The 44324-nt window shown below is 67.5% G+C and carries 39 protein-coding genes and 4 tRNA genes; 27 read left to right on the top strand and 16 right to left on the bottom strand.

What is annotated here, in order from left to right; all coding sequences use genetic code 11:
• Positions 1–106: 106 nt before the first annotated feature.
• Complete coding sequence (locus VBO01S_RS15480) at positions 107–802, bottom strand: TetR/AcrR family transcriptional regulator (protein ID WP_062475899.1); 696 nt, start codon at positions 800–802, stop codon at positions 107–109.
• Between the two features lie 161 nt (positions 803–963).
• Between VBO01S_RS15480 and VBO01S_RS15475 the strand changes: the two genes are divergently transcribed.
• The 10 genes from VBO01S_RS15475 to VBO01S_RS15430 all read left to right on the top strand — a co-directional run bounded on the left by VBO01S_RS15475 (position 964) and on the right by VBO01S_RS15430 (position 10893).
• Positions 964–2505, top strand: a complete 1542-nt coding sequence (locus VBO01S_RS15475) for a sigma-54 interaction domain-containing protein (RefSeq protein WP_062475896.1) — start codon at positions 964–966, stop codon at positions 2503–2505.
• Positions 2502–2768 (top strand): hypothetical protein, encoded by a 267-nt coding sequence (locus VBO01S_RS15470; RefSeq protein ID WP_062475894.1) that lies wholly within the window; start codon positions 2502–2504, stop codon positions 2766–2768. The genes VBO01S_RS15475 and VBO01S_RS15470 overlap by 4 nt, the downstream gene beginning before the upstream one ends.
• Positions 2769–2924: 156 nt before the next feature.
• On the top strand, positions 2925–4112 hold the full coding sequence (locus VBO01S_RS15465; protein ID WP_062475891.1) for a substrate-binding domain-containing protein: 1188 nt from the start codon (positions 2925–2927) through the stop codon (positions 4110–4112).
• Positions 4113–4368: 256 nt separating this feature from the next.
• Positions 4369–5823: an extracellular catalytic domain type 2 short-chain-length polyhydroxyalkanoate depolymerase gene (locus VBO01S_RS15460; protein WP_082818156.1), complete on the top strand. Its 1455-nt coding sequence runs from the start codon at positions 4369–4371 to the stop codon at positions 5821–5823.
• A 49-nt stretch (positions 5824–5872) separates the two neighbouring features.
• Positions 5873–6637: an ABC transporter ATP-binding protein gene (locus tag VBO01S_RS15455; protein WP_062475886.1), complete on the top strand. Its 765-nt coding sequence runs from the start codon at positions 5873–5875 to the stop codon at positions 6635–6637.
• On the top strand, positions 6634–7362 hold the full coding sequence (locus VBO01S_RS15450; RefSeq protein WP_062475883.1) for an ABC transporter ATP-binding protein: 729 nt from the start codon (positions 6634–6636) through the stop codon (positions 7360–7362). The genes VBO01S_RS15455 and VBO01S_RS15450 overlap by 4 nt, the downstream gene beginning before the upstream one ends.
• A complete protein-coding gene (locus VBO01S_RS15445; protein ID WP_062475880.1) occupies positions 7359–8339 on the top strand; it encodes a branched-chain amino acid ABC transporter permease in 981 nt (326 codons plus the stop codon). The genes VBO01S_RS15450 and VBO01S_RS15445 overlap by 4 nt, the downstream gene beginning before the upstream one ends.
• Before the next feature lie 13 nt (positions 8340–8352).
• The gene (locus tag VBO01S_RS15440) at positions 8353–9420 is read left to right on the top strand and encodes a branched-chain amino acid ABC transporter permease (protein ID WP_062475876.1); all 1068 of its coding nucleotides are present in this window, start codon (positions 8353–8355) and stop codon (positions 9418–9420) included.
• On the top strand, positions 9417–10334 hold the full coding sequence (locus VBO01S_RS15435; protein WP_370681114.1) for an alpha/beta fold hydrolase: 918 nt from the start codon (positions 9417–9419) through the stop codon (positions 10332–10334). The genes VBO01S_RS15440 and VBO01S_RS15435 overlap by 4 nt, the downstream gene beginning before the upstream one ends.
• Positions 10335–10386: 52 nt before the next feature.
• Positions 10387–10893, top strand: coding sequence for a DUF1993 domain-containing protein (locus VBO01S_RS15430; RefSeq protein ID WP_062475874.1), 507 nt, complete (start codon positions 10387–10389; stop codon positions 10891–10893).
• A 6-nt stretch (positions 10894–10899) separates the two neighbouring features.
• Here VBO01S_RS15430 and VBO01S_RS15425 read toward each other — a convergent pair whose 3' ends face one another.
• Together VBO01S_RS15425 and hemH are read right to left on the bottom strand one after the other, a co-directional pair.
• Positions 10900–11751 carry a class I SAM-dependent methyltransferase gene (locus VBO01S_RS15425; RefSeq protein WP_062475871.1) on the bottom strand — a complete coding sequence of 284 codons (852 nt, stop codon included), beginning with the start codon at positions 11749–11751 and terminating at the stop codon, positions 10900–10902.
• Complete coding sequence (gene hemH, locus VBO01S_RS15420) at positions 11748–12788, bottom strand: ferrochelatase (RefSeq protein WP_062475868.1); 1041 nt, start codon at positions 12786–12788, stop codon at positions 11748–11750. Before hemH ends, VBO01S_RS15425 begins: the two co-directional genes overlap by 4 nt.
• A 15-nt stretch (positions 12789–12803) precedes the next feature.
• On the opposite strand from hemH, the gene VBO01S_RS15415 reads away from it, so the two are divergent.
• Positions 12804–13535 carry an HAD family hydrolase gene (locus VBO01S_RS15415; protein ID WP_062475865.1) on the top strand — a complete coding sequence of 244 codons (732 nt, stop codon included), beginning with the start codon at positions 12804–12806 and terminating at the stop codon, positions 13533–13535.
• Positions 13536–13545: 10 nt separating this feature from the next.
• On the opposite strand, the gene VBO01S_RS15410 is transcribed toward VBO01S_RS15415, so the two are convergent.
• Entirely contained in the window at positions 13546–13851 is a 306-nt protein-coding gene (locus VBO01S_RS15410) for an NIPSNAP family protein (protein ID WP_062475864.1), read from the bottom strand.
• Positions 13852–13959: 108 nt separating this feature from the next.
• On the opposite strand from VBO01S_RS15410, the gene VBO01S_RS15405 reads away from it, so the two are divergent.
• Positions 13960–14601, top strand: a complete 642-nt coding sequence (locus tag VBO01S_RS15405) for a LysE family translocator (RefSeq protein ID WP_062475861.1) — start codon at positions 13960–13962, stop codon at positions 14599–14601.
• 18 nt (positions 14602–14619) lie between these two features.
• Here VBO01S_RS15405 and VBO01S_RS15400 read toward each other — a convergent pair whose 3' ends face one another.
• The 4 genes from VBO01S_RS15400 to hpnC are packed head-to-tail and all read right to left on the bottom strand — an operon-like array spanning position 14620 to position 18020.
• The gene (locus VBO01S_RS15400) at positions 14620–14928 is read right to left on the bottom strand and encodes a hypothetical protein (protein ID WP_062475859.1); all 309 of its coding nucleotides are present in this window, start codon (positions 14926–14928) and stop codon (positions 14620–14622) included.
• Positions 14925–16190 carry a hydroxysqualene dehydroxylase HpnE gene (hpnE, locus tag VBO01S_RS15395; RefSeq protein WP_062475856.1) on the bottom strand — a complete coding sequence of 422 codons (1266 nt, stop codon included), beginning with the start codon at positions 16188–16190 and terminating at the stop codon, positions 14925–14927. The genes VBO01S_RS15400 and hpnE overlap by 4 nt, the downstream gene beginning before the upstream one ends.
• Positions 16191–16209: 19 nt before the next feature.
• Entirely contained in the window at positions 16210–17049 is an 840-nt protein-coding gene (gene hpnD, locus VBO01S_RS15390) for a presqualene diphosphate synthase HpnD (protein ID WP_062475853.1), read from the bottom strand.
• The gene (gene hpnC / locus VBO01S_RS15385; protein ID WP_169805057.1) at positions 17046–18020 is read right to left on the bottom strand and encodes a squalene synthase HpnC; all 975 of its coding nucleotides are present in this window, start codon (positions 18018–18020) and stop codon (positions 17046–17048) included. Before hpnC ends, hpnD begins: the two co-directional genes overlap by 4 nt.
• 19 nt (positions 18021–18039) lie before the next feature.
• On the opposite strand from hpnC, the gene VBO01S_RS15380 reads away from it, so the two are divergent.
• The 13 genes from VBO01S_RS15380 to VBO01S_RS15320 all read left to right on the top strand — a co-directional run bounded on the left by VBO01S_RS15380 (position 18040) and on the right by VBO01S_RS15320 (position 33136).
• Positions 18040–19962, top strand: a complete 1923-nt coding sequence (locus VBO01S_RS15380; RefSeq protein ID WP_442267804.1) for a potassium transporter Kup — start codon at positions 18040–18042, stop codon at positions 19960–19962.
• A gap of 121 nt (positions 19963–20083) precedes the next feature.
• On the top strand, positions 20084–21286 hold the full coding sequence (locus tag VBO01S_RS15375; protein WP_062475847.1) for an efflux RND transporter periplasmic adaptor subunit: 1203 nt from the start codon (positions 20084–20086) through the stop codon (positions 21284–21286).
• Positions 21283–24462 (top strand): efflux RND transporter permease subunit, encoded by a 3180-nt coding sequence (locus tag VBO01S_RS15370; protein WP_174543667.1) that lies wholly within the window; start codon positions 21283–21285, stop codon positions 24460–24462. The genes VBO01S_RS15375 and VBO01S_RS15370 overlap by 4 nt, the downstream gene beginning before the upstream one ends.
• Positions 24463–24667: 205 nt before the next feature.
• Positions 24668–24754 (top strand) — tRNA-Leu (locus VBO01S_RS15365).
• A gap of 26 nt (positions 24755–24780) precedes the next feature.
• Positions 24781–26094 carry a trigger factor gene (gene tig / locus VBO01S_RS15360; protein ID WP_062475844.1) on the top strand — a complete coding sequence of 438 codons (1314 nt, stop codon included), beginning with the start codon at positions 24781–24783 and terminating at the stop codon, positions 26092–26094.
• A gap of 123 nt (positions 26095–26217) precedes the next feature.
• Complete coding sequence (gene clpP, locus VBO01S_RS15355) at positions 26218–26826, top strand: ATP-dependent Clp endopeptidase proteolytic subunit ClpP (RefSeq protein WP_062475843.1); 609 nt, start codon at positions 26218–26220, stop codon at positions 26824–26826.
• Between the two features lie 110 nt (positions 26827–26936).
• Complete coding sequence (gene clpX, locus VBO01S_RS15350) at positions 26937–28205, top strand: ATP-dependent Clp protease ATP-binding subunit ClpX (protein ID WP_062475840.1); 1269 nt, start codon at positions 26937–26939, stop codon at positions 28203–28205.
• A 15-nt stretch (positions 28206–28220) separates the two neighbouring features.
• The gene (gene lon, locus VBO01S_RS15345) at positions 28221–30662 is read left to right on the top strand and encodes an endopeptidase La (protein ID WP_062475837.1); all 2442 of its coding nucleotides are present in this window, start codon (positions 28221–28223) and stop codon (positions 30660–30662) included.
• 61 nt (positions 30663–30723) lie between these two features.
• Positions 30724–30799: transfer RNA gene (locus VBO01S_RS15340), tRNA-Gly, on the top strand.
• 63 nt (positions 30800–30862) lie between these two features.
• Positions 30863–30936: transfer RNA gene (locus tag VBO01S_RS15335), tRNA-Cys, on the top strand.
• Positions 30937–31034: 98 nt separating this feature from the next.
• Positions 31035–31126, top strand: a tRNA-Leu gene (locus tag VBO01S_RS15330).
• 23 nt (positions 31127–31149) lie between these two features.
• Positions 31150–31788, top strand: coding sequence for a DUF6806 family protein (locus tag VBO01S_RS15325; protein ID WP_062475834.1), 639 nt, complete (start codon positions 31150–31152; stop codon positions 31786–31788).
• Positions 31789–31819: 31 nt separating this feature from the next.
• The gene (locus VBO01S_RS15320) at positions 31820–33136 is read left to right on the top strand and encodes an MFS transporter (protein WP_062475832.1); all 1317 of its coding nucleotides are present in this window, start codon (positions 31820–31822) and stop codon (positions 33134–33136) included.
• 15 nt (positions 33137–33151) lie between these two features.
• Here VBO01S_RS15320 and VBO01S_RS15315 read toward each other — a convergent pair whose 3' ends face one another.
• The 6 genes from VBO01S_RS15315 to proV form a co-directional block, all read right to left on the bottom strand.
• Positions 33152–33940: a PA3715 family protein gene (locus tag VBO01S_RS15315; protein ID WP_062475829.1), complete on the bottom strand. Its 789-nt coding sequence runs from the start codon at positions 33938–33940 to the stop codon at positions 33152–33154.
• A gap of 16 nt (positions 33941–33956) precedes the next feature.
• Positions 33957–34769, bottom strand: coding sequence for a glutamate racemase (gene murI / locus VBO01S_RS15310; RefSeq protein ID WP_062475827.1), 813 nt, complete (start codon positions 34767–34769; stop codon positions 33957–33959).
• Positions 34766–36319 carry a fumarate hydratase gene (locus VBO01S_RS15305; RefSeq protein WP_062475824.1) on the bottom strand — a complete coding sequence of 518 codons (1554 nt, stop codon included), beginning with the start codon at positions 36317–36319 and terminating at the stop codon, positions 34766–34768. Before VBO01S_RS15305 ends, murI begins: the two co-directional genes overlap by 4 nt.
• Positions 36320–36422: 103 nt before the next feature.
• On the bottom strand, positions 36423–37433 hold the full coding sequence (gene proX / locus VBO01S_RS15300) for a glycine betaine/L-proline ABC transporter substrate-binding protein ProX (protein WP_062475821.1): 1011 nt from the start codon (positions 37431–37433) through the stop codon (positions 36423–36425).
• Positions 37434–37455: 22 nt separating this feature from the next.
• The gene (gene proW, locus VBO01S_RS15295; protein ID WP_062475818.1) at positions 37456–38637 is read right to left on the bottom strand and encodes a glycine betaine/L-proline ABC transporter permease ProW; all 1182 of its coding nucleotides are present in this window, start codon (positions 38635–38637) and stop codon (positions 37456–37458) included.
• A 21-nt stretch (positions 38638–38658) separates the two neighbouring features.
• Positions 38659–39912 (bottom strand): glycine betaine/L-proline ABC transporter ATP-binding protein ProV, encoded by a 1254-nt coding sequence (gene proV / locus VBO01S_RS15290; protein WP_062475815.1) that lies wholly within the window; start codon positions 39910–39912, stop codon positions 38659–38661.
• A 558-nt stretch (positions 39913–40470) separates the two neighbouring features.
• On the opposite strand from proV, the gene fumC reads away from it, so the two are divergent.
• Positions 40471–41868 carry a class II fumarate hydratase gene (gene fumC / locus VBO01S_RS15285; RefSeq protein ID WP_062475812.1) on the top strand — a complete coding sequence of 466 codons (1398 nt, stop codon included), beginning with the start codon at positions 40471–40473 and terminating at the stop codon, positions 41866–41868.
• Positions 41869–41932: 64 nt separating this feature from the next.
• On the opposite strand, the gene VBO01S_RS15280 is transcribed toward fumC, so the two are convergent.
• Positions 41933–42550 (bottom strand): NAD(P)-dependent oxidoreductase, encoded by a 618-nt coding sequence (locus VBO01S_RS15280; RefSeq protein WP_062475809.1) that lies wholly within the window; start codon positions 42548–42550, stop codon positions 41933–41935.
• Positions 42551–42657: 107 nt separating this feature from the next.
• Between VBO01S_RS15280 and VBO01S_RS15275 the strand changes: the two genes are divergently transcribed.
• Positions 42658–43569, top strand: coding sequence for a LysR family transcriptional regulator (locus VBO01S_RS15275; protein WP_062475806.1), 912 nt, complete (start codon positions 42658–42660; stop codon positions 43567–43569).
• On the opposite strand, the gene VBO01S_RS15270 is transcribed toward VBO01S_RS15275, so the two are convergent.
• Positions 43566–44201, bottom strand: a complete 636-nt coding sequence (locus tag VBO01S_RS15270; protein ID WP_062475803.1) for a YqhA family protein — start codon at positions 44199–44201, stop codon at positions 43566–43568. The genes VBO01S_RS15275 and VBO01S_RS15270 overlap by 4 nt on opposite strands.
• Positions 44202–44324 lie beyond the last annotated feature (123 nt).

The following is a 44324-nucleotide window of genomic DNA, read 5'->3' as shown; positions in this document are numbered from 1 at the left end:
GCGGGGAAGGGCGCCTGCACCGCGGCGGGCGGGCGCGTCAGGCCGCAGCCGGCAAGGCCGAGGCCCAGCGGCAGGCTCAGAACAAGGGCAATCCGTCGGAGTCGTCTCATGGCTTCTTTCTCTGCTCGGCGGCCACCTGGCGGCGGCGTGCGGTTTCGGCCTGGACCAGCGCCATCGCGTAGCCCGTGAGCCGGTCGGCCCAGGTGTCGATGGCGCGCGGCGTGCGCAGCAGCGACGGGCGCAGGGCCTCGATGAAATCCTGGCTCACGTACAGCTGCATCGACAGTCCCGTGATCGCGAAGGTCAGGCGGTGGATGTCGTCGTCGGCGCGCTCCACCTGCAGGTGGCGGCACAGCAGCTCGACGATGGCGCGGTGCGGGCCCTTGATGTCGCGTTCCAGTTCCTTGGCCCACTGGCTGGTGGGCTCCAGCATCTCGCGCATGTGCAGCTGGATGCACTGGCGCACGATCTCGCCCTGCTTGAGCGGATCGATCATGGCCGCCATGCAGATGCGCAGCGTGTCCTCGAGCGACTGGCCGGGCACGTTGCAGGCGGCCACCAGGTCGTTCGAATCGCTGCCCATCGGCTCGTTGAAAGTGGCGGAGTACAGCCCCTCCTTGTCGCCGAAGTAGTAGCTGATGGCCGAGACGTTCACGCCGGCCTCGCGCGCGATCTCGCGGATCGAGGTCTTGGCGAAACCGTTCTGGGCGAACAGCCGCAGCGCGGTGTGCAGCAGGCGGTGGCGCGCCTCGGCGCCGTCGCTGCGGGGGGCGCGGCGCGGCGAGGGCACGGGCGTTGGCATTGGCGTTGGGGTGAGGGGGTCCCTGGCGTTCATCGGCGCGATTAGAGCATGATTGAAATCAAACGATTGATTTACTTAAGGCTTGCTGAAGGCTTTTGTTTTTGGTTGCATGTGGGCCTGCGCGCGGCAGGGGCGGGGGCCGCACACAGTACGATCCGCGCATGTCCGTCGCTCCCTCTGCCGCCGCACCGCCGCCCGCCTTGCCCCTGGACGCCGAAGGCATCCTCGCGCTCGCCGCGCGCTCGATGTTTCATCTGTTTTCGAGCATCAGCCAGGGCATGTTCCTGGTCGACCGCAGCGGGCGCATCGTCTGGGTGAACGAGGGCTACCGGCGCTTCCTGCCGGCGCTGGGCTTTTCGTCCATCGACGAGTTCATGGGCCACATGGTCGAGGACGTGATTCCCAACACCATGATGCGCCGCGTGCTCGAAACCGGCGAGCCGATCCTCATCGACCTGCTGACCAACAAGGCCGGCACCTTCGTCGTGAGCCGCATCCCGTTGCGCGAGGAGCGCGAAGACGGGGAGGGCCTGGGCAAGGTCATCGGCGCCATCGGCATCGTGCTGTTCGACCAGCCCGAGACCACGCTGCAGCCGCTCATCAGCAAGTTCGCGCTGCTGCAGCGCGACCTCGACGACGCCCGCCGCGAGCTGGCCAGCCAGCGCAACAACCCGCTGTACCAGCACGCGCCCGACGGCCAGCGCCGTTCCAAGTACACCTTCGCGAGCTTCATCGGCAGCAGTCCGGCGGCCGTGGAGGTGAAGCGCCACGCGCGCCGCGCCGCGCAGTCCACCAGCCCGGTGCTGCTGCTGGGCGAGACCGGCACCGGCAAGGAGCTGCTGGCACATGCGATCCATGCGTCGTCCACGCGCGCCAAGGGGCAGTTCGTCAGCGTCAACATCGCGGCCGTGCCCGACACGCTGCTCGAGGCCGAGTTCTTCGGCTTCGCCCCCGGCGCCTTCACTGGCGCCGACAAGCGCGGGCGCGAAGGCAAGTTCAAGCTGGCCGATGGCGGCAGCCTGTTCCTCGACGAGATCGGCGACATGCCGCTGGGCCTGCAGGCCAAGCTGCTGCGCGCGCTGCAGGAAGGCGAGATCGAGCCGCTGGGCTCCAACAAGCTGATTCCCTTCGACGCCCGCGTGATCGCCGCCACTTCGCGCGACCTGCCCGAGCTGGTGCGCCGCGGCCTGTTCCGCGAAGACCTGTATTACCGACTCAACGTGCTGCCGCTGCGCGTGCCACCGTTGCGCGAGCGGCGCAGCGACATCCCGGCGCTGGTCGAGGCGCTGGGCGAAGACATGGCGCTGCGCAGCGGCGAGGCCCCGCCCGAGCTCACGCCCGACGCGCTCGCGCTCCTGGCCGGCCAGCACTGGCGCGGCAACATCCGCGAGCTGCGCAACGTGCTGGAGCAGGTGACGATGCGCAGCGACTCGCAGCGCATCGACGCGGCGCAGCTCGAACGCATCCTGCGCGAAGCGGGGCTGGAGCAGATCGAGGCGCCCGACACCTCGCACAGCCTGCGCGATGTGGACCAGGAAGCCGCGTTGCTGCGCCCGCTGTCGCAGCAGGTGGCCGAGCTGGAACGCAAGGCGATCGCCGCCGCGCTCGAAAGCACCGGCGGCAACAAGCTCGCGACCTCGCGGCTGCTGGGCATCTCGCGCGCCACGCTGTACGAGCGCATGACGGGGATGGGTCTCTCATGAGCGTGAAGGCACTGCGCTCCACCTTCGGCCCGAACTGCCACTGGTGCGGGCTGCCGATGGACTTCGACGAGCCGCACGGACGCCCCGAGTCGGCCACCATCGAACACCTGCTCGACGCCACGATGGGCGGCGTGCGCCAGCAGAAGCACCGGCGCCTCGCACATGCGGTGTGCAACCACACGCGCAACGAGCTGCGGATGCGGGCCGAGCGCGAGTTCGAAAACTGGCTCGCGGCACGCCGCGACTCTGCTGGGAAACCCTGACTGATCAGCAGACAGTTGTCTGAAAAAAAGACAACGCGAATGCACTGAAATCAGGCGAAACCGGTTGCGCCCGAATGAGGAAGCCTTTGTTATCAATGGCTTAGGCGGGTGGCACGAACTGTGCAATATTCAGTCACCTTTATCAGGAGACAAGACATGCACCGTCGCCACCTCATCGCCCTGGCCGCCCTGGGCGCCACCGTTGCCACCATGCCCGCCTGGGCCCAATCGAACGAGATCCGCATCGCCCACGTCTACAGCAAGACCGGCGCGCTGGAGGCCTACGGCAAGCAGACGCAGACCGGCCTGATGATGGGCCTGAACTACGCCACCGGCGGCACGATGATGGTCAACGGCAAGAAGCTCGTGGTCATCGAGAAGGACGACCAGGGCAAGCCCGACCTGGGCAAGTCGCTGCTGGCCGCCGCGTACTCCGACGACAAGGCCGCGCTCGCGGTCGGCCCGACCGCTTCGGGCGTGGCGCTGGCCATGCTGCCGGTGGCCGAGGAGTACAAGAAGATCCTGATCGTCGAGCCCGCCGTGGCCGACTCGATCACCGGCGACAAGTGGAACAAGTACATCTTCCGCACCGGCCGCAACTCGAGCCAGGACGCCATCTCCAACGCCGTGGCCATCGACAAGGCCGGCGTCACCGTTGCCACGCTGGCGCAGGACAACGCCTTCGGCCGCGACGGCGTGAAGGCCTTCGGCGCCGCGCTGAAGAAAGCCAAGCTCGCCCACGAGGAATACCTGCCGCCCGCCACCACCGACTTCACGGCCGGTGCGCAGCGCCTGATCGACAAGCTCAAGGACCAGCCGGGCCGCAAGATCATCTGGATCGTCTGGGCCGGCGCGGGCAACCCGTTCAAGATCGTCGACCTCGACCTGAAGCGCTACGGCATCGAGATCGCCACCGGCGGCAACATCCTGCCGGCCATGGCGGCCTACAAGTCGCTGCCGGGCATGGAAGGCGCGGCCTACTACTACTTCGGCATCCCGAAGAACCCGGTGAACGAGGCGCTGGTCGCGGCCCACTACAAGGAATTCAAGACGCCGCCGGACTTCTTCACGGCCGGTGGTTTCTCGGCCGCAATGGCGGTGGTGACGGCGCTGAAGAAGACCAACGGCGACCCCAACACCAACAAGCTCATCAGCACCATGGAAGGCATGAGCTTCGACACGCCCAAGGGCAAGATGACCTTCCGCAAGGAAGACCATCAGGCGATGCAGTCGATGTACCACTTCAAGATCAAGGCCGACCCCGCCTTCGCGTGGGGCGTGCCGGAGCTGGTGCACGAGATCAAGCCGGAAGAGATGGACATCCCCATCAAGAACAAGAGGTAAGAGCTCGCCCCCAGGCTGCGCGCACTTCGTGTCGCTACGCCAACCCCCTACCGGGGGCAACACCAGCGGCCCGGCAAAGCCGGTTCCGCGGTGTTCACTTGAACATGCGGCGACTCAGAAATCGCTGCTTCCCTTTTCGCCCCGGATGGCCGCCGGGCGAAGCGCCAGCCTGCGTCCGCGCCAGCTGTCGTGTGCCACGGTCAATTCGTCAGTCTGCAAGCAAGCGTTCGATCAAACACAACAGAAGGAGACAGCGATGCCAGCGATGCGATGGAACAACTGGAAGGGGTTTGCCGCAGCAGCGGTGATCACGGCGGCGGCGCAGGCCGCGACGGCGGCCGTGCCGCTGCCGGCACTGGGCGCCAACCCGGCGGAGGTGAGCGTGTCCGGCCTGTCGGCCGGCGGCATCATGGCGGTGCAGCTGCACGTGGCCTACTCGGCCACCTTCAAGCGCGGCGCGGGCGTGGTTGCCGGCGGTCCGTATTACTGCGCCGAAGGCTCGGTGCTCAACGCCACCGGGCGCTGCATGACGCACAGCACCAGCATCCCGGTCTCCACGCTCGTGAGCACCACCAACAGCTGGGCCGCCAGCGGTGCGATCGACCCGGTGTCGAACCTCAGCAACTCCAAGGTCTACCTGTTCTCGGGCACGTCCGACAACACCGTCAAGCAGCCGGTGATGGACGACCTGAAGACGTACTACCAGAGCTTCGTGCCGGCCGCCAACACGGTCTACAAGAACAACCTCGGCGCCGGCCACGCGATGGTCACCGACGACTACGGCGGCGCCTGCAGCACCACGGCCGCGCCGTACATCAACAACTGCGGCTTCGACCTCGCGGGCGAGATCCTCACGCAGCTGTACGGTCCGCTGAACCCGCGCAACAACGGCGCGCTGGGCGGCACCTTCACCGAGTTCAACCAGTCGGAGTTCGTCTCCGGCCACGGCGTGGCCGCCACCGGCTGGCTCTACGTGCCGCAGGCCTGCACCACCACCTCGTGCCGCGTGCACCTGGTGCTGCACGGCTGCAAGCAGAACTACACGGACGTGAGCGACCAGTACGTCAAGAAGACGGGCTACAACCGCTGGGCCGACACCAACAACATCATCCTGATCTACCCGCAGACCAGCACCGCGGCCACCAACAGCTGCTGGGACTGGTGGGGCTACGACAGCGCCAACTACGCCAAGAAGTCGGGCCCGCAGATGACCGCCATGAAGGCCATGATCGACCGCGTCACCGGTTCGGCCGGCGGCGGCGGGCTGCCGGCGCCCACCGGCGTGGGCACCTCGGGCGCGACCAGCAGCAGCATGGTGATCGGCTGGGCCGGCGTCTCGGGCGCCAGCGGCTACAACGTGTACCGCGGCGGCAGCAAGGTCAACACCTCGCCGGTGACGGGCACCAGCTACACCGACACCGGCCTGGCCGCGTCGACCACCTACAGCTGGACCGTGGCCGCGCTGAACGCGAGCAACGTCGAAGGCGCGATGTCGGCGGCCGCCACGGGCGCGACCACGGCGGGCCCGGGCGGCGGCGGAACCTGCTACACCGCGAGCAACTACACCCACACCATCGCCGGGCGCGCCTATGCGCTGTGGGGTCTGACCTATGCCAACGGCTCGGGCCAGTCGATGGGCCTGTGGAACATCTACGCCATGACCACGCTGAAGCAGACGGGTACCAACTACTACGTGATCGGCACCTGTTGAGGCCGTTCACCCTGCACTGTTTTTTTCGATTCGCAAGGACCTTTCCACAATGCTTGAGACCCGGGATCTGACCATCCGCTTCGGAGGGCACGTGGCCGTCAACAGCGTGAGCTGCGCATTCGCGCCAGGCACGCTGACGGCCATCGTCGGCCCCAACGGCGCGGGCAAGACCACTTACTTCAACCTGATCTCCGGGCAGCTCAAGGCCACGGCCGGCACGGTGTCGCTCGACGGGCAACCGTTGTCGCACCTGTCGCCGTCGGCGCGCACGCACGCCGGGCTGGGGCGCGCGTTCCAGCTCACCAACCTGTTCCCGAACCTCACGGTGCTGGAGAACGTGCGGCTCGCGGTGCAGGCCACGCGCGCCGGCGCCCACCGCCACGGGCTCAACCTGTGGAGCATCTGGAGCGACCACAAGGCGCTGACCGAACGCGCCGAGCAGATCCTGGCCGACGTGGCGCTCGAGCCGCGCGCGCACGCCACGGTGGCCAGCCTGCCGCACGGCGACCAGCGCAAGCTCGAGGTGGCGCTGCTGATGGCGCTCGAACCCAAGGTCTTCATGTTCGACGAGCCCACGGCCGGCATGCATGCGGCCGAGGCGCCCGTCATCCTCGACCTGATCCGCAAGCTCAAGCAGGACAAGACCAAGACCATCCTGCTGGTCGAACACAAGATGGACGTGGTGCGCGAACTCGCGGACCGCATCATCGTGTTGCACAACGGCACGCTAGTGGCAGACGGCGAACCGGCCGAGGTGATCGCCTCACCGGTGGTGCAGGAGGCCTACCTGGGCATCGCGAAGGAGGCCGCATGAGCACCGACAACTTGCTGACCCTGGAAGGCGTGCAGACGCACATCGGGGCCTACCACATCCTGCACGGCGTCGACCTGGCCGTGCCCAAGGGCCAGCTCACCATGCTGCTGGGCCGCAACGGCGCGGGCAAGACCACCACGCTGCGCACCATCATGGGCCTGTGGCATGCGTCGCAGGGCAGGGTGCAGTTCGCCGGCAAGGACATCACGGCCCTGCACACGCCGCAGATCGCCGAACTCGGCGTGGCCTACGTGCCCGAGAACATGGGCATCTTCTCCGACCTCACGGTGAAGGAGAACATGGTGCTGGCCGCGCGCGGCGCCAAGAACGCCGACGCCATCGACGACACGCGCCTGAAGTGGATCTTCAAGCTCTTCCCTGCGGTCGAAAAATTCTGGAACCACCCGGCCGGCAAGCTGTCGGGCGGACAGAAGCAGATGCTGGCCGTGTCGCGCGCCATCGTCGAGCCGCGCCAGCTGCTCATCATCGACGAGCCCAGCAAGGGCCTGGCGCCCGTGATGATCAACAACATGATCGAGGCCTTCGGCGAGCTCAAACGCAGCGGCGTGACGATCCTGCTGGTCGAACAGAACATCCACTTCGCCCAGCGCCTGGGCGACACCGTCGCGGTGATGGACAACGGCCGCGTGGTGCACAGCGGCTCGATGGCCGCGTTCTCCGCCGATGCGCAACTGCAGCAATCGCTGCTCGGACTCGCCCTATGAAACTCGACTTCGACTGGAAGCCTCTGCTTCTTGCCCCCATCCTCGCGCTCGTCGCGCTGCCGCTCACGGGCTCGGTCTCGACCTGGCTCACGCTCACGGTGGCGGGGCTGGCGATGGGCATGATCATCTTCATCATCGCCTCGGGCCTCACGCTCGTGTTCGGCCTGATGGACGTGCTGAACTTCGGCCACGGCGTGTTCATTGCGCTGGGCGCCTTCGTGGCCAGCAGCGTGCTCGGCCTCATGGGCGACTGGACCGGCTCGGGCGAGCTGTGGCGCAACCTCGTGGCCGTGTTCCCGGCCATGCTGGCCGCGATGGCGGTGGCCGGTGCCATCGGCCTGGCCTTCGAGCGCTTCATCGTGCGGCCGGTGTACGGCCAGCACCTGAAGCAGATCCTCATCACGATGGGCGGCATGATCATCGGCGAGGAGCTCATCAAGGTGATCTGGGGCCCGGCGCAGATTCCGCTGCCGCTGCCCGAGGCGCTGCGCGGCTCGCTGCTGATCGGCGACGCCGCCATCAGCAAGTACCGCCTGCTGGCGGTGGCCGTGGGCGTGGTGGTGTTCGGCGTGCTGGCCTGGACGCTGGGCCGCACCAAGATCGGCCTCTTGATCCGCGCCGGCGTGCAGGACCGCGAGATGGTCGAGTCGCTGGGCTACCGCATCGGGCGCCTGTTCGTCGGCGTGTTCGTGGTGGGCAGCGCGCTGGCCGGCCTGGGCGGCGTGATGTGGGGGCTGTTCCAGCAGAACCTGGTGCCGCAGATGGGCGCGCAGGTCAACGTGCTGATCTTCATCGTGATCATCATCGGCGGGCTGGGCTCGACCGGCGGGGCGCTGCTCGGCGCGCTGCTGGTGGGGCTCATGACCAACTACATCGGCTTCCTGCTGCCCACGCTCACGCAGTTCGCGAGCATCTTCCTCATGGTGGCCGTGCTGCTGTGGCGCCCGCAGGGCGTGTACCCCGTGGCGAACCGTTGAGGAGAAAGCCGTCATGTTCCTGAAACGACTTCTCTCCAACGACATGCCGCGCAGCCGCCTGCTGGCGCTGCTGCTGCTGGCCCTGTTCCTGGCGCTGGCCTTCGCGCCGTTCTTGTTCCCGGGCGTGAAGGCGCTCAGCGTCGCGGCCAAGATCCTGGTGTTCGTGGTGCTGGTCGCGAGCTTTGACCTGCTCTTGGGCTACACCGGCATCGTGAGCTTCGCGCACACGATGTTCTTCGGCATCGGCGCCTACGGCATCGCCATCTCGGCCTCGCGGCTGGGGCCCAACTGGGGCGCGGTGCTGGTGGGGCTGGGCGCGTCGCTCGCGATCTCGCTGGTGCTCTCGCTGGCCATCGGCTTGTTCTCGCTGCGGGTGCGCGCGATCTTCTTCGCGATGATCACGCTGGCCGTGGCCTCGGCGTTCCAGACGCTGGCCTCGCAGCTGTCGGACTTCACCGGCGGCGAAGACGGCCTGACTTTCAAGCTGCCCGAGCTGATCTCGCCGAGCTTCGAGTTCGCCGAAGAGCCGTTCCTCGGCGTCTCGCTCGACGGGCGTCTGCTGTGCTACTACCTGCTGTTCGTGGCGGCGGTGGTGCTGGTGCTGGCGATGCTGCGCATCGTGAACTCGCCCTTCGGCCGCGTGCTGCAGGCCATCCGCGAGAACGAGTTCCGTGCCGAGGCCATCGGCTACCGCGTGGTGGTGTACCGCACCACGGCGGCCGTGCTGTCGGCGCTGTTCGCCACGCTGGCCGGCGCGATGCTCGCCATCTGGCTGCGCTACAACGGGCCGGACACCTCGCTGAGCTTCGAGATCATGATCGACGTGCTGCTCATCGTGGTGATCGGCGGCATGGGCACGATCTACGGCGCGGCCATCGGTGCTGTGCTGTTCGTGGTGGCGCAGAGCTACCTGCAGGACCTGCTGCGCCTGGGCAACGAGGCCGCCAGTGGCCTGCCGTGGCTCGCGGCGCTGCTGTCGCCCGACCGCTGGCTGCTGTGGCTGGGCGTGCTGTTCGTGCTGTCGGTGTATTACTTCCCCACGGGCATCGTGGGCAAGCTGCGGGCGAGGGCGGCGAAATGAGCGACGGCAAGAACAACAGCACCATGACGCCGTCATCGCACATCTCGCCGACATCGCACTACGCGCAACTCGCAGGCCGTGAAATCCACTGGCTCGACTGGGGCCCCGCCAACGCCCCCGTCGTCATCGCCTGGCACGGCCTGGCGCGCACCAGCCGCGACATGGACGAACTGGCGCAGCACTTCGCGGCGCGCGGCTTCCGCGTGATCTGCCCCGACACGTTGGGGCGCGGCCTGAGCCAGTGGAGCCCGTCGCCCGACGACGAATACACGCTCGCGTTCTACGCGCGCCTGGCCAATGCGCTGTGCGACGAGCTGCGGCTGGGCCGCGTGCACTGGGTGGGCACCTCGATGGGTGGCGCGATCGGCACGGTCTGCGCGTCGGGCCTGTTCGAGCCGCGCATGAAAGCGCGCATCGCCAGCCTCACGCTCAACGACAACGCGCCGCAGCTCGCGCAGGCCGCCATCGAGCGCATCCGCGCCTATGCCGGCGACCCGCCGGCCTTCGACACCGTGGCCGAACTCGAGGCCTTTTTCCGCACCGTCTACAAGCCCTACGGCTGGCTCAGCGACGCGCAGTGGCGCCGGCTGACCGAAAGCTCCACGCGTCGGCTGGCTGACGGCCGCGTCACGCCGCACTACGACCCGGCCATGGTCAGGCAGTTCAGCGCGCACGACAACGACTACCTGATCTGGCCGCACTACGACGTGATCGAGGCGCCGGTGCTGTGCCTGCGCGGCGCCGAGTCCGACCTGGTGCTGCCCGAGGTGCTCGACGAGATGCACCGGCGCGGGCCGGGCGCGGCCGGGCGCCTGCAGGTGATCGAGGTGCCGGGCTGCGGCCATGCGCCCGCGCTCAACGTGCCGGAACAACTGGACCCGATCGAGGGGTTTATCCGCGCGGCCGGTCGTTGAAGGCAGGGCGCGATCACAATCGCGCCGACTTCAACTCCAAGATCACCTCGCCATGGCCCTCTCGATGTACGACCTGTCCGTGCCGGTTTTCACCCGCGGACTCGGCCAGCTGACCCACCTGCTCGACAAGGGCCTCGCGCATGCGAAGGCCCAGGGCATTGATCCGGCGACGCTGGTCGACGCGCGCCTCGCGCCCGACATGCTCACGCTGGCCGGCCAGATCCAGCGCGCGAGTGACGCCTCCAAATTGGGCACGGCGCGCATCGCGGGCATTACGGCCCCGAGCTTTCCCGACGAAGAGAAGACCTGGGACGACCTGCTGGCGCGCATCGTGAAGACGCAGGATTTCCTGGCCGGCGTGGACCGCACGCTCATCGACGGCCACGAAGAACGCCCCGTGACCATCAAGGCGCGCGAAGGCGAAGCGCACTTCACCGCGCAGCGCTACCTGCTGCAGTTCGCGCTGCCGAATTTCTTCTTCCACGTGACCACCGCCTACGACGTGCTGCGCCACAAGGGCGTGCCCATCGGCAAGCTGGATTACCTCGGCCGCTTCTGAGTTTGTTCAGGCGCGGCGTGCCGCCAGCGCGTACATGAGCGGAATGCGCGGCATGCCTTCGGGCGGGGCCATGCGCCGCCCGCCGAGTTCGCGCATGCCCTCGAAGGGCTTCCAGCCGTTGGTGTACGGGTACTCCTCGAAGCGCTCGATGGCCAGGCCCGCCTGTGCGAGCGCGGTCGTCACCTGGCCCACGCCCCAGGTGAACTCGAAGCTCGGGTGCGGGTTGCGAAAGCCTTGTACGCCGGGCATCGGCCGGTCGTCGGCCACGAGGCCGTCGCCCGACTCGGCCACGTAGTCGCCCACGCCTTCCTCGGGCACGGGCGCGTCGTTGAAGTAGTCGTAGTGGAACCTCCACTGCGGGTCGAACACCAGCGCGAACGGGTGGAACTCGACGATCACGAAGCGACCGCCGGGTTTGAGCAGCTGTGCCACGCCGCGCGCCCAGGCGCCGATGTCGGACAGCCAGCACAGCGTGCCGTACGAGCAGAACACGAGGTCGTGGCGCTCGCCGCGCGCGGCGGCAGCCTCGAAGTAGTCGTAGACGTCCGAGCGCTCGAAGCGCGCCGCAATGCCCGACTCGGCCGAGAGCCGGGTGGCGAAGTCGATGGCCTCGTCGGAGATGTCGACGCCGGTCACGCGGGCGCCGCGGCGCGCGATGCTCAGGCTGTCCTGGCCCGCGTTGCACTGCAGGTGCAGCACCGAGAGGCCGTTCAAGTCACCGAGCAGGGCGCTTTCCTCGGGGAAGAGCGTGGAGCCGCCCGCGCGGAAGAAGGCGGCCTGGTCGCCCTTGTGGCTGTTGTGCGCGACCGTGGCGGCGTTCCACGATTGGCGGTTGGCTTCGTGCAGGTCTTTCTTCATGGCGTGGTCGTGTCGGGTCGGGTGGGCCAGCCCGCCAGGTGACGTTCGGCGATGCCCGTGAGCGCGGTGATCCACGCCGGGCTGTCGTTGAGGCAGGGGATGTAGCCGAAGCGCTCGCCGCCCGCGTGCAGGAAGGCTTCGCGGCCTTCCATCGCAATCTCTTCGAGCGTTTCGAGGCAGTCGGCCGGAAAGCCCGGGCACACCACGTCGACGTGCTTCACGCCGCTGGCGCCGAGTTCGCGCAGGGTGGGCTCGGTGTAGGGCTCGAGCCACTTGGCGCGGCCGAAGCGCGACTGGAAGGTCGTGCGGTACTGCGTGGACGCCAGGCCCAGCCGCGCCGCGAGCAGGCGCGCGGTCTCGAGGCACTGCGCCTCGTAGGGATCGCCCAGCGCGATGTTGCGCGCGGGAATGCCGTGGAAGCTCATCACCAGCAGCTCGCCGCGGCCTTCGGTCTTCCAGTGCTTTTCGATGCCTTGCGCGAGCGCTTCGATGTAGGCCGGGTCGTCGTGGTACTGGTTGACGAAGCGGAACTCGGGCACGTGGCGCTGGCGGTGGCTCCAGGCGTTCACGGCGTCGATCACGCTGGCGGTGGTGGTGGCCGAGTACTGCGGGTAGGCCTGCAGCACCAGCACGCGCGTGGCGCCCTCGGCCTGCAATGCATCGAGCCGCGAGGCGATCGACGGGTTGGCGTAGCGCATCGCGTCGCGCACCGTCACGCGGTGGCCGCGTTCGCCGAGCCAGCCGGCCAGCAGGGTGGCCTGCTTCTGTGTCCAGACCTTGAGCGGCGAGCCCTCGGGCAGCCAGATGCTTGCGTACTTGGCGGCCGACTTCGCGGGCCGCGTGCGCAGGATGATGCCGTGCAGGATCAGCGCCCACAGCACCCTGGGAATCTCGACCACGCGCGGGTCGCCCAGGAAGTCGGCGAGGTAGGGGCGCACCGCGGCGGCGGTGGGCGCATCGGGCGAACCCAGGTTGCACCAGAGCACGGCGGTGCGGTCGTTCTTGCTGTTCTGACTGTCTTGGGGGGCGAGAGGCATGCGATATTCTCGGGCATGACTTCCGCTTCCCCGGCGCCCGGCGGCGCCACGCAGCTCGACATCTCGCGCATCTCGGCGATCACGCTCGACCTGGACGACACCCTGTGGCCGATCTGGCCGACCATCGAGCGGGCCGAGCGCGTGCTGCACGAATGGCTGTTGCGCGAGGCGCCCAAGACGGCCTCGCTGCTGCTCACGCCGGGCGTGCTGCGCGAGCTGCGCGAAGCCACCGCCAAGGAGCGCTCCGACCTCGCGCACGACCTGAGCGCGCTGCGCCGCGAGTCGATCCGCACGGCGCTCGTGCGCGCGGGCGAAGACCCGGCGCTGGCCGACCCGGCCTTCGACGCTTTCTTCGAAGAGCGCCAGCGCGTCACGCTGTACGACGACGCACTGCCGGCGCTCAAATGGCTCAGCGAACGCTACCCGCTGGTGGCGGTGTCGAACGGCAACGCCGACCTCCACAAGACCGGCGTCGGCCGGTGGTTCCGCACCGCCTTCAATGCGCGCACCTTCGGCAGCGGCAAGCCGCACGCGCCGATCTTCCGTGCCGCGGCGGCCTCGGTCGGCCTGCTGCCGAAAGACGTGCTGCACGTGGGCGACGATGCCGCGCTCGACGTGGTGGGCGCGCTCAACGCCGGCATGCAGGCCGCCTGGCTGGTGCGCGACGAGCGCCCGTGGGAGCACGGCGCGCGTCCGCAGCTGATCGTGCCCAACCTGCACGCGCTGTGCATCGCGCTGGGCGCCTGAACCTCCGCGGTCAGCGGAACACGGGTCGGAAGAAGCTGCGTTCGTAGCTGACGATGCAGCGCGTTTCCTCCGCGTAGCGGAAGGCAGCCTGGCAGTCGGCGTCCTGCATCGAGTCGGCCCGGTAGGTTTCGTACGCGGCCAGGCTCGGGAAGCTGAACATCGCCAGCGCCACGTTGTTCGCGCCTTCGGACGGCAGGAAGTAGCCGTGGTGCTGGCCGCCGAACTTCTCGACCAGCGGAATCCAGAGCTTGCCGTAGTGCTCGAATTCCTTGAGCTTGAAGGGATCGACGATGTAGCGCAGGTAGCAGGTGATCATGGGTGAGGAGCGTCAGGGGACTATCGGCGCGGCCCGAGCGGCGCGCGGCTGCCCGGACTATAGTTTTGCGACGGCCTTCTTCCACTGCTTTCGCGCGAATTTCCTCCCATGCATCTCTCCACCTGGCTCCTCTTTTGCGGCGTGACCCTGGTCGTCGCCTTCACGCCCGGCCCGGCCGTGCTGCTCGCGGTCTCCAACGCCATCTCCGTCGGCCCGCGCCGCGCGATGATCAGTTCGCTGGGCAACGCCTGCGGGCTCTTCCTGGTCTCGGCCGCCGCGATGGGCGGGCTGGGCGTGGTGCTCAACACCTCGGCCACGGCCTTCATGGTGCTGAAGGTGGCGGGTGCGGGCTACCTCGTGTACCTGGGCATCCGGCAGTGGCGCAGCCGCACGAGCGTGTTCGCCGAGCTGCAACCGTCGGCCGCGCCGGCACCTTCGCGTTCCGCGCGCCGGCTGTTCGGGCATGGCGTGACGGTGGCGCTGACCAACCCGAAGGGCATCCTGTTCTTCTCGGCGCTGTTCCCGCAGTTCCTCACGCACGACGCGCCGATCCTCACGCAGTTCGCCGTGCTCACCACGACCTTCGCGGCCGGCTCGGTGCTGGCGCATGGTTCGTACGTGCTGTTGGCGCGCCTGCTGAAGAAGCAGTTCGCGAACCCCAAGCGCGCGCAGCTGTTCAACCGCGTGTCGGGCGGCGCCTTCGTGCTGCTGGGGTTGAGCCTGCTGCGCCTGCGCAACAAGACGGCCTGAGAAGGCCGCCGACTTTCTTCAGTCGAGCCGGAAACGCTCTCGCAGCGCCGCGCAGAAATCGGTGGTGCCGCTGAGCGAGAGCGTGAGGGTGTCCAGGCGCGGGTTGTCTTCCCGCGTGCGCTGCACGTCGCAGTCCCACACCGCACCGTCGTCGAGCGCGCCGCGCGCACCGGGGAAGGTGGCCTCGGCCCAGGCCAGCACCTGCGCGATCTCGGCTTCCACCTCGGGCGTGCGCTCGGGCGGGGTCGAGGCCATGGCGTCGAAGGTGCCGTGGTCTTCGGTGTCTTCGCTGTAGTCGAAATCGAGGTAACGCAGGGTCGTGGTCATGGGGTGGCAAGTGCGCGCGCGACGGCCAGTCCGTTGAGGACGGCGCCTTCGAGCGTGGCGGGATAGGGGCCTTCGGTGTAGTCGCCGCAGGCCTGCAGCCCCGGTGCGATGGCGGCCGGTGGGCGGGCCAGGCCGGGCGTGCAGGCGAAGGTGGCGCGCTTCTCGACCACGGTCTGGATCGGCGTGAGGCCGGGCTGCCCGAGCTGCGCGCCGGCTTGCGCGAGCACCTGTTTCTCGAGCGTCTCGCGCGGCGTTTCGTTGGCGCTCACAACGAAGGCGAGCACGCCTTCTGGTCCGCCGAGCTGGCCGCGATCGAACACGAACTGGGCCGGTGCGATGCCCGGCTGGCTGCGCAGCGCAAGCATCGGCTCGGCCAGCGGCGCGGCGCCGCGCACGTAGACCGTGGCAATCGCCTCGAAGCGCAGCGATTCGGTGACGTTGCACCAGCGCGAAGCGGCCGGCAGGCCGGTGGCACGCACGAGCCGCGCCGCGTCCCAGGGCGCGCAGGCCAGCACGGCCTGGTCGAAGACCTCGTCATCGATGCGCCACTGGTCGCCTTCGGGCGCGATGGCGCGCACGCGGTGGCCGATGTGCGCGGTAGCGCCGTGCCGCGCGAGCCAGGCCAGCGCGGCATCGGGCAGCAGGGCGCCGAGGTCCACGCGCGGCAACAACAGGTCGGCGCCGCCGCGTCCACTGAACAGCGCATCGTGCAGCACGCGCAGGAACACCTGGCCGCTCGATTGCGGCACGGGCGTGTTGAGCGCCGAGACGCACAGCGGCTCGATGAGTTCGTGCATCACGCGCGGCGTGAGGCCGGCGCACAGCGTGGCAACGCTGGTGCCGGGCGCGCAGCGAAAGCCCGCGAGGCGCCAGCGCACGGCGGTGGCCAGCAGCGCGGCCTTGTCGCGCCAGGTCCAGCCGCGCGCGGTGAAGATGCCGATCAGCAGATCGAGCGGCGGCGGCCGGCCCGCGGGCAGCTGCAACCCGCCGCCGTCGGCAAAGCGCAGCGACAGCGGCAGGCGCTGCAGGGCGGTGTCGACATCGACCCCCACGTCGCGCATGAGCGCCAGCGTGGCGGTGTAGGCGCCGATCAGGATGTGCTGGCCGTTGTCCAGCGCCATGCCGTGCATGTGATCGACCCGCCGCGCGCGTCCACCTGCCATCGGCGCGGCTTCGAACAGGGTGACGGCGTGCCCGAGGCGCGTGGCCTCGACGGCGCAGGCCAGGCCGGCCCAGCCGGCGCCGATGACGGCGAGCCTCATGGGCACGAAGGGTGGGGCGTCATATCCGGCCCAGCGCCTGGACTTTCCAGGCCAGCCAGAACTTGCGCACGGGCGTCAGGCTGATGCGCTGGTTGAGCACCTGGAAGTCGTCGCGCTCGATCTCGCGCAGCAGCGTGCGGTAGATGCTGGCCATCATCAGGCCGGGTTTCTGCGTGCGGCGGTCGGCCAGCGGCAGCAGGGCCAGCGCCTCGTCGTAGGCGGCGTGGGCGCGCTGGGCCTGGAACTTCATGAGCGCGACGAAACGGTCGGAGTGCACGCGGTTCAGGATCTCGTGCGCCTTCACGTCGAACTGCTGCAGCTCGTTGACCGGCAGATAGATGCGACCGCGCAGCGCGTCTTCGCCGACGTCGCGCAGGATGTTGGTCAGCTGCAGCGCCAGGCCGAGCTTGTGGGCGTAGGCGGTGGTCTGCGGATCGGTCTGGCCGAAGATGCGCGCCGCCACCTCGCCAACCACGCCGGCCACCAGATGGCAGTAGCGCGCGAGGCCGGGAAAGTCGAGGTAGCGGGTCTGGTCCAGGTCCATCTGGCAGCCGTCGATCACTTCGTTGAGCTGGCGCGCCTCGATGCCGTAGGTGGCGGCATGCGGCATGAGCGCCTGCATGACCGGGTGGCGCGGCGTGCCGGCAAAAGCCTGGGCGACTTCGGTGCGCCACCAGGCGAGCTTGGTGGCCGCCACGCCGGGGTCGGAAACCTCGTCGACCACGTCGTCGACCTCGCGGCAGAAGGCATAAAAAGCCGTGATCGCGGCGCGCCGCGGCTTGGGCAGGAACAGGAAGGCGTAATAGAAACTGCTGCCCGAAGCGGCGGCCTTGTCTTGCACGTATTGCTCGGGATTCATCGGGGAGGCGCTGCTTTCATGGGCCGTGATTGTCTCCGCATCCGCCATGCCTTCCAGAGCAGCACGGGCGCGTCGGCCTTGCCGACGGTGGGGCGCTGCGTGAAGGTGTCGAAGCCCAGGTCCTCGATCTTGTCCAGGATGCGCAGGCCACCCTGCACGACCAGGCGCAGCTCCCAGCCCACGCGGCCCGGCAGGCGGTGCACGAGCGGGGCGCCCTCGGTCATGAGCTCGCGCGCCCAGAAGGCCACCACCGCTATCAGATTGATAGCTTCCTGCGGCGGCGGTGCGGAAGACAGCGGCGCGAAGACCTTGAAATGCTCCGAGGTCAGCCCGCGCCGCGCGCAGTCGGTGCGCGGAAAGTAGAAGCGCCCGCGCGGCAGGTCGACGCTCGGGTCCTGCCAGAAGTTGATGAGCTGCAGCGCGCTGCAGATGGCGTCGCTCTGGGCCAGCGCCTGCGCGTCGGTCACGCCGTACAGGTGCAGCAGCAGCCGGCCGACCGGGTTGGCCGAGCGGCGGCAGTAGTCGAGCAGCTCGGCGCGGTCGGCGTAGGTGCCGCGGTCGCGGGTCTTCTCGATGTCCTGCATGAAGGCGCTGAGCAGGTCGGCGAGTAGGTCTTCGGGCAGGCGGTACTGGCCGATGGCCCAGGCCAGCGGGCCGAACACATGGGGCCAACGCGAGTCGGGCAGCGCGTCGCCGCGCGCGGCGGCGGCCAGTTCCTCGCGGTAGGCGTGCAGCTCGGCCAGGCGCACATCGGGCGAGGCGTCGCCCTCGTCGGCGATGTCGTCGGCGGTGCGGGCGAAGTGATAGATCGCGGCGATCGGTGGGCGCAGGTGCGGCGGGCACAGCCACGAGGCCACGGGAAAGTTTTCGTAATGGGCCGGCGCGGCGGCATGGGGGGGAGTGGCGGACACGCCACGATTGTCGGCGACGTCATGTCCGGGCACTATGCTGGCGGCGTCGCCACTTTCCATCTCTCTTTCGCCCATGACGATGAAAGCAACTGCCGCGGCTTCCGGGACTGCGCTTCCCGCTTCGGGCGACACCGCACATCCGGCCGGGCCGGGGCTGATGATCGCGGCGCTGGGCGTCGTCTTCGGCGACATCGGCACCTCGCCGCTGTACGCCTTCAAGGAGACGATGAACCCCGAGCACGGCGTGCCGTTCTCGCCCGACGCGGTGCTGGGCCTGCTCTCGCTGATCTTCTGGGGCCTGATGTTCGTGGTGACGCTCAAGTACGTGGTGTTCGTGCTGCGCGCCGACCACGACGGCGAGGGCGGCATCCTGGCGCTGCAGGCGCTGGCGCGCAACGCCGTTTCCGGCCCGAAGACCCGACCCTGGGTGTGGCGCGGAATCGGGGTTCTGGGCCTGGTGGGCGCGGCCATGTTCTACGGCGACAGCCTCATCACGCCGGCGATCTCGGTGCTGTCGGCGGTCGAGGGCCTGGAGGTGCAGGCGCCGGTGCTGCAACGGGTGGTGATCCCGATCACGCTGGCGATCCTCGTCGGGCTGTTCATGGTGCAGAAGAAGGGCACCGGCGTGGTCGGCAGGATCTTCGGGCCGGTGATGCTGCTGTGGTTCCTGGTGTTGGGCGTGGCAGGGCTGTGGCAGGTGCTGCAGCAGCCGCAGGTGCTGGCGGCGCTCGACCCGCGCCGGGCAGTGGGCTTCCTGGTCGAGCACCGGGCGCAGTCGCTGGCCGTGCTGGGCGCGGTGTTCCTGGCGTTCACGGGCGGGGAGGCGCTGTATGCCGACATGGGGCACTTCGGCGCCAGGCCGATCCGTCTCGCGTGGCTCTTCATCGCGCTGCCGGGGCTGGTGCTCAACTACTTCGGGCAGGGCGCGCTGGTGCTGGCGAACCCGGCGGCCATCGACAACCCGTTCTTCCGGCTCTTTCCGTCGTGGGGCGTGCTGCCGATGGTGGTGCTGGCCGCCATGGCCACGGTGATCGCTTCGCAGGCGGTGATCTCGGGCGCTTTTTCGCTCACCGCGCAGGCGATGCGCATGGGCTACCTGCCGCGCATGCGCGTGGTGCAGACCTCGGGCACGGCCATCGGGCAGATCTACGTGCCAGCCGTCAACTGGTTGCTGATGGTCGGCGTGCTGCTGCTGGTGCTGGGCTTCCGCAGCTCGGGCGCGCTGTCGGCGGCGTATGGCATCGCGGTGTCGATCACGATGGTGACGACCACATTGCTGGCCGGCATCGTGGCCTGGGGCCTGTGGCGCTGGAACAAGGTGGCGGTGGCGGTCGGCGTGGCGGCCTTCGCGGCGGTCGACCTGACCTTCGTGGTGTCCAACAGCCTGAAGGTGGCCGAGGGCGGCTGGCTCACGCTGGCGGTGGCGGCCGGGGTGATGGTGCTGTTCACCACCTGGGCCAAGGGCCGGCGCCTGGGCTTGGAGGCCGCAGCCGCCGACAGCCTGCCGCTGCGTCCCTTCGTCGAGTCGCTGGCGCTGAACATGCCGCACCGGGTGAGCGGCACGGCCGTGTTCCTGAACCCCGACGCCACGGCGGTGCCGCATGCGCTGCTGCACAACCTCAAGCACAACCAGGTGCTGCACGAGCAGGTGATCGTGCTGCGCGTGCTCTCGTGCGACACGCCGCGCGTGGACGCGCGCCTGCGCATCGAGGCCGAGCAGCTGATGGACGGCATCTGGGTGGTCACGGCGCGGCACGGCTTCATGGAGCGGGCCGACGTGCCCGAGTTCATCCGCATCCTGGCCTACCAGAAGACCCTGGCCATCGACTCGATGAAGACCTCGTACTTCGTCTCCCGCGCCTCGGTGGGCGAGGAGAACCTGCCGGGCATGAACCCGGTGCGACGGGTGCTGTTCGGCTGGCTGCAGCGCAACGCGGGCCGGGCATCCGATTACTTCGAGCTTCCCGACAACCGGCTGGTGGAAATGGGGCAGAGAACCTAGCGCAGACATTGCTGTCGACATGGTCAACTGACCCGCGGGTCATTGACACTGTTTAACGTTTACCCTAGATTACTAACCGGTGGGTCATTAATGGCCCGGTTCCTTTCTTCTTGGGTGTCTCATGACCGCCTCCGCCGCCTCACTCCGTGCCCGCAGCGCCGCCTGGCTGCTGCTTCCCGCCATCTTTCTGGCCGGCTGTTCGCCGAAACCGCCTGCCCAGGAGCCCGTGAGGGCGGTCAAGTTCGTGACCGTCGGCACCAGCGACTACGACGCCCAGCCCGAGTTCTCGGCCGAGGTGCGGGCCAGGGTCGAATCGCGCCTGGGCTTCCGGGTGGCGGGCAAGATCATCCGCCGCCAGGCCGAGCTCGGCCAGCACGTGCAGGCCGGCCAGGTCTTGGCTCAGCTCGATCCGCAGGACTACCGCCTGGCCGCCGAGGCCGCCCGCGCCCAGCAGGCCGCCGCGCTGACCAACCGCGACCTCGCAGCCGCCGACCTGAAGCGCTACACCGAGCTGCGCTCGCAGAACTTCATCAGCGGCGCCGAACTGGAGCGCCGCGAAACCACCTGGAAGGCCGCGCAGGCCCAGCTTGAACAGGCGCAGGCGCAGCTGGCCTCGCAAGGCAACCAGGCCAGCTACACGACGCTGGTGGCCGACGTGGCGGGTGTCATCACGGCCATCGAGGCCGAGCCGGGCCAGGTGGTGCAGGCCGGCACGCCGGTCGTGCGCATCGCCCAGGACGGCGCACGCGACGTGGTGTTCGCGGTGCCTGAGGACCGCGCCGCGCTGATCAAGCCCGGCTCGCCGGTCGCGGTGCGCGGCTGGTCCGGCGGCGAGGTGCTGCAGGGCCAGGTGCGCGAGGTGGCGGCCAGTGCCGACGCGGTCACGCGCACCTACTCGGTCAAGGTGTCGATCGACGCCGCGACCTCGCCGGCGCTCGGCGCCACCGTTTATGCCCGGCCGCAGGCGCTGGCGCGCACCGACGTGGCGGTGATCAAGCTGCCGACCAGCGCGCTGCGCCAGGAAGGCAAGGGCTCGGCGGTCTGGGTGCTCGACAAGGACAGCATGACCGTGCGCTCGCAGCCGGTGCAGGTGGTCACGGCCGACGGCAATGAGGCGGTGATCGGCTCGGGCCTGTCGACCGGGATGATGGTCGTGGCCGCGGGCGTGCACGTGCTGTCTCCGGGGCAGAAGGTCACCATCTACCAGTCGAAGGAGGCCATGGCGGCCGCCGCCAATGGCCAGCAACAGGCGCAGGCGAAGCAGCAGGCCGTCGAGGCCGTGGCCGCGACGAAGAAGGAGATCGCAACGGGTGCCGCCAAATGACGGAAGGCCCTGCGACCCCCGCAACCCCTGCGACAACTCCGGCGTCCGAGTACAAGTCGCCCGGCTTCAATCTTTCCAAATGGGCGCTGGACCACGCGCCCCTCACGCGCTACCTGATGGTGGTGCTGATGGTGCTGGGCGCCTTCGCGTACTTCCAGCTCGGCCAGGACGAAGATCCGCCGTTCACCTTCCGTGCGATGGTGGTGCGCACCTACTGGCCCGGCGCCACCGCGCAGCAGGTGGCCGAGCAGGTCACCGACAAGCTGGAGCGCACGCTGCAGGAAGCACCGTACGCCGACAAGATCCGCAGCTATTCGAAGCCGGGTGAGTCGCAGATCATTTTCCAGATCAAGGACTCATCGAAGGCCGCCGAGGTGGCCAACGTCTGGTACACGGTGCGCAAGAAGATCGGCGACATGCGCGGCACCTTGCCCGCGGGTGTGCAGGGGCCGTTCTTCAATGACGACTTCGGCGACGTCTACGGCGTGATCTACGCGCTGGAGAGCGAAGGCTTCAGCTACGCCGAGCTCAAGACGCTGGCCGACGACGTGCGCCAGCAGCTGCTGCGCGTGAAGGACGTGGCCAAGGTCGACCAGTTCGGCGTGCAGGACGAAAAGGTCTTCATCGAGATCTCGCAGAAGCGCCTGGCCCAGCTGGGGCTCGACTTCAACGCCGTGCTGGCCCAGCTCGGCTCGCAGAACGCGGTCGAAAGCGCCGGCACGATCCAGTCGCCGCTGGACGTGGTGCAGGTGCGCGTGGGCGGCCAGTTCACCAGCGTCGAGCAGCTGCGCGAGATGCCGATCCGCGGCAGCTCGGGCAACCAGATCAAACTCGGCGACATCGCCGAGATCCGCCGTGGGTACGTCGATCCGCCGGCCGTGAAGGTGCACCACCAGGGCAAGGAAGTGATCGCGCTCGGTGTGTCGATGGCCAAGGGCGGCGACATCATCGCGCTGGGCAAGGCGCTCAAGGCCACCACCGCCACCATCGACCAGCGCCTGCCGGCCGGCGTGAAGCTGGCACAGGTGCAGGACCAGCCGGTGTCGGTGGCCAGCTCGGTCAACGAGTTCGTCGGCGTGCTCATCGAGGCCGTGGCCATCGTGCTGGCCGTGAGCATCATCGCGCTCGGCCTGCACAAGGGCGGGCGCTTCGGCTGGTACATCGACATGCGCCCCGGGCTGGTGGTGGCCATCACCATTCCGCTGGTGCTGGCCGTGACCTTCCTGGCCATGAACTACTTCGGCATCGGGCTGCACAAGATATCGCTGGGGTCGCTGATCATCGCGCTCGGCCTCCTGGTGGACGACGCGATCATTGCCGTGGAGATGATGGTGCGGAAGATGGAGGAGGGCTACGACAAGGTCCGCGCCGCCACCTTCGCCTACGACGTCACGGCCAAGCCGATGCTCACGGGCACGCTCATCACGGCGGCGGGTTTCTTGCCGATCGGCATCGCCAAGTCGGTGACGGGCGAGTACACCTTCGCGATCTTCGCGGTGACGGTGATCGCGCTGGTGCTGTCGTGGATCGTGTCGGTGTACTTCGTGCCGTACCTGGGCACGCTGCTGCTCAAGGTGAAGCCGCACGACCCCGATGCGCCGCCGCACGAGCTGTTCGACACGCCGTTCTACAACAGCTTCCGCCGCGCGGTGAACTGGTGCGTGCAGCACCGTTGGCTGACCATCGGCGCCACCGTGCTGATCTTTGCGCTGGGCATCGTCGGCATGGGCAAGGTGCAGCAGCAGTTCTTCCCCGATTCGAGCCGGCCCGAGATCATGGTGGACATCTGGTTCCCCGAAGGCACCTCGTTCGCCGCCAACGAAGAGGTGGCCAAGCGCGTCGAGCAGCGCGTGATGAAGGAAGAGGGCGTGAAGACCGTCAGCACCTGGATCGGCTCCGGCGTGCCGCGCTTCTACCTGCCGCTGGACCAGGTGTTTCCGCAGACCAACGTGTCGCAGCTCATCGTGCTGGCCAAGGACCTGAAGGTGCGCGAAACGTTGCGCCTGCGCCTGCCCGCCTTGCTGGCCGAGGAATTCCCCGAGGTGCGCGGCCGCGTCAAGCTGCTGCCCAACGGCCCGCCGGTGCCGTACCCGGTGCAGTTCCGCGTGATCGGCACCGAGCCCGCCCAGCTGCGCGCCCGCGCCGACGAGGTGAAGGCCGTGCTGCGCGAGAGCACCAACATGCGCGGCGTGAACGACAACTGGAACGAGTCGGTCAAGGTGATCCGCCTGGAGATCGACCAGGCCAAGGCGCGTGCGCTCGGCGTGACCAGCCAGGCCATCGCCCAGGCTTCGCGCACCATGTTCAGCGGCACCACGGTCGGCCAGTACCGCGAGAACGACCTGCTGATCGACATCGTGCTGCGCCAGTCGGCCGACGAGCGCGAGGCGATTTCGGACATCGGCAACGCCTACATCCCGACGACCACGGGCCGTTCGATCCCGCTCACGCAGATCGCCCGGCCGGTGTTCACCTGGGAGCCCGGCGTGATGTGGCGCGAGAACCGCGACTACGCCATCACCGTGCAGGGCGACGTGGTGGAAGGCCTGCAGGGCGCCACCGTGACCGAGCAACTGCTGCCGAAGCTGCGCCAGCTCGAAGCTGGCTGGCATGCGGCCGGGCAGGGTGGCTACCGCATCGAGGTGGCGGGCGCCGTGGAGGAAAGCTCCAAGGGCTCGGCCTCGATCGTGGCTGGCGTGCCGATCATGCTGTTCCTGGTGTTCACGCTGCTGATGCTGCAGCTGCACAGCTTCAGCCGCTCGCTGCTGGTGTTCATCACCGGCCCGATGGGCATCGCCGGCGTGGCCGCCGCGCTGCTGCTGCTGAACCGGCCTTTCGGCTTCGTGGCGCTGCTCGGCGTGATCGCACTGATGGGCATGATCCAGCGCAACGCCGTGATCCTGATCGACCAGATCGAGCTCGACCGCGCCGCCGGCGTGCCGGCCTGGGACGCGATCGTCGAGTCGGCCGTGCGGCGCCTGCGCCCCATCGTGCTGACCGCCGCGGCGGCGGTGCTGGCGATGATCCCGCTGTCGCGCAGCGTGTTCTGGGGCCCGATGGCCGTGGCCATCATGGGCGGGCTGATCGTGGCCACCGTGCTGACGCTGCTGGCGCTGCCGGCGATGTACGCCGCGGCCTTCCGCATCAAGCGGGAGCCGCAAACCGCTGCCGCCTGACAAGGCGCTTTTCACGGGCCGTTTTCGCGCGGCCCGTATCCCTTGCGCGAGAGTGGGTGAAATCCCCCAAAGGGGGAAGCCGGAAGGCCCCCATTCTTGCGTTTAAAATGCGCGGTTGACCGATTTCAGGCGGACGGTCTTGGGCCAGCGGTTTTTCCGCAGCGCCGAGGCCGTCCGCCTTTGCATTCACCTGAAATTTGGCATCGCGCGGGTGGCGAAATTGGTAGACGCACCAGGTTTAGGTCCTGACGTTCGCAAGAACGTGCCGGTTCGAGTCCGGCCCCGCGCACCAGCCACACCCCTCACAAGGAAGACACCATGACCGTGAACGTTGAAACTCTCGAGAAGCTCGAACGCAAGATCACGCTGACCCTGCCGGTCGGCACCATCCAGAACGAAGTCGATTCGCGCCTCAAGAAGCTCGCGCGCACCGTCAAGATGGACGGCTTCCGTCCCGGCAAGGTGCCGATGAACGTCGTGGCCCAGCGCTACGGCTACTCGGTGCACTACGAAGTCATGAACGACAAGGTCGGTGAGGCCTTCTCGCAAGCCGCGAACGAAGCCAAGCTGCGCGTCGCCGGCCAGCCGCGCATCACCGAGAAGGAAGAGTCGCCCGAAGGCCAGCTCGCCTTCGACGCGGTCTTCGAAGTGTTCCCCGAAGTCAAGATCAACGACCTGTCGGGCGCTGAAGTCGAGAAGCTGTCGGCCGAAGTCGGCGACGAAGCCATCGACAAGACCCTGGACATCCTGCGCAAGCAGCGCCGCACCTTCGCCCAGCGCGCCCAAGACGCCGTGGCCGAAGACAACGACCGCGTGACGGTCGACTTCGAAGGCAAGATCGACGGCGAGCCCTTCCAGGGCGGCAAGGCCGAAGACTTCCAGTTCGTCGTCGGCGAAGGCCAGATGCTCAAGGAATTCGAAGACGCCGTGCGCGGCATGAAGTCCGGCGACAGCCGCACCTTCCCGCTGTCGTTCCCGGCCGATTACCACGGCAAGGACGTGGCCGGCAAGCAAGCCGACTTCATGGTCACCGTGAAGAAGATCGAAGCTTCGCACCTGCCCGAAGTCAACGAACAGCTGGCCAAGTCGCTCGGCATCGCCGAAGCCACCGTGGAAGGCCTGCGCGCCGACATCAAGCGCAACCTCGAGCGCGAAGTGAAGTTCCGCCTGCTGGCCCGCAACAAGAACGCCGTGATGGACGCCCTGGTGGCCAACGCCGAACTCGACCTGCCGAACGCCAGCGTGCAGTCGGAAGTCGCCCGCATGATCGACGGCGCCCGCGCCGAGCTCAAGCAGCGCGGCATCAAGGACGCCGACAAGGCCCCGATCCCCGAAGAAGTGTTCCGCCCGCAAGCCGAGCGCCGCGTGCGCCTGGGCCTGGTCGTGGCCGAGCTGGTGCGTGCCAACGAACTGCAGGCCAAGCCCGAGCAGATCAAGGCCCACATCGACGAGCTGGCCGCCAGCTACGAGAAGCCGCAAGACGTCGTGCGCTGGTACTTCAGCGACAACAACCGCCTGGCGGAAGTCGAAGCCGTGGTCATCGAGAACAACGTGACCGACTTCGTGCTGGGCAAGGCCAAGGTCAACGAAAAGTCGGTGTCGTTCGACGAACTGATGGCGCAGCAGCAGTAAGCTGGTTTCCGTCGCTGCATGCAGCAACGCCGATGGGGCTTGTGCTTTGCGGCACGAGCCCCATTTCACTCAGGCGTACAGTTCAATCAGAGCGAACGAATCCATTTTCCGGAGAGCAAATTCATGAGCGCACAGGAAATTCAAGGCCTCGGCATGATCCCGATGGTCGTCGAGCAGTCGGGCCGCGGCGAGCGGTCGTATGACATCTACTCGCGTCTCCTCAAGGAACGCATCATCTTCCTGGTGGGCGAGGTCAACGACCAGACCGCCAACCTCGTGGTGGCCCAGCTGCTGTTCCTCGAGAGCGAGAACCCGGACAAGGACATTTCGTTCTACATCAACTCCCCGGGCGGCAGCGTGAGCGCCGGCATGGCGATCTACGACACGATGCAGTTCATCAAGCCGTCGGTGTCGACCATGTGCCTGGGCTTTGCGGCCAGCATGGGCGCCTTCCTGCTGGCGGCCGGCGAGAAGGGCAAGCGTTTCTCGCTGCCCAACTCCAAGATCATGATCCACCAGGTGCTTGGCGGCGCACGCGGCCAGGCCACCGACATCGAGATCCATGCGCGCGACATCCTGCGCACCAAGGACCAGATGAACCGCATCTTGGCCGAACGCACTGGCCAGCCGCTGGAAAAGGTCAAGTCGGACACCGAGCGCGACTATTTCCTGACCGCTGACGAGGCCAAGGATTACGGCCTGGTCGACCAGGTCGTCTCCCAGCGCGGTTAATGCCGCCCGGCGCCTCGGGCGCCCAAAAGGCAAAAACGGCGTTTCCCACACGGGAAACGCCGTTTTTGTTTAGTTATCATTGTCCATACCCTGTCACGAGGCAAAAGTCCATGGCCGAAAAAAAAGGCACCTCCAGCGAAAAAACGCTTTATTGCTCGTTCTGCGGCAAGAGCCAGCATGAGGTCAAGAAGCTGATCGCGGGCCCTTCGGTCTTCATCTGCGACGAATGCATCGACCTGTGCAACGAGATCATCCGTGACGAGCTGCCGGCCGGTGAGGAAGCGCGCGACGCGCGCAGCGACCTGCCCACGCCGCTGGAGATCAAGACCAACCTCGACAACTACGTGATCGGCCAGGAGCCGGCCAAGCGCATGCTGTCGGTGGCGGTCTACAACCACTACAAGCGCCTGCGCCACAAGGAAAAGAACACCAAGGGCGACGAGGTCGAGCTCAGCAAGAGCAACATCCTCTTGATCGGCCCCACGGGTTCGGGCAAGACGCTGCTGGCGCAAACGCTCGCGCGAATGCTCGACGTGCCCTTCGTGATGGCCGACGCCACCACGCTGACCGAAGCCGGCTATGTGGGCGAGGACGTCGAGAACATCATCCAGAAGCTGCTGCAAAGCTGCAACTACGAAGTCGAGCGTGCCCAGCGCGGCATCGTCTACATCGACGAAATCGACAAGATCTCGCGCAAGTCCGACAACCCGTCGATCACGCGCGACGTGTCGGGCGAGGGCGTGCAGCAGGCGTTGCTGAAGCTCATCGAAGGCACCATGGCCAGCGTGCCGCCCCAGGGCGGGCGCAAGCACCCGAACCAGGACTTCCTGCAGATCGACACGACCAACATCCTGTTCATCTGCGGCGGCGCCTTTGCGGGCCTCGAGAAGGTCATCGAAAACCGTACCGAGGCCTCGGGTATCGGCTTCGGCGCCGCAGTGAAGAGCAAGGCCCAGCGCAGCATCACCGAGGTGTTCCGCGAAGTCGAGCCCGAAGACCTGATCAAGTTCGGCCTGATCCCCGAACTCGTGGGCCGCATGCCCGTGGTCGCCTCGCTGGCCGAACTGAGCGAAGACGCGCTGGTGCAGATCCTGACCGAGCCCAAGAATGCGGTGGTGAAGCAGTTCACCAAGCTGCTGCAGATGGAGGGCGTGGACCTCGAAATCCGTCCCGCGGCGCTCAAGGCGATCGCACGCAAGGCGCTGGCCCGCAAGACCGGTGCGCGCGGCCTGCGCTCGATCCTTGAACAGTCGCTGATCGACACCATGTTCGAATTGCCGAACGCGACCAATGTCGACAAGGTGGTGGTCGAGGAATCGACCATCGACGAAAACAAGCCCCCGCTGCTCGTGTACCGCGAAACGGCGAAAAAGGCCTAAAGGACAAGGACGCTCATGTCTGGTCATACCCCATTGCCCCCCGAAGCCCTCGACCTGCCGCTGCTGCCGCTGCGGGACGTCGTGGTGTTTCCCCACATGGTGATCCCGCTCTTCGTGGGTCGCCCGAAGAGCATCAAGGCGCTCGAGCTGGCGATGGAGGCCGAGCGCCGCATCATGCTGGTGGCCCAGAAGGCCGCTGCCAAGGACGAGCCCTCGGTCGAGGACATGTTCGAGGTCGGCTGCGTCTCGACCATCCTGCAGATGCTCAAGCTGCCCGACGGCACCGTGAAGGTGCTGGTCGAAGGCCAGCAGCGCGCCCGCGTCAACCGCATCGATGACGGCGAAACCCATTTCTCGGCCAACGTGACGCCCGTCGAGGCGCCCGAAGGCGGCGAGAAGGGCACCGAGGTCGAGGCGCTGCGCCGCGCGGTGATGCAGCAGTTCGACCAGTACGTCAAGCTGAACAAGAAGATCCCGCCCGAGATCCTCACCTCGATCTCGAGCATCGACGACGCCGGCCGTCTGGCCGACACCATCGCCGCCCACCTGCCGCTCAAGCTCGACAACAAGCAGGCCGTGCTCGACCTCGACGACGTCAAGGCGCGACTGGAAAACCTGTTCGGCCAGCTCGAACGCGAAGTCGACATCCTGAACGTCGACAAGAAAATCCGTGGCCGCGTGAAGCGCCAGATGGAGAAGAACCAGCGCGACTTCTACCTCAACGAGCAGGTCAAGGCCATCCAGAAGGAGCTCGGCGAAGGCGAAGAGGGCGCGGACATCGAGGAGATCGAGAAGAAGATCAAGCTCGCCAAGATGTCCAAGGAAGGCCTGAAGAAGGCCGAGGGCGAGCTCAAGAAGCTCAAGCTCATGTCGCCCATGTCGGCCGAAGCCACGGTGGTGCGCAACTACATCGACGTGCTCATCAGCCTGCCGTGGAGCAAGAAGACCAAGATCAAGCACGACCTGGCCAATGCCGAGGCCGTGCTCAACGCCGACCACTACGGCCTCGAGAAGGTCAAGGACCGCATCCTTGAATACCTCGCGGTGCAGCAACGCGTCGACAAGGTGAAGGCGCCCATCCTGTGCCTCGTGGGCCCGCCGGGTGTCGGCAAGACCTCGCTGGGGCAGTCGATCGCGAAGGCGACCGGCCGCAAGTACACCCGCATGGCGCTGGGCGGCATGCGTGACGAAGCCGAGATCCGCGGCCACCGCCGCACCTACATCGGCGCGCTGCCGGGCAAGGTGCTGCAGGGGCTGAGCAAGATCGGCACGCGCAATCCGCTGTTCCTGCTGGACGAAATCGACAAGCTGGGCACGGACTTCCGCGGCGACCCGTCGAGCGCGCTGCTCGAGGTGCTCGACCCCGAGCAGAACCACACCTTCGGCGACCACTACGTGGAAGTCGACTTCGATCTGAGCGACGTGATGTTCGTCGCGACGTCGAATTCGATGAACATCCCGCCGGCGCTGCTGGACCGCATGGAAGTCATTCGCCTCTCGGGCTACACCGAGGACGAGAAGACCAACATCGCGATCAAGTACCTGCTGCCCAAGCAGATGAAGAACAACGGCGTGAAGGACGACGAACTGGCCGTCACCGAAGCCGCCGTGCGCGACATCGTGCGCTACTACACGCGTGAAGCCGGCGTGCGTTCGCTCGAGCGCGAGCTGTCCAAGATCTGCCGCAAGGTGGTGAAGGGCCTGCTGCTCAAGCAACTGACGCCCAAGGTCACGGTCGACGGCGAGAACCTCAACGAGTTCCTCGGCGTGCGCAAGTACAGCTTCGGCCTGGCCGAGAAGCAGAACCAGGTCGGCCAGGTGGTCGGCCTTGCGTGGACTGAAGTCGGCGGCGACCTGCTGACGATCGAGGCCGTTACCATGCCCGGCAAGGGCGTGATCAGCCGCACGGGTTCGCTCGGCGACGTGATGAAGGAATCGGTCGAGGCCGCACGCACCGTGGTGCGCAGCCGCTCGCGCCGCCTGGGCATCAAGGACGAGGTGTTCGAGAAGCGTGACATCCACATCCACGTGCCCGACGGCGCCACGCCCAAGGACGGCCCGAGCGCGGGCGCGGCGATGACGACGGCCTTCGTGTCGGCGCTCACGGGCATCCCGGTGCGTGCCGACGTCGCGATGACCGGCGAGATCACGCTGCGCGGCGAAGTCACCGCCATCGGTGGCCTGAAGGAAAAGCTGCTGGCCGCCTTGCGCGGCGGCATCAAGACCGTGCTGATCCCCGAAGAGAACGCCAAGGACCTGCAGGACATTCCCGAGAATGTGAAGAACGGCCTCGAGATCGTGCCGGTGAAGTGGATCGACAAGGTGCTCGAGATCGCGCTCGAGAAGATGCCCGAGCCGCTGTCCGACGAAGAGGTGGCCGCTTCGGCTGCTGCGGTGGCCGAACTGGCCAAGCAGCGTGCTGCGGCGCCGGCCGTCGAAGGCTCGGTCAAACATTAATCGATTGATTGCAGAACTTGTGAAGCCTCAAAAAACTGGTATATAATTTGAGGCTCGAAACGCGGGAATAGCTCAGTTGGTAGAGCGCAACCTTGCCAAGGTTGAGGTCGAGAGTTCGAGACTCTTTTCCCGCTCCAGTTTTGAAAAAGGGAAGCAAGCAGCTTCCCTTTTTTTCGCAGTTCGATTTCGTTATTCAGCGTGGCGCGATAGCAAAGCGGTTATGCAACGGATTGCAAATCCGTCTAGCCCGGTTCGACTCCGGGTCGCGCCTCCACCCTCTCGTCAAGACCGATCGGCTCCGATACACAAGCCCCGCCAACCGACGTTGCCGGGGCTTGTTTCATTTGGGTTATCGTCGATGTTCAACCCGAGGCCCGGATGGTGAAATTGGTAGACACATCGGACTTAAAATCCGCCGCTTCCTTAATCGGGGCATACGGGTTCGACCCCCGTTCCGGGTACCACCATATTTACAAGGGAGTATTTGATGCCTCGCTACAACGCTCCATTTGAGATCCATGTGCATGGCGATGTGCCGCTGCGCTCGGACGTGAGCTTCGAGCAGATCCAGGAGGCGCTGCGGCCGCTCTGGAAATACGCAGGCGCCAAATCGCTGGCCGACGGTGCCACCAGCACCTACGAAGAAGAACCCGGCATCCGCTTCGAGCAGAAGGACCACACGCTGCAGATCTGCTGGACCGTGCCGGGCGACGAAGACTTCCGCCAGGCGCTCGACGAGATGTGCATGGGCCTGAACGAACTTTCCGAACGCGGTGCCGCGATCGAAGTCACCTTCTACGACACCGATTTCGACGAAGAAGAGGGTGATCCCGACGAAGAATCGCGCGACGACTTCCTGATGCTGTTCGTGGGCCCCAACCCGGCCGCGATCATGCAGGTGCAGCGCGACCTGCTGGTCGAAGACGTGGTCAACCTCATGGAACGCCACTTCGACGGTGCCGAACTCGGCGGTGTGGTTGCCGAAATCGATCGCCTCTTCAGCGACCGTTTCGACGCGCTCGTGAACTCGCTCGAAATCGGCAAGCGTCCGCGCGGTGCCGGTGGGGCCGGCGGCGGCAGCGGTGGTAGTCACGGCGGTGGCCGTCGTCCGCGCCACCTGCACTGACCTTTCCCTTACCGCCCGGTCCCAAGGCCGCATGGCCCTGTTCCCAGCCTCCGCGTTGCGCCCCGGCGTGCGCAAGCGCGAGGTGTTCGGCTGGGCGATGTACGACTTCGCCAACTCAGGCTACACCACGGTCGTGATCACGGCGGTGTTCGCCGCCTACTTCGTCGGCGGCATCGCCAAGGGCGCGCCATGGGCCACCTTCGCGTGGACCGCGGCCCTCAGCACCTCGTACGCCATCGTGATGCTCACGATGCCCGCCATCGGCGCCTGGGCCGACCTGCGCGCCGCCAAGAAGCGCGTGCTGGTCATGACGACCACGGGCTGCGTGCTCGCCACGACGGCTCTGGCGCTCACGCCGGGCTTCGCGGGCGGCCCGATGGGCGTTGCGCTCGCGATGGCGCTGGTGATCGTCTCCAACGCGTTCTATTCCTACGGCGAGTCGCTGACGGGCGCCTTTCTGCCCGAGCTGGCGACGGCCGAAGGCATGGGCAAAGTGAGCGGCTGGGGCTGGGCCTTCGGCTATGTCGGCGGCATGCTGGCGCTGGGGTTGTGCCTGGCGTACGTGCTGTGGTCGCAGGCGCGGGGGCTGCCGGCGGCGCACTTCGTGCCGGTCACGATGCTGATCACGGCGGCGATCTACGGCGTGGCCGCCTGCGTCACCTTTGCGCTGCTGCCCGAACGCGCCGTGCCCCAGGCCCGCCGCGGCCAGGACAGCGCCTGGCAGCAATTGCGCACCACCTTCCAGCAGGCGCGCGCCTACCGCGACTTCATGTGGCTGCTGGTCTGCACCGTCTGCTACCAGGGCGGCGTGGCGGTCGCGATCACGCTGGCCGCGATCTACGCCGAGCAGGTGATCGGCTTCGTCGCGAGCGAGACGATGGTGCTGATCTTCGTGCTCAACGTCGCGGCCGCGCTCGGCGCCTTCGCCTTCGGCTACGTGCAGGACCGCATCGGCCACAAGGTGTCGCTGGCCGCGACGCTGCTCGCGTGGATCGCGGTGTGCGTGATTGCCGCGTGGGTCACGACCAAGGGCGGCTTCTGGTGGGCCGCCGCCATCGCGGGGCTGGCGATGGGCTCGAGCCAGTCGGCCGGGCGCGCGATGACGGGCTACCTCGCGCCGCCGCAACAGCTGGCCGAGTTCTTCGGCCTCTGGACCTTCGCCACGCGCCTGGCCAGCATCATCGGCCCGCTGAGCTTCGGTGCCATCACCTGGGCCACCGGCGGCAACCAGCGCATCGCGATCCTTTCGACGGCGGTGCTGTTCATCGGCGGGCTGTTGCTGCTGCTGCCGATCGACATGCGACGCGGCCGCAAGGCGGCGCTGCACGACAAGGCTGCTGTGCGATAGCGGCGCCCCGGCGCCTCAGGGCGCCTGCTGCAGCGACTTGGGCACCTTGAAGCGCTCGCCGTCATAGCGCAGCGTCACGGTGCTGAACTTCGCGGGCAGCGCTTTCTCGACGCAGCCCTGGTCTTCCTGTTCCTGCGCGCGGCTTTGCACCAGCGTGCGCGACAGTTGCAGGTCGGCCAAGCCGTTGCTCGTGGTGCGCGCGACCGACAGCATGGTGCGCAGCTTCTCGAAATGACCGGTGCAGGTGGCGTCCCAGCCGCCGTTGTCGTGGTCGAGCTCGATCTCCTGCAGCACTTGCTGTAGCTTGTTGCCGCGCTGCACGTACAGGCGCACGGTCTCGCTGGCCTGCGGGCCCGAGGTCGGGCTGTTGCCGCGGTAGCGCACGCGCAGGCCGAAGGCGCGCGTGTCGGGCGACAGCACATAGCGCGAGGTGTCGACGCGGATTTCCTGGATCGAGGTGGTGGCGTCTTCGTCGAGCGCCTCGGGCAGGAAGATCCGCCCGATCACCGTGTCGCGGTCGGTGTTGCCGTTGTCGGGCCGCTGGATCAGCAGCAGCGCGAGGTCGAAGACCTTGGCGCCCTTGTCCGTGGTTTCGCGCGGCATGGGCAGCACCACGATGCTGCGGCCGGGAAACGCCGGCCAGACCTTGCAGGCGGCCAGCCGTTCGTCGAGCGGCTGCTTCGGATAGAGCTTGGCGTGCATGCGCTCGGCCAACCCGCTTTCGCAGGCGGCGTGGCCCAAACCGGCGGCCGAGGCCAGGCCCAGCAGGACCAGTGCATGACGCAGGAAGAAGAGGGGGCGCATGGCCGGTGAAGTGATGTCAGGCGGCGCTTGCCGCAGGCAGTGAAGCGTTTTGCGCGCGCGCGGGCAGCCAGCGCGTGGCGGCTGCTTCGAGCACCACCGGGTTGCCGCTGCTCTCGAGCACCAACCCGCCTTCGCTGCCGTCGTCAGCCAGTCGGCCGAGCGACGCCAGCACGCGGCGGGTCTGCTGCGCGACTGGCGCGCCGGTGTCGATGAAACGCAGCGTCGGCGGTGCGTGGCGCTGCAGTTCGTCTTTCACGAGCGGGTAGTGCGTGCAGCCGAGCACCACGGTGTCGACCTGGCCCGCGCCGTCGCCGAAGGGGCCGGCCTGCGCCATGTAGCGCGCGCACAGCGCGGCGATGCAGGGGTTGTCGAAGCCTTCGATGGCCTTCACGAGACCGTCGCACGGCACGGGCCGCACGGTGGCCGAGCCGCCGAAGGATTCGCGCAGGGCTGCATACCGGGCGCTGGCCAGCGTGCCGCGCGTGGCCAGCACCGCGATGTGGCCGGTGCGGCTCGTCGCCACGGCGGGCTTGAGCGCCGGCTCCAGGCCCACGATGGGCAGCGCGGGGAATTCGGCGCGCAGCACGTGGATCGCCGCCGTGGTGGCCGTGTTGCAGGCCACCACCAGCGCCTTGATGTCGTGTGCGCGCAGCAGGTGTTCGACCACCTGGCGCGAGTGCGCGATGACGTAGGCGTCGCCGCGCTCGCCATACGGCGCATTCGCGGTGTCGGCGAAGTAGACGAAGCGTTCCGTCGGCAGCTCGGCCTGCAGCGCGGCGAGCGTGCTCAGCCCCCCTACGCCGCTGTCGAACACGCCGACCGGGTTCAAGCGACTTCCAGCGGAATGGTCTTGAACTCGCCGCTGGCGATGCGCTTCTGCCACTCGGCCGGGCCGGTGATGTGCGCGCTGGTGCCGCCGGCATCGACCGCCACCGTCACGGGCATGTCGACCACGTCGAATTCGTAGATGGCTTCCATGCCCAGGTCTTCGAAGCCCACCACCTTGGCGGTCTTGATGGCCTTGCTCACGAGGTAGGCGGCGCCGCCCACGGCCATGAGGTAGGCGCTCTTGTGCTTCTTGATCGCCTCGATGGCGACCGGGCCGCGCTCGGCCTTGCCGATCATGGCGATCAGGCCGGTTTCGGCCAGCATCATCTCGGTGAAGCCGTCCATGCGCGTGGCGGTGGTCGGGCCGGCGGGGCCCACGGCTTCGTTGCCGACCGGATCGACCGGGCCGACGTAGTAGATGACGCGGTTCTTGAAGTCGACCGGCAGCTTCTCGCCCTTGGCCAGCATGCCCTGGATGCGCTTGTGCGCGGCGTCGCGGCCGGTGAGCATCTTGCCGTTCAGCAGCAGCGTGTCGCCGGGCTTCCAGCTCGCCACTTCGGCGGGCGTGAGCTGGTCGAGGTTGACGCGCTTGCTCTTCTTTTCGTCGGGTGCCCAGTTCACATCGGGCCACAGGTCGAGCGACGGCGGATCGAGGTAGACCGGGCCACTGCCGTCCATCACGAAGTGCGCGTGGCGCGTGGCCGCGCAGTTGGGGATCATCGCCACGGGCTTGCTGGCCGCGTGCGTGGGGTACATCTGGATCTTGACGTCGAGCACGGTGGCCAGGCCGCCCAGGCCCTGCGCGCCGATGCCCAGGGCATTGACCTTCTCGAACAGTTCGAGGCGCAGCGCCTCGACCTTGCTGAGCTCGGCGCCCGAGGCGGCCTTGGCCTGCAGCTCGTGCATGTCCAGGTCGTCCATCAGGCTTTCCTTGGCCATCAGCGCGGCCTTCTCGGCCGTGCCGCCGATGCCGATGCCCAGCATGCCGGGCGGGCACCAGCCGGCGCCCATGGTCGGCACGGTCTTGAGCACCCAGTCGACCACGCTGTCGCCGGGGTTCAGCATGACCAGCTTGCTCTTGTTCTCGCTGCCGCCGCCCTTGGCCGCGACCGTCACTTCGACGGTGTTGCCGGGCACGATCTCGGTGAAGATCACCGCGGGCGTGTTGTCCTTGGTGTTCTTGCGATCGAACTGCGGGTCGCCCACGACCGAGGCGCGCAGCGTGTTGTCGGGGTGGTTGTAGCCGCGGCGCACGCCTTCGTTGATGGCGTCGTCCAGCGAACCGGTGAAGCCGCCCCAGCGCACGTCCATGCCCACCTTGAGGAACACGTTGACGATGCCGGTGTCCTGGCAGATCGGGCGGTGGCCCGTGGCGCTCATCTTGCTGTTGGTCAGGATCTGCGCGATGGCGTCCTTGGCGGCGGGACTCTGCTCGCGCTCGTAGGCCTTGGCCAAGTGGGCAATGTAGTCCGCGGGGTGGTAGTAGCTGATGTACTGGAGCGCGGCGCTGATCGATTCGATCAGGTCGGCCTGCTGGATCGTGGTCGTCATGGTGGGGAGTCTTCTTGGAGGGGGAACGCCCTCGATTATCTCAGCCACCAATACCGCAGGCCGGCGCCGGGCGAAAGGGCGCCGGCGCAGGTGTGAGGCCGTGTTACCGGGCCGCGGCGCGCGCCTGCGCAATCCAGCCGTCGAACGTCGCCTGGTGCACGCGAATCCACCCGTCGGTGTGGCGCGTCACGTCCTGCATGCTGTTCGCGCCTTCGCTCATGCGCAGGTTCTGCGCGTTGATGTCGCTGATCGGCAGCTTCATCACCTCGAACAGGCGGCCGGCGGCGGGGTTCTTCTCGATGAAGGCCCGGTTGGCGACGATGCGCTGTTCGTTGGCCAGGAAGCCGTAGTTGCGGCCATTGGGCAGGCGGGTGTCGACCTGTGCGCCGGCCTGCGCGGGCGAGAAGGGCACCTGCAGCCAGACCACGTCCGCGCCCGGGCGCAGCACGGCGCTGACCCAGTAGGGCGTCCAGGTGTAGTAGAGGATCGGCTTGTCCTGCTTGAAGCGCGCGATGGTGTCGGCCATGAGCGCCGCGTAGCTGCCCTGTTTGTGGGTCACACTGTCGCGCAGCTGGTAGGCGTTCAGGTGGTTCTCGATGGCCAGCTCGCAGCCCCAGCCGGGGTTGCAGCCGGTGAGGTCGGCCTTGCCGTCGCCGTCGGCATCGAACAGCTTCGCGATGGCCGGGTCCTTCAACTGCGCGAGGTTCGTGATGTTGTATTGCTCGGCGGTCTTGCGGTCGATCAGGTAGCCCTGCACCGCACCGTCGGAGTACGTGCCCTGGCGCCACAGCTTGGCGTCGCCGCCGCTGTTCTTGTAGAAGTCGGCGTGCAGCAGGCTCCAGTGGTTGGCCATGAAGGTGGCGTCGCCGTTGGCAATGGCCAGGTGCTCGGTGGCGGGCTCCAGGTCTTTCATCGGCTCGACCTTGTAGCCGAGCTTCTCGAGCGCGCGCATCACCAGCAGCGTCTGGAAGGCTTCCTCGGCAAGCGAGCTTTTCAGCGGCTGAACGGTGATGCCCTGGCCGGGCAGGTCGTTGGCGGCCTGTGCGGTCGCACCGAAGGCGATAAGGCCCAGCGCCAGGAGGCCGCGGGCAAGGAAGAGGCGGGTGGTCTTCATGCGTGGTTGTCCTCCGTGACGGTCAGTGCGCTTGCGCGGAAAGGGCGGGCACGGCGTCGTCGGCGTGCGAGCCGCGCGAGGGCGTGCCCACGAGGCGCTGCAGCAGGCGCAGCGCGAAGCCGGCCGGGCCGGTGTGCCACCAGCGGTGGCCGGCGCTGCGGCGCGACTTGCCCATGGCCTGGGTCAGGCGGTCCAGCGTGATCGCCAGCAGCACGATGCCCAGGCCGCCGACGGTGGCCAGGCCCATGTCGAGCCGGCCGATGCCGCGCAGCACCATCTGGCCCAGGCCGCCCACGGCGATCATCGAGGCGATCACCACCATCGACAGCGACAGCATCAGCGCCTGGTTGATGCCCGCCATGATCGACGGCATGGCCAGCGGCAGCTTCACCTTCACGAGCATCTGCCAGGGCGAGGCGCCGTAGGCGCGCGCGGCCTCGATGAGGTCGGGGCGCACCTGGCGCAGGCCGAGGTTGGTCAGGCGCACCAGCGGGGCGAGCGCGAAGACGATGGTCACGATCACGCCCGGCACGTTGCCGATGCCGAACAGCATCACCACCGGCACGAGGTACACGAAGGCCGGCGTGGTCTGCATGGCGTCGAGCACCGGGCGCATCACGCGCTGGGCCCGGTCGCTGCTGGCCAGCAGCACGCCCAGCGGCAGGCCGATGACCATGCAGAACACCAGCGAGGTCAGCACCAGCGACAGCGTGACCATGGCTTCGGGCCAGATGCCCAGCACGGTCACCAGCATCAGCGACACGACGGTGCCGATGGCCAGCGCGCGGCCGGCGAACTGCCAGGCGAGCAGGCCGATGAGCGCGATCATCGGCAGCGCGGGCAGGGCCGTGAGCAGGCCCTGCACCGAGTTGAGCGTGCTGTCGATCGGTAGGCGCACGGTCTGGAAGAAGGGGCGGAAGTGTTCCACCACCCAGCCCAGGCCCTGGTTGATCCAGGCCTCGACGGGCAGCGAGCCGTCCCACAGGCGGTGCAGCGCGAAGCCGTTGGTGGCGGTGTCGGCTTGGCCCGCGACGGCGTGCGCGGCGTTCGCCGGCGCGTCGAGCCAGGCGCTGGCGGTCGAGGTGTCAGGCGCGGCCGAGATGGCTTCCCACGGATCGAGGGCGGGGGGCGCGGCGGGCGTGTCCAGGACGGGGGCGTCCAGCAGGGGGGCGTTCAGGTCGGAAGGCAATGTGGTGTCGTTCATCGTTCAAGGTCCTTCGTGAATTCAATGCGGCTCGGCAGCGAGTGCGGGCGCGGCGTGCGGCGAGACGGGTTCGATCGGCGGCGTGTCGCGGTCGAGAAAGCGCAGCAGCGTCGTCTTGCTGATCGCACCGCAGAAGCGGCCGTCGCCGGCCACGACCGGCAGTGCGCACGGCGCCTGCGCGAGCTGGCCGATCAGGCCGGCCACGGGGGCTTCGGCGTCGATGCGCGGCAGGTCCTCGAGGAAGGCGTGCTGCAGCCCGAGCGGACCCGAATGCCCGTCGAGCGCACCGCGCAGCGTGTCGGCCGACACCACGCCCAGGAAGCGCTTGGTCGGGCTGGTCACGTAGGCGAAGTCGCGGTCCTGGTCTTCCAGCAGCTTGAGCGCCGCGCGCGCGCCGCGCTCGGGATGCTCGCACACCACGGTGAGCGACTTGCGCGCGATGTCCGCCGCCTTGAACACCGCCGCCGCGTCCACGCCGCGCACGAAGCTGCGCACGTAGTCGTCGGCCGGGGTGCGCAGGATCTCATCGGGCGTGCCGACCTGGATCACGTGGCCGTCCTTCATGATCGCGATGCGGTCGCCGATGCGCATGGCTTCGTCCAGGTCGTGCGAGATGAAGACGATGGTGCGGCGTTGCACCTGCTGCAGCCGCAGCAGCTCCGACTGCATCTCGGTGCGGATGATCGGGTCGAGCGCCGAGAAGGCCTCGTCCATCAGCAGGATCGACGGGTCGGACGCCAGCGCGCGCGCCAGGCCCACGCGCTGCTGCATGCCGCCCGAGAGCTCGTCGGGGTAGCTGTCGCCCCAGCCCGAAAGGCCCACCTGCGCCAGCGCGAGGTCGGCCTGCGCGAGGCGGTCTTTCTTGCGCGTGCCCGACAGCTCCAGGCCGAAGGCGGTGTTCTCGCGCACCGTCATGTGCGGCATCAACGCGAACGACTGGAACACCATGCTGATGTCCTTGCGGCGCAGCGCGCGCAGCTTGCTGTCGGAGTGCTCGTTGATGTCGGCGCCGTCGATCACGATGCGCCCGGCGGTCGGCTCGATGAGCCGGTTCAGCAGGCGCACCAGCGTCGACTTGCCCGAGCCCGATAGGCCCATGATCACGAAGATCTCGCCGGCCTGGATCTCGAAGGTGGCATCGAACACGCCGATCGACTGGCCGGTCTTCGCCAGGATTTCCTTCTTGGAAAAACCTTGGCGGACCAGCTCGAGGGCTTGTTCGGGCGAGTCGCCGAACACCTTGAAGACATGGTCGATGAGAATTCCTTTGGCCATATGCCGGGGCTCCTTGAGTGAAGGGTGGACACAGCACCGCCCCGAAGGGCGGCAACGGCCACGCCATCAGCCCGATGAGGGAGCTGCCCGACAGCGCGCATGAAGATTGCGCATGCGCATGCAATGGCCCGGCGAGCCCCGAGGGCTGCCGACAGGCACTGAAGACGACTTGGCGACGAAGCCAGTGCCCGCCGGATGCTTCATTCGCAGACAACGGGCCTGGTCGAGGGGCGCCGCCTGGATGAGCGTGACGTGGCAATGGGGCCGGAAAAAAGATCCGGCCGGTTTGCCGGGCTGGGCCCGGCGTGAAGGGCCTTGCACCGCGACGGGATTCGCAGATCCGCGAGTAGTGCAAGGGTGACCAACATGACTTGTTGGTCGTCGGAAGCCGCTAATTATAACTTTTTGGCATGACGCGAGTCAACCCACGGGCGTATCGTGTCTGTGGGACCCGGGCGAAAGGCCTCGTCAGATGCGAGCCATTCTTATTGAGACCATACTCGGCACCGCGCCCGGTGAGCGGGTGCACCCATCCAAGACTGTGGAGCCATTTTTCTCATGACGACTTCTCCCAAGACCCGTGCCGAGCGCGACACCTTCGGCCCGATCGACGTGTCGGCCGACAAGCTGTGGGGCGCGCAGACGCAGCGCTCGTTGCAGAACTTCGACATCTCCGGCGAGCAGCAGCCGCGCGAGATCATCAAGGCGTTGGCCCAGGTCAAGCGCGCGTCGGCCGTGGTCAACCATGCGCTGGGCCTGCAGGACGAGAAGAAGACCCACGCCATCGTGGCCGCGGCCGACGAGGTCATTGCCGGCAAGCACCCGGGCGAGTTCCCGCTCGTGGTCTGGCAGACCGGCTCGGGCACGCAGAGCAACATGAACGTCAACGAGGTGCTGGCCAACCGCGCCAGCGAGCTGCTCGGCGGCGAGCGCGGGGAAGGGCGCCTGGTGCACCCGAACGACGACGTGAACCGCAGCCAGTCGAGCAACGACGTGTTCCCCACCGCCATGCACGTGGCAGCCGTGGAAGCCATCACGCACAAGCTGCTGCCCGCCATCGCCAAGCTGCGCGGCACGCTGGCGAAGAAGGCCGAGGACTTCGCCGACATCGTGAAGATCGGCCGCACCCACCTGCAGGACGCCACGCCGCTCACGCTGGGCCAGGAGTTCTCGGGCTACGTGGCGCAGCTGGCGCACGGCGAGGCGCATGTGCGCGCCGCGCTGCCGCACCTGTGCGAACTGGCGCTGGGCGGCACGGCCGTCGGCACCGGGCTCAATGCACCCAAGGGCTATGCGGAGCAGGTCGCGGCCGAACTCGCGAAGCTCACGAACCTGCCGTTCGTGACCGCGCCGAACAAGTTCGAAGCGATGGCCAGCGTCGATGCGCTGGTGCATGCCCACGGCGCGCTCAAGACGCTCGCCGCCAGCATGAACAAGATCGCCAACGACGTGCGCTGGCTCGCGAGCGGCCCGCGCAGCGGCATCGGCGAACTGAGCATTCCCGAGAACGAACCGGGCTCGTCGATCATGCCGGGCAAGGTCAACCCGACCCAGAGCGAGGCCGTCACGATGCTGGCCGCGCAGGTGTTCGGCAACGACGTGGCCATCAACATCGGCGGCGCCTCGGGCAACTTCGAGCTGAACGTGTTCCGCCCGATGGTGGCGCACAACTTCCTGCAGAGCGTGCGCCTGCTGGCCGACGGCATGGTGAGCTTCAACGACCACTGCGCCGTGGGCATCGAGCCGAACCGCGAACGCATCACGGAGCTGGTGCAGCGCTCGCTGATGCTGGTGACGGCGCTGAACACGCACATCGGCTACGACAAGTCGGCCTACATCGCCAAGAAGGCGCACAAGGAAGGCACGAGCCTGCGCGAGGCGGCGATTGCGTCGGGGCACCTGACGGCCGAGCAGTTCGATGCGTGGGTGGTGCCGGAGAACATGACCGGTCGCTGATCCGCTCCGCAGCCCCCATGAAAAAAGGACCCGCGAGGGTCCTTTTTCGTTGCCGGCCGGTCGATCAGTAGCCGATCGTGTAGCGCTGGCGCGAGTGCGCAGGCTTCTCGAGCTCGTCGATGAATGCGATCGCGTAGTCCTCGAAGCTGATCCAGCTGCGGCCTTCGGCGCTCACCAGCAGGTCGTCCTTGCCGAGGCGGAACTTGCCGGTGCGCTCGCCTTCGACGAATTCGGCGGAGGGCGACAGGAAGGTCCAGTCGAGGTCCTTCTCGCTGCGCAGCGCATCGAGGAACACGCCGCCGGCCGTGGCTTCGGCGCGGTAGGCATCGGGGAAGTTCGGCGTGTCGATCACCTTCAGGCCGGGCGCCGCGAACAGGCTGCCGGCACCGCCGACCACCAGCAGGCGCTTCACGCCCGCGCGCTTCACGGGCTCGATGACGGCCGCGGGCGGCACGGTGGCGAAGTGCGCGGCGCTGAACACGGCGTCATGGCCGGCCACGGCCTTTTCGAGGGCGGCGGCGTCGAGCGCGTCGACATCGACGGTCTTGACGTTGGCACGGCCCGCCAGCTTTGCGCTGGCATGGCGGGCGATGGCCGTCACGGTGTGGCCGCGGCGCAGCGCTTCTTCGAGAAGGCGACCGCCGGCACGTCCGGTGGCGCCGAGGATGGCGATGTGGCTCATGAGGGACTCCAGTCAAAAGTTGGGAAGGGGATGAACCGCATCTTAGGTTTCTGGTTTTGAAAGAAATACCTCGAATTCCGCGCTTCTTTATTCCTAAAATCGTTCGAATGGACCGATTGAACGCAATGCGGGTGTTCGTGACCGTGGTGGACGCGGGCAGCCTTTCGGCCGCGGCCGACAAGCTCGACCTGTCGCGCCCGGTGGTCACGCGCTACGTGGCCGAACTGGAGCAATGGACCGGCGCACGCCTGCTGCACCGCACGACGCGGCGCCTGAGCCTCACGGCGGCGGGCGAGGAACTGCTGCCGCGCTGCCGCCAGGTGCTCGAACTCGCGGGCGACATGCAGGCGGCGGTGCGCCATCCGGCCGAGGCGCCGAGCGGGCAGCTGCGCATCACGGCCAGCACCTCGTTCGCGCAGGCGCAGCTGGCCGGCGCGGTGGCCGACTACGTGCGGCGTTACCCGGCCGTGGCGGTCGACCTGGTGCTGCTCGACCGCGCGGTGAACCTGGTGGACGAGCGCATCGACCTCGCCATTCGCGTGTCGTCCGAGATCGATCCGAACCTCATCGCGCGCCGGCTCTCGGTGTGCCGCTCGGTGGTCTGCGCGACGCCCGATTACCTGAAGGCACATGGCCAGCCGCAGCGCGTGGAAGAGCTGGCGCAGCGCAACTGCCTCACGCACTCGTATTTCGGCCGCAGCCTGTGGAATTTCACGCGCAAGGCCGACGGCCTGCCGGTCTCGGTGGCCGTGGCCGGCAACCTCTCGACCAATGACGCAGCCAGCCTCATGGCGCTGGCGCGGGCCGGGGCGGGCATCGCGATGCTGCCCACCTATCTGACGTCGGGGTTGCTGCAATCGGGCGAGCTGGTGTCGCTCTTTCCCGATCACGAGCCGCAGGTGCTGGGGGTGTATGCGGTGTACGCCTCGCGCAAGCACATGCCGTCTGCGCTGCGCACCTTGCTCGATTTCCTGGCCGAGCGCTTCACCGAAGTGCCGGCCTGGGACACGCCTTCCTAGTGGTGGGCGTTGGCGGCGGCTGCCTCGTTCATGAGCTTGTCGGTGTAGGCGATGGCCATGGCCGAGAACAGGAACGCGATGTGGATCACGGTCTGCGCGATCAGCACCTTGTCGGTGTAGTTGTCCGCGTTGATGAAGGTCTTGAGCAGGTGGATCGAGCTGATGCCGATGATGGCGGTGGCCAGCTTCACCTTGAGCACCGAGGCGTTCACGTGGCTCAGCCACTCGGGCTGGTCCTGGTGGCCTTCGAGGTCCATGCGGCTCACGAAGGTCTCGTAGCCGCCCACGATCACCATGATCAGCAGGTTGGAGATCATCACCACGTCGATCAGCGCCAGCACCACCAGCATGATCACCGTCTCGTTGAGCGCGCCGACCGGGGCGGTGGTCTTGTAGCCGATGCTCGCGATCAGGGCCTGCAGCGCGTCCTTGTTGCCGAAGGCGGCTTCGACCAGGTGCAGCAGTTCGACCAGGAAGTGCACCACGTACACGCCCTGCGCCACGATCAGCCCCAGGTACAGCGGCAGCTGCAGCCAGCGGCTCGCGAAGATGAGCCGGGGCAGTGGCTTCAGCGGGGAACTGCGTGCTGGTACGGGCGCGTTCCGGGCGTCGAAAGGATCGGGGGCGGACATGAAGTAAGAAGACAGGTGTAAAAAGTCGGGCGATTCTAGAGGTCTCCCAGTGACGCACTCGTGATAACCCTGCGAACTAACATCGACCCCGTCAGTGGCCCGTAAGTGCGTGCCCCGACATTA

The organism is Variovorax boronicumulans NBRC 103145 (assembly GCF_001591345.1).
Taxonomy (GTDB): domain Bacteria; phylum Pseudomonadota; class Gammaproteobacteria; order Burkholderiales; family Burkholderiaceae_C; genus Variovorax; species Variovorax boronicumulans.
The sequence above is the reverse complement of the archived record's forward strand: the minus strand, read 5'-3'. Positions and strand labels throughout refer to the sequence as shown.

Excerpts from the sequence above, each read along its gene's own strand:
- VBO01S_RS15480 (WP_062475899.1), bottom strand. The coding sequence starts at position 802 with ATGCCAACGCCCGTGCCCTCGCCGCGCCGCGCCCCCCGCAGCGACGGC.
- VBO01S_RS15475 (WP_062475896.1), top strand. The coding sequence starts at position 964 with ATGTCCGTCGCTCCCTCTGCCGCCGCACCGCCGCCCGCCTTGCCCCTG.
- VBO01S_RS15470 (WP_062475894.1), top strand. The coding sequence starts at position 2,502 with ATGAGCGTGAAGGCACTGCGCTCCACCTTCGGCCCGAACTGCCACTGG.
- VBO01S_RS15465 (WP_062475891.1), top strand. The coding sequence starts at position 2,925 with ATGCACCGTCGCCACCTCATCGCCCTGGCCGCCCTGGGCGCCACCGTT.
- VBO01S_RS15460 (WP_082818156.1), top strand. The coding sequence starts at position 4,369 with ATGCCAGCGATGCGATGGAACAACTGGAAGGGGTTTGCCGCAGCAGCG.
- VBO01S_RS15455 (WP_062475886.1), top strand. The coding sequence starts at position 5,873 with ATGCTTGAGACCCGGGATCTGACCATCCGCTTCGGAGGGCACGTGGCC.
- VBO01S_RS15450 (WP_062475883.1), top strand. The coding sequence starts at position 6,634 with ATGAGCACCGACAACTTGCTGACCCTGGAAGGCGTGCAGACGCACATC.
- VBO01S_RS15445 (WP_062475880.1), top strand. The coding sequence starts at position 7,359 with ATGAAACTCGACTTCGACTGGAAGCCTCTGCTTCTTGCCCCCATCCTC.
- VBO01S_RS15440 (WP_062475876.1), top strand. The coding sequence starts at position 8,353 with ATGTTCCTGAAACGACTTCTCTCCAACGACATGCCGCGCAGCCGCCTG.
- VBO01S_RS15435 (WP_370681114.1), top strand. The coding sequence starts at position 9,417 with ATGAGCGACGGCAAGAACAACAGCACCATGACGCCGTCATCGCACATC.
- VBO01S_RS15430 (WP_062475874.1), top strand. The coding sequence starts at position 10,387 with ATGGCCCTCTCGATGTACGACCTGTCCGTGCCGGTTTTCACCCGCGGA.
- VBO01S_RS15425 (WP_062475871.1), bottom strand. The coding sequence starts at position 11,751 with ATGAAGAAAGACCTGCACGAAGCCAACCGCCAATCGTGGAACGCCGCC.
- hemH (WP_062475868.1), bottom strand. The coding sequence starts at position 12,788 with ATGCCTCTCGCCCCCCAAGACAGTCAGAACAGCAAGAACGACCGCACC.
- VBO01S_RS15415 (WP_062475865.1), top strand. The coding sequence starts at position 12,804 with ATGACTTCCGCTTCCCCGGCGCCCGGCGGCGCCACGCAGCTCGACATC.
- VBO01S_RS15410 (WP_062475864.1), bottom strand. The coding sequence starts at position 13,851 with ATGATCACCTGCTACCTGCGCTACATCGTCGATCCCTTCAAGCTCAAG.
- VBO01S_RS15405 (WP_062475861.1), top strand. The coding sequence starts at position 13,960 with ATGCATCTCTCCACCTGGCTCCTCTTTTGCGGCGTGACCCTGGTCGTC.
- VBO01S_RS15400 (WP_062475859.1), bottom strand. The coding sequence starts at position 14,928 with ATGACCACGACCCTGCGTTACCTCGATTTCGACTACAGCGAAGACACC.
- hpnE (WP_062475856.1), bottom strand. The coding sequence starts at position 16,190 with ATGAGGCTCGCCGTCATCGGCGCCGGCTGGGCCGGCCTGGCCTGCGCC.
- hpnD (WP_062475853.1), bottom strand. The coding sequence starts at position 17,049 with ATGAATCCCGAGCAATACGTGCAAGACAAGGCCGCCGCTTCGGGCAGC.
- hpnC (WP_169805057.1), bottom strand. The coding sequence starts at position 18,020 with ATGGAAAGTGGCGACGCCGCCAGCATAGTGCCCGGACATGACGTCGCC.
- VBO01S_RS15380 (WP_442267804.1), top strand. The coding sequence starts at position 18,040 with ATGAAAGCAACTGCCGCGGCTTCCGGGACTGCGCTTCCCGCTTCGGGC.
- VBO01S_RS15375 (WP_062475847.1), top strand. The coding sequence starts at position 20,084 with ATGACCGCCTCCGCCGCCTCACTCCGTGCCCGCAGCGCCGCCTGGCTG.
- VBO01S_RS15370 (WP_174543667.1), top strand. The coding sequence starts at position 21,283 with ATGACGGAAGGCCCTGCGACCCCCGCAACCCCTGCGACAACTCCGGCG.
- tig (WP_062475844.1), top strand. The coding sequence starts at position 24,781 with ATGACCGTGAACGTTGAAACTCTCGAGAAGCTCGAACGCAAGATCACG.
- clpP (WP_062475843.1), top strand. The coding sequence starts at position 26,218 with ATGAGCGCACAGGAAATTCAAGGCCTCGGCATGATCCCGATGGTCGTC.
- clpX (WP_062475840.1), top strand. The coding sequence starts at position 26,937 with ATGGCCGAAAAAAAAGGCACCTCCAGCGAAAAAACGCTTTATTGCTCG.
- lon (WP_062475837.1), top strand. The coding sequence starts at position 28,221 with ATGTCTGGTCATACCCCATTGCCCCCCGAAGCCCTCGACCTGCCGCTG.
- VBO01S_RS15325 (WP_062475834.1), top strand. The coding sequence starts at position 31,150 with ATGCCTCGCTACAACGCTCCATTTGAGATCCATGTGCATGGCGATGTG.
- VBO01S_RS15320 (WP_062475832.1), top strand. The coding sequence starts at position 31,820 with ATGGCCCTGTTCCCAGCCTCCGCGTTGCGCCCCGGCGTGCGCAAGCGC.
- VBO01S_RS15315 (WP_062475829.1), bottom strand. The coding sequence starts at position 33,940 with ATGCGCCCCCTCTTCTTCCTGCGTCATGCACTGGTCCTGCTGGGCCTG.
- VBO01S_RS15305 (WP_062475824.1), bottom strand. The coding sequence starts at position 36,319 with ATGACGACCACGATCCAGCAGGCCGACCTGATCGAATCGATCAGCGCC.
- proX (WP_062475821.1), bottom strand. The coding sequence starts at position 37,433 with ATGAAGACCACCCGCCTCTTCCTTGCCCGCGGCCTCCTGGCGCTGGGC.
- proW (WP_062475818.1), bottom strand. The coding sequence starts at position 38,637 with ATGAACGACACCACATTGCCTTCCGACCTGAACGCCCCCCTGCTGGAC.
- proV (WP_062475815.1), bottom strand. The coding sequence starts at position 39,912 with ATGGCCAAAGGAATTCTCATCGACCATGTCTTCAAGGTGTTCGGCGAC.
- fumC (WP_062475812.1), top strand. The coding sequence starts at position 40,471 with ATGACGACTTCTCCCAAGACCCGTGCCGAGCGCGACACCTTCGGCCCG.
- VBO01S_RS15280 (WP_062475809.1), bottom strand. The coding sequence starts at position 42,550 with ATGAGCCACATCGCCATCCTCGGCGCCACCGGACGTGCCGGCGGTCGC.
- VBO01S_RS15275 (WP_062475806.1), top strand. The coding sequence starts at position 42,658 with ATGGACCGATTGAACGCAATGCGGGTGTTCGTGACCGTGGTGGACGCG.
- VBO01S_RS15270 (WP_062475803.1), bottom strand. The coding sequence starts at position 44,201 with ATGTCCGCCCCCGATCCTTTCGACGCCCGGAACGCGCCCGTACCAGCA.